Below are 56,238 nucleotides of genomic sequence, written 5' to 3'. Positions count from 1 at the left end.
ACGTCGCTGCGCGGCAGTTCGCCGCTCACGTACCACCGCCCGCCGCGCTCGACGAAGGCGAGCCGCTCGGTGGCGGTGACGGGTGCGCGGTCGTCGCCGCGCAGCCGGTACCTAAGCCGCACCTGTGCCTCGACGCGGCCGCCTTTCCCCCCGCCGGCTTCGTCCGGCCCGCTGCCGTCCGTGTGCCGCAGCCCGTGGAGCCGGTAGGTCCACTGCGTGAGCCGCAGCCGCTGCAAGTTGCCGAACACCTCGCGCTGCGCCGCGCGGTAGCGCTCGGCGCGCGGATCGATCTCCGCCTCGTACCGCTTCTCGTGACCACTGCGTACGGCCGTCGCCTGCCGCTCCAGTACGCGCTGGATCTCCGCGCGTTCGCGGTCCGCGCCGTCCCCGGACCCGGCCGGTCCGCAGCCGCAGGCCGCCACCAGCACCGCCGCCGTCACGACCGGTGCGACGGCCCCCAGGCCACCACGCGGTGCCGCGGCCCGCGAACCGCCCGCGCCGCGCCGCCCGGGCGTGCTGCCCACGGCCACGGCCGCATCGCCGCACGCGTCATGCCACTGCCCAGGACCGCCCACGCCGTCGATCGTACGGGCGGCGCCGGGACGGGGCCCGCGTCAGGTGTCCGTACAGGGCCGGGGCGACGGGAAAGGGCCGTGGAACGGGGCGACGGGAACGGTCCTGTACGACGCCCTGGTCAGGGGCGGGTGACGGCGGAGACCGGCATCATGCCCACCGGGTCGTAGCGCACCTGGGCGCCCGGATGCGGAGCGTGCACGACCTGGCCGTCCCCCACGTACATTCCCACGTGGCTCGCGTCGTCGCGGTAGATCACCAGGTCGCCGGGGCGGGCCTGGCTCAGCGGCACCTGCCGTCCGGCCGAGCGCTGGCCCTGCGACGTACGCGGGATCGACATGCCCGCCCTGCCGTACGCCCACTGCGTCAGTCCGGAGCAGTCGAAGGACCGGGGCCCGGCGGCGCCCCAGACGTACGGCAGGCCGACGGCGGACCGGGCGGCGGCCACCGCGGCCGCGGCGCGGTTCGAGGACGCCCCGCCGCCGCCGGACGGGACGGACTCCCCGCGTCCGCGGGCCCGGGACGCGCGCTCGCGCTCCTCGCGCTGTTCCGGCGTGAGCTCGTCGAGGAGTTTCCGTGCCGCCGACAGCCGCTTCTGCACCGCCGTCTTGTGCCGCTTCAAGTCCGCGCGGCGGCGCTCCAGTTCGGCGAGCTTCATGCCCGCCTCGGCCCGCTGCTGCTTGAGCGAGCGCTGTGCGCTGCGCAGCCGCGTCAGCTTCTCGTGCTGGCGGCTTCCGATGCGGTCGAGCGTGGCGGCCTTGTCGAGGTAGCCGTCCGGGTCCGCGGTGAGCATCAGCGCGACGCCCGGGTCGACGCCGCCCGAGCGGTACTGCGCGCCCGCGAAGGAGGCCAGCGCCGCGCGCAGCCGGTTCACTTGGGCCTGCCGGCGCGCGGCCCGCGCCTGGGCGTACTCGACCTGCTCGCGCAGTTCGGCGGTGCGCTCGGCAGCCGCGTTGTACTTCTCCGTGGACTTCTCGGCCTCTTCGTAGAGCCTGTCGATGCGAGCGCCCGCGGCGCGTGCCGAGGAAGCCCCGCCGGGGCCGTCGTCGGGGCTGGCACCCGCGGGAGCCGCGGGAGTGAGCGCGGCGGCGGCACCCGCGACCGCGGTGAGGAGGACGACCCTCGTAGGCCAACTGCCGCCGGGCCTGGCGGGTTTTCGGTGGGACCTGTACGAGACCACTGCGGACGTGCTCCTTCCGTGAGGGCATGTCCTGAAGGTTCCGCGCCTGCGTCGAGCGCCCTGCCGGGCTGCCGGAGCGGCTTCAGCACACACCCTGGTCGAACTGCGCGGCGAATCTAGCCGCACAGCCAGGAAGGATTCACGCACCGCGCGCGGCACGGAAGTCGGCCGGAACGCGCCGACCCCGCCGATGACGCAGGTCACCGACGGGGTCGAGGGTCATCACGGCACATTCGCCATCACCCGGACGAACGACACTGCGGGGCGCCTGTGCTGACGTCCTGGGTGCCTGCCGGGGAGGAAGGAGCCGGAGAAGCGGTCAGCCGATCCGCACGCCGAACTGGAAGGGCATGTTGTTGATCGACTCGTAGCGCACACCGGCGCCGGGCTTCGGGGCGTGCAGGATCTGGCCGTTGCCCGCGTAGAAGCCGACGTGGTGCTGGTCGCCGTAGAAGATGACCAGGTCGCCGGGGGCGAGTTGACCGCGGCCGATCTGGGTTCCGGCCTTCGCCTGGTCCTGGGATATGCGGGGCAGCGAGACGCCGGCCTGGTTGTACGCCCAGGAGGTGAGCCCGGAGCAGTCGAACGAGCTCGGGCCGGTGGCGCCCCACACGTACGGCGCGCCGATCTTGCTCTTGGCCGCGGAGAGCGCGGCGGCGGCGCGCTGCGAGGCGGAGGCGTCGCTGCCGAGGTCGACGCGCGAGCTGGCCGCGCGGTCGGCGCGCGCCTGCTGCGCGGCGAGGCGCGCACGCTCGTCCGCCGTGAGGGTGTTGAGGAGCTTGCGCGCCTCGGAGAGCTTGTCCTGGATCTTCTTCTTCTTCTCGCCGAGCTCCTTGCGGGTGTCGGCGAGGTCCTCGAGCTTGTCCGAGGCTTCCTTGCGCTGCTGCGCCAGGTCGCGCTGCTTGCCCTGGATCTTCTTCAGCGCCTCGGCCTGCTTGGTGCTCAACTGGTCGAGCGTGGAGGCCTTGTCGAGGTAGCTGTCCGGGTCGGAGGAGAGGAAGAGCTGCACGGACGGGTCCACGCCGCCGGTGCGGTACTGCGCGGTGGCCATCGAACCGAGGCCGTTGCGCATGTCGTTGAGGTCGTCCTGACCGCGCGCCACGCTGTCCTGCAGGTTGTCGACCTGCTCTTCCAGCTTCTTCTGCTTCTCCTTGGCGCCGTTGTACTTCTCCGTCGCGCCTTCGGCGTCCTCGTAGAGCTTGTCGACCTTCTCCTTGACCTCCTTCTCGGAGGCCTTGGGTTCGGCTTGCGCCGCCTGCGTGGTGAGGGCGACGGCCGCTGCGGCGGTCGCAGTGAGCACGGACACGCGACGAGTGCGGCGGGGCTGCTTGGGACGACGGTGGGACGCCACTGGGGCGAGCTCCTTCTTCCTCAGCCGCCTGCCGGACTGACACTCCGGCCCCACCTCGCCGGGCGGCTCGGTGGAGAGAGGCGGTCCTCCGCTGCCGCCCCGGATGGACGTCAACCTCGCGGAGGTTCGGGGCCAGACATTAGCCACGGGTAATCGTCGGATCAAATCACTCTGAGAAAAAACCCGTCACACAACCGGATTCTTTACTCAGCTCGCACAGCGAGCGATGGGGGTGTCACGCAGTGGTGCTAACAGACTCCCGCCACCCCGGTGTTGACCTTCACTCGCTGTTCACGGGTGTGCGGCAGCCCCACGCATCCCGCCGGTCCCACCCCCTTCGCCCGCCTGCCGGGGGCCCCTTCCCCCACTCCGGATGTGACCTTCAACTCGTTGCCTCCGCACCGCTGCTGGAACTCCTGCGGGGACGGGGGTCGAGGGGCGTCAGCACCCCCAGCCGTGCCTCGACGGCGGCCGCCGCGTCGAGGCACGTGTCCTCCCGGTACGGGCGGCCGATCACCTGTACTCCCGTGGGGAGTTCACCGGCGAGCCCGGTGGGGACCGCCACGGCGGGGAGGCCGGCGAAGCTGGTGGCCGTGCACAAGCGCATCGCGGAGGTGACGAGTTGGTGCCCCGCCTCGTCGCGGGACTCCAGGCCGGGCTCGACCGGCGGCTCGGTGAAGACCGGGCCCAGGACGAGGGGGTAGCGGTCCAGGAAGTACGCCCACGAACGCCGGATGCTCAGCCGCAGGCCCACGAGACGCATGTACTCCTCGAGTCCGGCCGGCGCGGTGCGCCCCATGCTCATCTCGATGTAGCGGCGGCCGCCCTCCCCGAGCAGCGGCGCGACAGCCGCCCACGACTGCGCGAACTCCGTCATCAGCCAGCTCCCGTACGCCTCGACGGTCTCCGCCAGCCTCGGCACGTCCTCGACCCTCTCGACCGCGTAACCGGCGTCCGCCAGCGCGGCCTCGGCGCGCCCGACCGCCCGCCGCACCTCGGGGTGGACGCCCAGGCCGCCCGGGTCGGCGACGACCGCCACGCGCACCGGCCCGTCGAGGGGTTCGCCCCGCACCGGGACGGGCACCGCACGCGGATCGGAGACGTCGGCGCCCGCCAGCACCTCGAAGGCCAGCCGCAGATCCGCGACGGTGCGCGCCAACGGGCCGTCGACGACGATCTGCTGGGCACCGGGAGGCGGATCGTCCGGGCCCATCCGGTGATCCGCGGCGAACCGGCCCTGCGTCGGCTTCAGACCGGCGACACCGCAGAAGGAGGCCGGGACGCGTACGGATCCGCCCGCGTCGTTGCCGAGCCCCAGCCCGGCCATGCCGCAGGCCACCGCGGCTCCGTCGCCGCCGCTGGAGCCGCCGGGGGTGCGGGCCGGGTCCCACGGGTTGAGCGTCTCCCCGAAGAGCTCGCTGCGGGGATGCATGCCCGCCAGCGTGAGCGTCGGCATGTTGCTGTGCCCGATCGGGATTGCCCCCGCGGCCCGCAGGCGCGCCACGGGCGGCGCGTCGCGCTCCGCCACGAGGTTCCGCAACCGGACGGCCCCGTGCGTGGTGGGCACGCCGCCGACGGCGATGCTCTCCTTCACGGTGAAGCACACCCCGGCGAGCGGACCCGGGTCGCCGCCCCGCGCACACCGGCGGTCCACTTCCGCCGCGTCCCTGCGGGCGCTCTCCGCCAGCAGCCGGGTGATCGCGTTCACCGCGGGGCCGGTCCGGGCGATGCGCGCCAGATGGCTCTCGACGATCTCCGCGGCCGGGACCTCGCCGTCCCGCACGGCTGCCGCCTGACGCTCCGCCGGCTGCGCCCACCAGCCGTCCGTGGCCTCGTCCATGGAGTCCTCCCACTCGTTCCGATGCGCTCGCATCGGAACGGTACTCTCGAAGTGATACGAGCGCATCGGAATAACAGCGGAGGAGCGGAAGCCGTGCCGAGGCAGGTCGACCACGAACGCAGGCGCTCCCGGATCGCGGAAGCGGTGTGCCTGCTCGCCGACGAGAACGGGCTGGAGGGCGTCACGCTCCGGGACGTGGCCGCCCGTGCCGGGGTCTCCATGGGAGCCGTCCAGCGCTGCTTCGCCACGAAGGAGCAGATGCTCGTCTTCGCCGTACGGCACGTCGGTGCGCGCGTCCGGGCCCGAAGCGACGTGCGGCTCGCGAGCAGCCCTGCGCAGTCGGTCAGGTCCGCTCTCGGCCACGCCCTCTCCGAGATGTCGCTGCTGCGGGAGGAGAACCGCGGAGAGGCACGCGTCTGGCTCGCGTTCGTCGCGAAGGCCGCGGTGAGCCCCCCGCTCGCCGCCGAACTGCGGTCCGGCTACGCGCAGTTCCACGAAACGGTGGCGGCTCTGCTGCGGGAGGCCACAGGAACGGCGGACCCGCACGTCCAGGCCCGCACACTGCTGGCGCTCGCCGACGGCCTCACCACGCACGTGCTCGTCGGCCACCTCAGCGAGGAAGCCGCGCGGGAAGCGCTCGACGCCCACCTGCGGAGCCTGTGGGACGACGCACCCGGCGGGTGAACGGCCCGCTGCACGGCGCCGGGTTCACGGCGAAAGCCCCAAGAAACAGTTCGACAGCGCCGGGAACGGGCCGCCGGCGGCTGCTCACCGCGACGCGAGTACGAGAGCACGCCCGCCCGGCCGCCGGCCTGCCCGGCGGGCCGTCACGTACGCCCGAGGCGCCGCAGCAGAAGCGCCGACGCCACGGGCCGGGCGCCCGCCGCCGCGCTGTCGTCCGCCACCTCGCGGTCGGAGGAGACGACCACCACCGGACGGCCCGGCGGCTCCGCCCGCACGAGCTGGCGGATCAGCTCGTCCGCGATCTGCCCCGGCTTGCTGAACAGCACGCGCACGCCCCGCGGCGGCGCGAGCAGCACGGGCGCGGCCAGTTCGGCCCCGTCGAAGACGCAGGTGACCTCGGCACCGGACTGCGCGGCGAGCCCGGCGAGCCCGCCGAGGAGGCGCAGCCGCTGCTTGTCCAGCGGCATCGTCGGATAACCGGTCTTGGTGACGTTGTAGCCGTCGACGACCAGATGCGCCTGCGGAAGGGAGAGGAGCTGGTCGAGGAGTTCGGGGTCCGTCTCGGAGAGCGCGCGCGCTGCGATGTCACGCGGCGTCATGCGGCCGGGCTCGACCGCGTCGACGGTCTCGGCCGGGCGGCTCTCCGTCGGCGGCAGCGCCAGCTCGCGACGCAGGCCCTGCGCGGCGTCCAGGACCGTGTCCAGCAGCAGACGGACCCGCATGTCCTCGACGCTGCGCCCTTCACGCGCGGCCCGGCGCCCCGCCTCCAGCGCCGCCTCGGTCTCGGCGAGCCGTGTGCGCAGCCGCCGGCTCTCGCTGTCCGCGGCCGTCTTCTCCGCGGCGGCGGCCGAGCGCAGCTCGTCCAGTTCCGCCCGCAGCTTCCGCGCGGCGGCCTCGCCGCGCTTCACGTCGCTCTGCGCGCTGCGCAGCTTCCGCTGCGTGGCCTCCAACTCCCGGCGCAGCGACTCGAGTTCACTGCGTCCGCGTTCCGCCTCCGTACGGGCGGCGGCGCGGGCGCCGGACAGTTCGCGCCGGAGCCGGACGAGTTCGCGCTGAGCCTCCTCCCCCGCCTGCTCGGCCTGCGCGCGCTGAGCCTCCTCGCCCGCCGCGGCGACGAGCTTCGGCCAGTCCGCCGGGCGCAGCACGTACGCCACCGCCGCCACGTCGACCGGGTCGGCGGCGGGCGGCGGGGTCGCCGAGGAGAGCGCCTCGGTCAGGTCGGGGAAGCGCTCGCGCAGCTGCTCGGCGATCCGCTCGCGGAAGACCGCGTCCTTCTCCAGGGACGTGGCCATCGCGTTGGCGGCGAACTTCGTGCGGCGCTGGGGGGTGAAGCGGGCGTACTGGCGCAGCGGCACGGGCAGCTCGCTGACCGTCAGCCCGCCGAGAGCGTCCCCGGTGAGGGCCACCACGCGGCGGCGCACCCTGTCGGGAAGCGGACGGTCCATGATCTCGCCGGCACCGGAGGCCCCACCGGCCTCCTCACCCGTACCGGCATCCGTACCGGTGCGGGCATCCGCACCGGGCCCGGCATTCTCGTGCGGCTCCGGCGCGGCATCCGACGTCGACGGCTCACGCTCCCCGCCGCCGCCCGTCGCTTCCACCACCGTCACACCTGCCGTTTCTCAGACCTCTGCGCCCGGCCGGTCGACGAGCTCGACCTGGTCGGCGGTGTCGCACCACCGGCAGCGCACGGACTCGATGCTCTCACTGAGCACCTCCTGCTCCTCGACCCTGGACTCACCGGCCAGATCCAGATGGACGTACTCCACGACCCTGCTCGAACGGGTCACGTCGAAGCGCGTCAGGTTGCCGCACAGCGTGCAGCGCCACCGGGTGCCTGCGGTGGGCACGGGGACCGCCATTGCCTCGACCTCATTCCTTCGAGCGTTCACGGGCTTCGGTGCGGTGCGTGTACGCCTGCGTGCGGTAACCCGACGGAAGCGCGGCAGTGCTTGCCGTAACCCTAAGACCTGCCGCCCGTCCCCGTGTGTCGAGGAGTCTGCCCGGTGACCGAGCCATCATGATCCGCCTCATGCCGAAGCGCCCCGTGCTGACCTGTACGCTCATCGCCCTCTGCTGCCTGGTCTTCCTCATCAGCCCGGCCTCCGGCTTCCTGCCCGTACACGGCACCGGTGCTTCGCTGCACCGCGCTCAGGCCGAGTGGTTCCAGCAGTGGGGTGTACTGCCCCGCACCCTGTGGGACAGGGCGGCTCTCCGTCCGCTGCTCACCCCTCTCACCGCGCTCTTCCTGCACGCGGACTGGCTGCACCTGCTCGGCAACGTGCTCTTCCTGTACGTCTTCGGCGGCCCGGTCGAGATGCGGATGGGCCCCGTCCGTTTCGCCCTGTGCTACCTGACCGTCGGCTACATCGCCATGCTCTGCTACGCGGCGGCCCACCACCACTCGGGCCAGACGCTCGTCGGGGCGTCCGGTGCCGTCTCGGGGATGCTCGGCGCCTTCCTCTACCTCTATCCGAAGGCGCGGGTGACCAGCCTCTTCCCCTTCCTCCTCTTCCTGCCGCTGCGCTTCCCCGCCTGGCTGGTGCTGGTCTTCTGGCTGACGCTGCAGTGGATCGCCACACGGCAGGACGGCGACGGGCCGGGCGTCGCCTACCTCGCCCACGTCGTCGGGTTCACGCTGGGCTTCCTCTACGCCTGGCTGCGATTCCGTACGGCTACAGTGGGCACGCCCGCCCCGGCGACCCAGGGAGAGTCCCCACCGTGATCACCTCGATCGTGCTCATCAAGACCAGCACCGACCGCATCCCCGAGATCGCCGAACAGATCGCGGCGCTGGAGAGCGTCAGCGAGGTCTACTCGGTCACCGGTGCCCACGATCTGATCGCGCTCGTGCGCGTGGCGCAGCACGACGACCTCGCGGACATCATCCCCGGCAAGATCAGCAAGGTGCCCGGGGTGCGGTCGACGGAGACCCACATCGCCTTCCGCACCTACTCGCAGCACGACCTGGAGTCGGCGTTCGCGATCGGGCTCGACTCCTGAGCGGTCGTCAGAAGACCGTCACCCTTCCGGACTCCGGGCGGGGCCGTGCCGTACGTCCGGCGATCCCGCCCCGCGCCGCGCCCCCGCCACCGGCGGCAGCTCCGCCGGCCGCTTCCTCCGCCTCCGGGCGCTCCTCCGGTACGCAGCGCCCGTCCACGGTGCGGTAGTTCCAGCGCGCCCCGTTGCGCACGAGCTCGCGTACCGCCCGTACGAACCGTTCGACGTGCTCGTCCGGCGTGCCCGCGCCGAAGCTGACCCGTACCGCGTCGAGGTCGCCTCCGCCGCCCGTGACGCCTGCTCCGCACCCGCCGCGCTGCTCGCTTCCGGCGCCCCGCAACGTCCGGACGAGGGGGTGCGCGCAGAAGAGGCCGTCGCGCACGCCGATGCCGTACTCCGCGGAGAGCGCGGCGGCGAAGTGCGAGCTGTTCCAGCCCTCCACCACGAACGACACCACGCCCACCCGGCTTTCGGCGGCCTCGCCCGGCGAACCGGCGCCGAACAGCGAGAGCACCTCCACCTCGGGGACCTCGGCCAGCGCGGTCAGCAGCCTCGCGGTCAGGGTGCGCTCGCGGGCGACCAGCCGGCCGAAGCCGGCCTCGTCCAGCGCCCTGCAGGCGGCGGCGACGGCGTAGGCGCCGATGACGTTCGGGGAGCCCGCCTCGTGCCGGGCGGGACCGGCCTGCCACTCCACCTCCACGGCGCCGCCCGGTTCCCGTACGACGCTCCGGCTGGCGCCCCCGCCTGCCAGGTACGGCTCCGCCGCGTCCAGCCAGTCGGAGCGGCCCGCGAGCACGCCCGCGCCGAACGGCGCGTACAGCTTGTGCCCGGAGAACGCGACCCAGTCGACGTCCAGTTCGCCGATGTCGACGGGGTGGTGCGGGGCGAGCTGCGCGGCGTCCAGCACGATGCGTGCGCCGTGCCGGTGCGCGGCGTCGGCGAGCTGCCTCACCGGCCAGATCTCGCCGGTGACGTTCGAGGCCCCCGTCACGCACACCAGCTTCGGGCCCGCGGGTTCGGCGTGCAGCCGCTCCTCCAGCGCCGCGACGGCCTGTTCCGGCGAACGGGGCGCGTCGAGCCACGTCGTGGACAGCCCCCTCCAGGGCAGCAGGGCCGCGTGGTGCTCGCTCTCGAAGACGTACACGCGGGTGCCCTCGGGCACGGCGGACGCCAGCAGGTTCAGCGAATCCGTCGTGGACCGGGTGAAGAGGACCCGGTCGCCCTCCCGGCAGCCCAGGAAACGCGCGACCGTCGCCCTGCTCTCCTCGAAGAGCGCCGTGGAGTGCTGCGACAGATAGCCGGCGCCCCGGTGCACGCTGCCGTAGTACGGGGCGTACGAGGCCACTTCGTCCCAGACCCGCTGCAGGACGGGGGCGCTCGCCGCGTAGTCCAGCGCGGCGTACGTCGTCTCGCCGCCCGTGACGAGCGGGACGCGCACGTCCAGGCCGAGCACGGGCAGCACCGGACACTCAGGGCTCCCGGCCGGTACGCCGGCCCGGGCCTGACGGGCATCGGCGCCCGCGGGAACCGCGGGAACCGCGGGAACCGCGGGAACCGAAGACACAGCCGAGGAGCGGAACGCGGGTGCAGGGGCTGCGGATGTGACGTGCTGACTCACGGAGGACTCCCTCAAGACCAGGGATCCCTGGCCGGGGGCCTGCCCGCCGCGGGCGGGACAGAGGGATCCGTGCTTGCCGCACGGCCTTGCTGCCATGCGGCCCGGTCATCACCCGGGGCACCCCACCACGGAAAGGAGGGTTGCCGGACAGCGGGCCGGGGCCTTGATCGCTGTCACTCGTGACCTGCGCGGGAGTATGGCACACGGCTGCCGCGACGGCGCCCGGGCGTCCGCATCGCGGACAGCACACGGAACGGGCGCCGCCGCCCTGCCCCGGAGAGCGGAAGCCCCCGCCCTGCCCGGTTGCCGGACGGCGGTGCCGCGCCGTCACATGTGGCTCGCGGCCACCCAGCGCTCCAGCGACGCCCTGGCCGCACCGCTGTCCACGGACTCGGCCGCCCGGGCCATCGCCGCGCGGATCTGATCGGCCAGCGGTGCGTCGCCCGGTTCGAGGGCGACGAGGGCCGCGGCGGAGTTCAGCAGCACCGCGTCGCGCACGGGGCCCCTCTCACCGTCGAGCACCCGCCTCGCCACGTCCGCGTTGTACGCGGCGTCCGCTCCGCGCAGGGCCTCCACCGGCACGATGTCGATGCCCACGTCACGCGGGTCGAACGACTGTTGACGCACCTCGCCGTCGCGTACGACCCACACGGTGGACGTGGCCGTGGTCGTCAGCTCGTCCAGCCCGTCGTCCCCGCGGAAGACGAGCGCGGAAGAACCGCGTGCGGCGAGCACGCCCGCCATGATGGGAGCCATCCGGGCGTTCGCCACACCTGTCGCCTGCGCCTGTACGCGTGCGGGGTTCGTCAGCGGGCCGAGGAAGTTGAACGAGGTGGGGATGCCCAACTCACCGCGGGCGTTGGCCACATGGCGCAGCGACGGGTGGAACTTCACGGCGAAGCAGAAGGTGATGCCCGCCTCCGAGGCCACCTCGGCGACACGCTGCGGAGTCAACTCCAGATTGACGCCCAGCTTCTCCAGAACGTCCGTCGCGCCGCTGGCGCTGGAGGCCGCGCGGTTGCCGTGCTTGACGACCTTCGCGCCGCAGCCCGCGACCACGATGGCGGACATCGTCGAGATGTTCACCGTCTTCGCGCGGTCGCCGCCGGTACCGACGATGTCGACCGTGGGCCCGGGGACCTCGATCACGTTGGCATGCGCGTACATGGCCCGTACGAGACCGGTGATCTCGTCGACCGTCTCGCCCTTCGCCCGCAGCGCCACCGCGAAACCGGCGATCTGCGCGTCGCTTGCCTCCCCCCGCATGATGCGGTCCATCGCCCAGGCGGTGGCGTCGGCGCCCAGGTCCTCCCCGGCGAGCAGCGAGGTCAGTACGTCCGGCCAGGTGTGGGAACCCCCGGGGGCAGCTCCCAGGCCGGAGGCGCTGGGGGCGGGAGAGCCGGCAGACGGAACGGCACTCATGATCCCTCCTGAGGTCCTGCAACGCGGAGAACGGACGTCCACCCCGGTGCCGGAGGCTCACGCAGGCAGCGAACGCGACCGGGCACGAACCACGAGGCACGGCGGGGGACTCGGCCGGGCGGCTCCGCTGTGCGTGCATCCCGGCCGACCCCACCCTAGCCGCCTGACGCCCCGACCAGGACATCACCCGGATCGGGCCGCGACCCATCAGGCCGGCCGTACGCCTTCCGCACGCCCGAGGGGCCGGGCTCCCCTCTGGGAAGCCCGGCCCCTCGTGTGCGACGCTGCGCTGCCCGCTCGGAGCAGCGGTACCTCAGTGGTGGCCGTGGCCGCTGGTGATCTCCCGGTACTCCTCGGCGGTCGGCTTCGGGATCTGAGCCTGCTCGCCGTAGTAGCCCTTCGAGAACCGGGCGCGCAGCTTCTGGGCGCGGCCCACCTTGCGCTGGACGCCGTTCTCGTCGGTCTCCGGGCCGATCTCGTACGGCTTGTGCTGCTCGTGCGCCGTGAGCGTGTGCAGCTGCTCCTGGGAGAGCTGCTCGTGCACCTCGACGAACTCGCCGTGCGGGAGCCGCTTGATGATGCCGGACTCGCGTCCGTGCAGCACCTTCTCCTTGTCCCTTCGCTGCAGCCCCAGGCAGATCCGCCGGGTGACGAAGAAGACCACGACCGGCACCACGAAGAAGGCGATGCGCACGAACCAGGTGATGGCGTTGATCGACAGGTCGAAGTGCGTCGCCACCAGGTCGTTGCCGCCGCCGATCAGCATGACGGTGTACCAGGCGATCCAGGCGCATCCGAAGGCCGTACGGGTCGGGGCGTTCCGCGGCCGGTCCGCGATGTGGTGCTCCCGCTTGTCGCCCGTCACCCAGGACTCGATGAACGGGTAGACGGCGATCGCGGCGAGCACGAGCGGGAAGACCATCAGCGGGATGAAGACGCCCAGTACGAGCGTGTGGTCCCACAGATGGATCTCCCAGCCGGGCATGACGCGGATCAGCCCCTCGGAGAAGCCCATGTACCAGTCGGGCTGCGCGTTGGTCGACACCTGGTCCGGACGGTACGGGCCGAGCACCCAGATCGGGTTGACGGTGAACGTCGCCGCGATGACGGAGATGACGCCGAAGACGAGGAAGAAGAAGCCTCCCGCCTTGGCCATGTAGACCGGCAGCAGCGGCATTCCGACGACGTTCTTGTTCGTACGGCCGGGGCCCGCGAACTGCGTGTGCTTGTGGTAGAAGACCAGGATCAGGTGGGCCACCAGCAGGCCCAGCATGATCCCCGGCAGCAGCAGCACGTGGACGGAGAAGAACCGCGCGACGAAGTCGTGCCCGGGGAACTCGCCGCCGAAGAGGAACATCGACAGGTACGTGCCGACGATCGGCACGGACAGGACCGCGCCCTCCATGAACCGCACGCCGGTGCCCGAGAGCAGGTCGTCCGGCAGGGAGTAGCCGGTGAAGCCGGTGAACATGCCCAGCACGAACAGCAGGAAGCCGAACAGCCAGTTGATCTCACGCGGCTTGCGGAAAGCGCCGGTGAAGAAGACGCGCATCATGTGGACGAACATCGCGCCGAGGAAGATCAGCGCCGCCCAGTGGTGGATCTGCCTCACCAGCAGACCGCCGCGCACGTCGAAGCTGATGTCCAGCGTGGAGGCGAACGCCTCCGACATCAGCACGCCCTGCATCGGCACGTAACTGCCGTGGTACTCCACCTCGTTCATCGACGGGTGGAAGAACAGCGTCAGGTACACGCCCGTGAGGATGATGATGATGAAGCTGTAGAGCGCGACCTCACCCAGCATGAAGGACCAGTGGTCCGGGAAGATCTTGCGCATGTTGGCCTTGGCGAGGCTGTAGATGCCCAGCCGGCCGTCCGCCCAGTCGGCGACCCGTTCACCAGCGGGTGCCTGCTTCTTCGTGGCGGTGCTCTCGCTTGTAGTACTCATGCTCGACGCTCCCAGTAGGCGGGGCCCACGGGTTCTTCGAAGTCGCCCTGAGCTTCGAGGAATCCATCGTTGTTGACGCTGATCTTGAGCTGCGGCAGCGCGTGGCCGGCCGGACCGAAGATCACTCGCGCACCGTCCGACAGGTCGAAGGTCGACTGGTGGCACGGGCAGAGCACGTGGTGCGTCTGCTGCTCGTACAGGCTGACAGGGCAGCCGACGTGCGTACAGATCTTGGAGTAGGCCACGATCCCCTCGTGGGACCAGTCCAGCTCCCGCTTGTCCTTGATGTCCTCGGGCTCGAGGCGGACGAGCATCAGGGCCGCCTTGGCGATCTCCTTCTGGAACTCCTCGTCGTGCTCCTCCAGGCCCTCCGGCATGGCGAACGTCAGGGAACCGACGGTGATGTCCTCGGGGCGGAGCGGCTCGTGCGTGTTCTCGTTGACCAGCAGCTTGCCCTTGGACCACAGGGTGTGCTCGAGCTTGTCCTCGGGCAGCGGCCCGAGGTCGCGCAGGAGTACGACACCGGACAACGGGACGAGCGCCAGCGCACCGAACATCGTCCGCCGGATGAGCGGACGCCGCCCGAGGGCGGACTCCTTGGCTCCCTGGCGGAAGTCCTCCATGACCTTCGCCCGGGTGTCCGGCTCGGCGGCGATCTGGTGCCGCTCGTCGACCAGTTCGTGGTCCGACATCAGGGTGCGCGCCCAGTGGACCGCGCCCGCGCCGATGCAGAAGAGGGCGACGCCCAGCGTCGTGCCGAGCGCGAAGTTCAGCGCGCCGATGTTGCCGATCGGCCAGATGTACACGAACTTGTCGACCGGAATGGCCACGAAGCTCGCGATGAAGCCCACCGTGGCCAGCATCGACGCCGTGAAGAGCATCGCGACGACGCGCTCGGAGCGCTTGGCCGCCCGCTCGTCGACGTCCTGGACGCGGGGCTCGTGCGGCGGCATACCGGGGTCGGCGAACGGATCGTCCGCCGTGGCCACCGCGCCGTGACCGTTCTCCTGCGCGCTCGGCAGCTTCTCGTCAGACACGTTCTCGTGTGATCCAGTCTCGCTCATGACTTCCTGGCCTTTGCGGTACGAGCCGCGACCCAGACGGCGACGACGATGAGCGCACCGAGCCCGAAGATCCAGGCGAACAGGCCCTCGGCCACCGGCCCGAGGCCGCCCAGCTTGTAGCCGCCGGGCTGCTCGGAGTCCTTGCTGTTCACCGTCTTCAGGTAGGCGGCGATGTCGCGCTTGTCCTTCTCGGGCATCACCTTGTCCGGGAAGGACGGCATGTTCTGCGGGCCCGTCTGCATGGCCTCGTAGACATGCTTGGGCGTGACGTCCTCGAGACCCGGGGCGTACTTGCCGTGCGTGAGAGCGCCGCCCTCACCCGTGAAGTTGTGGCACTGGGCGCAGTTCGTACGGAAGAGCTGGCCGCCGTTGGCGATGTCGGCGCCGCTCGGGTCGTACTGGTCCTTGGTGGGCGTGACAGGACCGGAGCCCAGCGAAGCGACGTACGCGGCGAGCTGGTTGATCTCGTCCTGGCTGTAGATCTTCTTCTTCTCCGGCACCTGTGCGCCCGGCTGCTGCGCGGGCATGCGGCCGGTGCCGACCTGGAAGTCCACAGCAGCCGACCCGACACCCACGAGGCTCGGGCCGTCGCTGGTGCCCTGGCCGCCCGTCCCGTGGCAACTGGAGCAGCCGGTGGCGTAGAGCTTCTTGCCCTCTTCGATGGCGAGGGACTGGCTCGAGGCCTGTTCGGCCTTCGCTTCGCCTGCGGGGGCGAACGCGGCGTACAGCCCCCCGGTGGCCGCCAGCGCGAAGAGTAGGACGACGAGCGCCGCCAGCGGATGGCGCCGTCGTGCGGAGAGCTTTTTCACGGATTACCCCGGTGTCAGGATCTTCTGCGTCGATGCTGCTTTTGGTGTCTGTCACTGTCCGGGACGGGCCCGGACGTCGCCCGACCGGTTACTTGATCAGGTAGATCGTGGCGAAGAGGCCGATCCAGACGACATCGACGAAGTGCCAGTAGTAGGACACGACGATGGCCGCAGTGGCCTGCTGATGCGTGAAGCGTTTGGCCGCGTACGTCCTGCCGAGCAGGAGCAGGAACGCGATGAGCCCGCCCGTGACGTGCAACCCGTGGAAGCCGGTGGTCAGGTAGAACACCGAGCCGTAGGGGTCCGAGGAGAGCGAGATGCCGTCCTTCTCGACCAGCTCCGTGTATTCGAAGACCTGGCCGCCGATGAAGACGGCGCCCATCACGAACGTGACGATGAACCACGCACGGAGCTTCTTCACGTCACCGCGCTCGGCGGCGAACACGCCGAGCTGGCAGGTGAGCGAGGAGAGCACCAGAATCGTGGTGTTCGTCGCCGAGAACGGGATGTTCAGCGCCTCGGCATGTTCCTTCCAGAAGTCCGCACCCGTCACGGACCGCAGGGTGAAGTACATCGCGAAGAGGGCCGCGAAGAACATCAGCTCGGAACTCAGCCAGATGATGGTTCCGACGCTGGTGAGGTTCGGCCGGTTGACCGACGGGTGCGCGTGCCCTGTTTCTACTGCAGTTGCTGTCGCCACGATCGACATTATGTCGGTCGCTCATCCGGCCCTTACTGCCGGGGTCCCGTTCGGTGTGTCCGGGCGGCCCGGGGCGCCGTGGCAAGGGCTTCCGCGGGCGTATGCGCCGGTGTTGGGCGAAGGAGCGAGGGAGTAACATCCGCGCAGCGGCTCCACTTGCCGCGGACGCCCGAACCGGGGACGGTTCCCGCCGCCCCCGACGTGAAAACGTGCGAGACCTTCAAGCGGAGGAACAATGCAGCCGACCGCCACGGTGCTGGTCTACAGCGACGACGCCAACACCCGCGAGCAGGTCCGGCTCGCCGCAGGCCGCCGGCCTGCCTCCGACGTGCCCGCCGTCGAGTACATCGAGTGCGCGACGCTGCCCGCCCTCCTGAGCACGCTGGAGAAGCAGCACGTCGACGTGTGCGTCCTGGACGGCGAGACCGCACCCGCCGGCGGCATGGGCGTCTGCCGGCAGATCAAGGACGAGATCTTCGACTGCCCGCCCGTCCTGCTCCTCATCGGACGCCCCCAGGACGCCTGGCTCGCCTCCTGGAGCCGCGCGGAGCGCGCCGTCTCCCACCCCATCGACCCCGTCGCCCTCGCCGGTGCGCTGGCGGACCTCCTGCGCGAGAAGAACGGCGCGGAGGCCGAGGTCCAGCCGCTGTGAACGGATGACCGTACAGCCGTGAGCCGGCCCCGGGGCGACGCGCGCCCCGGGGCCGGCTGCTGTCAGAGCGCCGCCCTCAGACCTGGGGGCGGAGCCTGCTGACGTCGGCGGTGCTGCCGCCGCTGTCCTGGGCGCCGGGGCGTAGTGAGCTTCCCTCCTTCCACTTCTTCCAGGACAGGTTCCAGTCCCCGAAGCCGTTGCCGAAGGCGGCCATCTGCTCGCCGTCGGAGTTGGAGTGCGTCACGGGAACACCCGGACGCACGAGGTTGAAGAACCACTCGGCGTTGCCGGTGCTCATGCCCGTGCACCCGTGGCTGCTGTTGGAGACGCCGTGCGAGCCGGACGACCAGGGCGCCGCGTGCACGTACTCCCCGCTCCAGGTCAGCCGGGTGGCCCAGTGGACGCCGAGGTCGTAGGACTCCCCGCCGCCGATGCCGACGCTGCTGCTGCGCATGCGGACGAACGACTCGCGGCCCAGGACCACCTTGGTTCCGTTGCGGGTCTCGAAGCCCGGCTTCCCGGTGGTGATCGGGATCTCCTTGATCGTCCTGCCGTCCTTCTTGACCTTCATGCTCAGCCCGGAAGCGTCGGCGAAGGCCTCGACGCGGTCGCCCGTCTTCAGCCGCAGCGACTTGGCCTTGTCCCCGTAGAGTCCCTTGCGGATCTTGAGGCCCTTCAGGCGGCTGCTGACGCTGACGGTGGAGTGCGCGGGCCAGTACTCCTTGGGGCGGTAGTGCAGCTCCTTGCTGTCCACCCAGTGCCAGGAGCCCTCGACGCGGGGGCTGGACTTGACGGTCAGCGCGCGCTCCACGATGCGGCGCTGGGCGGGGCTCTTGATCTTGTGGCTCAGCTCCGCCGTCACGGGCTGGGCCACGCCGTACGTCCCGCTGTCCGGGCCGAAGGTGACCCCGAGGCGCTTCGCGTGTGCGGGCTTGGTCTGGAAGTTCAGGGTGCGGCGGCCCTGCTCGCCGTCGCCGTTCTCGGTGCTGATGCGGACCGTGTAGCGCACGCCCGCGGCCAGCGGGGAGGTGCTCTGCCACTTGGTGCCGTCCTCGGAGAGCTTGCCGCTGAGGTGGCGGCCTGCCGTGTCGACCGCGGTGACGTCGGCTATTCGCCCTTCGTTGGAGGTCACCTTCAGCGGGCGCGAGGGGTCTATCGTGCTCCCCTCCTCACCCGCGCTCACCGAAATCTGGTTGCCGGCGTCGTACGGGGCTCCCGCGAGCGGGTTGCCGTCGCTTCCGGCGCACGAGGTCAGGCCCACCGCGAGCGGGGCGAGCGTGAGGGCACATCCTGCTGAAATCCGGCGCTTTGCCTTCGATGAGTGATTCATAGGCCCAAGGTAGGAACTGACGCGCTCTTGGGCCTGTTGGGCGCAGGCAAACGGGTCGGCCCCCGGAGAACTCCAGGAGCCGACCCGTCTGCAGACTGCCTCTGCCGCGAACCTTACTGAGTGCGGTTCTCGCCGTGGTAGTACTCGAAGACCCAGCCGAACAGGCCGACGAGCAGCACCGGCGCCGAGACGTACACCAGCCACCATCCGAAGGCGACGCCCAGGAAGGCGAAGGCGGCACCGAGGCCGAGGGTGAGCGGCTGCCAGCTGTGCGGGCTGAAGAAGCCCAGCTCGCCGGCGTCGTCCGCGACGTCGGCCTCCTTGTTGTCCTGCGCCCCGGCGTCCACGCGGCGCGCGGTGAACGCCAGGTAGTAGCCGATCATCACCGCGAGCCCGAAGGCGAGGAACAGGCCCGTCGTGCCGACGGGCTCCTTCGACCAGGCGCCGTAGACGATCGCCGTGGCCAGCAGGAAGACGGCCAGGCCGAGGAAAATCTTGCCCTGGATCTTCACTTTCCGCTCTCCTTGCCGCTGATGATCCTCTCCTCGCCCTGGCCCTTCGCCTCGTACTCTCCGAGCTGGTCGAGGGCCGCGACCTCAGGGTGGTGCAGGTCGAAGGCCGGCGACTCGGAACGGATGCGCGGCAGCGAGAGGAAGTTGTGCCGCGGGGGCGGGCAGCTCGTCGCCCATTCGAGCGAACGGCCGTAGCCCCACGGGTCGTCGACCTCGACCTTCTTGCCGTGCTTGGCCGTCTTCCAGACGTTGTACAGGAACGGCAGGATCGACAGGCCCAGCAGGAAGGAGCTGATCGTCGACAGGGTGTTCAGCGCGGTGAAGCCGTCGGCCGCGAGGTAGTCCGAATAGCGGCGCGGCATGCCCTCGACACCCAGCCAATGCTGCACGAGGAAAGTGCCGTGGAATCCGACGAAGAGCGTCCAGAAGGTGATCTTGCCGAGGCGCTCGTCGAGAATCTTTCCGGTGAACTTCGGCCACCAGAAGTGGAAGCCGGCGAACATCGCGAAGACCACCGTGCCGAACACGACGTAGTGGAAGTGCGCCACCACGAAGTAGGTGTCGGAGACGTGGAAGTCCATCGGGGGCGAGGCCAGGATGACGCCGGTCAGTCCGCCGAAGAGGAACGTGACCAGGAAGCCGATCGTCCACAGCATCGGCGTCTCGAAGGACAAGGAGCCCTTCCACATCGTGCCGATCCAGTTGAAGAACTTCACGCCCGTCGGTACCGCGATCAGGAACGTCATGAAGGCGAAGAAGGGCAGCAGCACTCCTCCGGTGACGTACATGTGGTGCGCCCAGACCGTCACCGAGAGGCCGGCGATGGCGATGGTCGCCGCGATGAGGCTGATGTAGCCGAACATCGGCTTGCGGCTGAAGACGGGGATGATCTCCGAGACGATGCCGAAGAACGGCAGCGCGATGATGTACACCTCTGGGTGCCCGAAGAACCAGAACAGGTGCTGCCACAGCAGTGGCCCGCCGTTGGCGGCGTCGAAGACGTGGGCACCGAACTTCCGGTCGGCCTCCAGCGCGAAGAGCGCGGCGGCGAGCACCGGGAAGGCCAGCAGCACCAGCACACCGGTGAGCAGCACGTTCCAGGTGAAGATCGGCATGCGGAACATCGTCATGCCGGGTGCGCGCATGCAGATGATCGTGGTGATGAAGTTGACCGAGCCGAGGATGGTGCCGAAGCCGGAGAGCGCGAGGCCCATGATCCACAGGTCGGCGCCGATGCCGGGCGAGCGGATCGCGTCCGAGAGCGGCGAGTAGGCGAACCAGCCGAAGTCCGCGGCGCCCTGCGGGGTGAGGAAGCCGCCGACGGCGATCAGCGAACCGAAGAGGTACAGCCAGTACGCCAGCATGTTCAGCCGCGGGAACGCCACGTCGGGCGAGCCGATCTGCAGCGGCATGATCCAGTTCGCGAAGCCCGCGAAGAGCGGCGTCGCGAACATCAGCAGCATGATCGTGCCGTGCATGGTGAACGCCTGGTTGAACTGCTCGTTCGACATCACCTGGGAGCCGGGACGGGCGAGTTCGGCGCGCATCAGGAGCGCCATGACGCCGCCGATGCAGAAGAAGGCGAAGGACGTGACGAAGTACAGCGTCCCGATCTTCTTGTGGTCCGTGGTGGTCAGCCAGTCGACCACCATGGCTCCGGGCGTCTTCTGTCGTACGGGCGGTGCTGCCTCAGCCGTCGTGGCGGCACCCTTGGTGTCGTTGAGGATGCTCACGGGTTATTCGTCTCCGCATTCTTGGCGCCGCCCGTGGTGGCGGTGCCCGACGGGATGTAGCCGGTCTGGCCCTTCTCGGCCAGGTCCTCCAGGTGCTTCTGGTAGCGCTCCGGGGAGACGACCTTGACGTTGAAAAGCATCCGGGAGTGGTCGACGCCGCACAGTTCGGCGCACTTGCCCATGTAGGTGCCCTCCTTGCTGGGGGTCACCTCGAAGCGGTTCACGTGGCCGGGGATGACGTCCTGCTTCATCAGGAACGGCACCACCCAGAACGAGTGGATGACGTCGCGGGAGGTCAGGATGAACTGGACCTTCTCGCCCTTCGGCAGCCAGAGCGTGGGACCCGGGTTGCCGGTCTGGGGGTTCTTCTCACCCGGAGTGCCCACCGCGTAGACGCCCTCGGCACCCTTGGGGAAGCTCTTCGCCATCCTGTCCGGGATGGCGAAGAGTTCCTTGTCCTCGGTGTTGGAGGTGGAGGTCTTGCCGTCCACGTCCTCGATGTAGTTGAAGCCCCAGCTCCACTGGTAGCCGACGACGTTGACGACGTGCGCCGGCTTCTGGGTGGTCGCCAGGAGCTTGGTCTCGTCCCGCGCGGTGAAGTAGAAGAGCACCGCCACGATGATGATGGGCACCACCGTGTACAGGGCCTCGATGGGCATGTTGTACCGCGTCTGCGGGGGGACCTCCACCTTGGTCCTGGTGCGCCGGTGGAAGACGACGCTCCACAGGATCAGGCCCCAGACCAGTACGCCCACAGCGAGCGCCGCGGCCCACGACCCCTGCCAGAGGGAGAGGATCCGAGGGGCCTCGTCCGTGACCGGAGTGGGCATGCCGAGGCGGGGGAAGTCCTTGGAAGTGCAACCGGTGGCGGTCGCCAGGACCAGGCCCGCGGCGAGCGCCTGCTGCAGCTTCCGCCGCATCGGGCGCCGCGACATGGGGGTACCGCCCCCGCCCGTCGGGCGGTGGGGGAGGTCGGAGCCGTTGGGACTCACGTAGCGCCTTCCCGAGAGTCTCGCCCGCCCATCCGGGCTCGGCCGTTGCAGGTCGGGCGCGGGCCCCTGGCGCGGGCAGGGGTTTGGATGTTGATGCGGAGCAAACCTTACTGGACCGTTCCCGGACGTCTGCGGGGAGGGTCCCCAACACGTCGCGGGGCCCCTGCCAGCAGTGGAAGGCGGTCCGGCCGCCGGGCGGGGCGGCGAAGACCGCGCGGGGGAAGCGGCGTTGGGACGCGAGTGCGGCGGCGCGGCGGCGCCACTGCGGAGCGCTGTGCGCCAAGGAAAGGACCCGCAGCGCGCCGTCCGTCGCCACTGACGCGGCGTCGATACGCTCGCGCCGGGGCGCCGTGTCACGCACCGGCGGGTACGCCGTGGACGGCGCGGACCGGCGGCGGTCCGGGCGGGCAGCCGGGGAACGGGGTTAGCGTTCCTGCGTGCCGTACTTCGACGCCGCATCGTCGGTCCCCCTGCATCCCGTCGCCCGCCAGGCCCTGACCGCCGCCCTGGACGAGGGGTGGGCCGACCCTTCGCGGCTGCACCGGGAGGGGCGGCGGGCGAGGCTGCTGCTGGACGCCGCGCGGGAGACCGCCGCCGAGGCGGTGGGGTGCCGTCCCGACGAGCTGGTATTCACCCCATCGGGTACCGCTGCCTTGCACACAGGGATCGCCGGCGTCCTCGCGGGACGGCGCCGCGCGGGGCGTGGGCTTGCCGTCTCCGCCGTGGAGCACTCCGCGGTCCTGCACGCGGCGGCGGCGCACCGGGAGGGCGGAGGCTCCGTCACCGAGGTCCCCGTGGACCGTACGGGCCGGGTCTCCGCGTCGGCCTACGAGGCGGCGCTCAGGGACGGGGCGGCGAACGGGGGGACGGCGCTCGCGTGCCTCCAGTCCGCCAACCACGAGACCGGCACCGTGCAGCCGGTCGCGGAGGTCGCCGGGGTGTGCGCGGAGGCCGGGGTGCCGCTGCTCGTGGACGCCGCGCAGTCCCTCGCCTGGGGCCGCCCCGAGGAAGGCTGGTCGGTGCTGGCGGGCAGCGCGCACAAGTGGGGCGGGCCGCCCGGCGTCGGCCTCCTCGCCGTACGCAAGGGCGTGCGCTTCGCGGCCCCGCCCCCGTCGGACGAGCGCGAACGCGGGCGCAGCCCCGGTTTCGAGAACATCCCCGCCGCCGTGGCGGCGGCGGCCTCCCTGCGGGCCGTGCGAGCGGAGGCGGACGCCGTGGCGGCGCGGCTGCGCCCCCTGATCGAGCGGGTCCGCGCCGGGGTGCAGCGGTCGGTCCCGGACGTCGAGGTCGTCGGGGACCCGGTCCACCGGCTGCCGCACGTCGTGACGTTCTCCTGCCTGTACGTGGACGGGGAGGCCCTGCTGCACGTGCTCGACCGCGCCGGCTTCTCGGTCTCCTCGGGCTCCTCCTGCACGTCCAGCACGCTGACGCCGAGTCACGTCCTGCGGGCCATGGGCGTGCTGTCGGAGGGCAACATCCGGTTGTCGCTGCCACCGGCGCCCGGAGAGTCGGTCGAGGCGGACGTCGAGAGGTTCCTCCAGGTGCTGCCGGACGCGGTGCGGGAGGTGCGCGAGCAGGTGAACGCGCCGGGGGTCACCGCGGAGCGGGGCACGGCCGGGCAGGACGGCCGGCCGCGGGAGGAGGGGACGGAGGACCGTACGGCCCGGGACGGGGAGCAGCCGGCTCCCGTCCGGGAGGAGAGTGGGAGGGAGCTGACCGTCAACGCGCTGGGGACGCTGTGCCCGATGCCCGTCATCGAACTTGCCAGGCACCTCGACGACGTGCCGGTCGGCGGTGTGATCGTGGTGCTCGCGGACGACGAGGCAGCCCGCGTCGACATCCCGGCCTGGTGCGAGATGCGGGGCCAGGAGTATCTGGGCGTGCAGGGCGACCGGTTCCGCGTGCGCCGCCTGAGCTGAGCGCTCCCGGGCCGCGTCCCACCACAGGCGGAGGACCCGGCGGAGGCGCACCGGCGTGCAGGGGCCGCAGCGGCAAGCGGAAGGGGCGGCCCGGTGCCGGGCCGCCCCTCGATGCCGTCGCGCTACGGGGTCAGGCGTTCAGGTGCGCGGTGACCTCGGCGGCGGCCTCCTCGCCGTAGCACTTGGTGAAGCGCTCCATGAAGTGCGACCGGCGCAGTTCGTACTCCTGGGTGCCCACCGTCTCGATGACGAGCGTGGCCAGCATGCAGCCGACCTGCGCGGCGCGCTCCAGGCTGACGCCCCAGGCGAGACCGGAGAGGAAGCCCGCGCGGAAGGCGTCGCCCACACCGGTGGGGTCGGCCTTGGCCTCCTCCTTCGGCACTCCGACCTCGATGGCCTCCTGGCCCTCGCGCTCGATGCGGACGCCCTTGGCGCCCAGCGTGACGACGCGAGTGCCGACCTTGGCCAGTATCTCCTTGTCGCTCCAGCCGGTCTTGGCCTCGATGAGCTCCTTCTCGTACTCGTTCGAGAAGAGGTAGGTCGCGCCCTCCATCAGGGTGCGGATGTCCTCGCCCTCCATGCGCGCGATCTGCTGCGAGAAGTCCGCGGCGAAGGGGATGCCGCGCTTGCGGCACTCCTCCGTGTGGCGGGCCATTGCCTCGGGGTCGTCCGCGCTGATGCACACGAGGTCGAGGCCGCCCACGCGGTCGGCGACCGTCTGCAGTTCGATCAGGCGGGCCTCGCTCATGGCTCCCGTGTAGAAGGAGCCGATCTGGTTGTGGGCCTCGTCGGTGGTGCACACGAAGCGGGCGGTGTGCTTCAGCTCGGAGATGTGGACGGACTCGGTGTCCACACCGTGCCGTTCGAGCCAGGCGCGGTATTCCTCGAAGTCCTCGCCGGCGGCGCCGACGAGGATCGGGTTCGCTCCGAGCTGCCCCATGCCGAAGGCGATGTTGGCGCCCACGCCGCCCCGCCTGATGTCGAGCCCGTCGACGAGGAAGGAGAGCGAGACGGTGTGCAGCTGGTCGGCGACCAGCTGGTCGGAGAACCGACCGGGGAACGTCATCAGGTGGTCATTCGCGATGGAGCCGGTGACTGCGATACGCACGGCGAAAACTGCTCCTGTCGGAGGACGCTGTCGGATGGCAACATCACGCTACCCGCTAGGTCTCCGTATCCGAACAGGACGGAACTACCCGATAGTAGGGCCTTCCAGGCGCCTCACCTGCTGCGTAGCGTCGAGGGATGCAGAACCCGACCCAGGACCTCACGCACGTTCTCCCTCCGGGCTCCCCGTACGACCGGCCGCGCAGCGCCTCGCCGGACCCCGAGTCGATGGACGAACTGCGCAGCGACTGCGCCCGCATGGCGCCGCACTGGTCGGGTCCCTTCTCCCCCTCCGCCGCGCTTCCTCCGCCCGCCCCGCACCCTGCCCGCCGGCTGGAGTGGGCGTCCGCGGCCGCCCGCCTCCGCGAAGCCGGTACGTACGGGACTCCGCGCGGGGTGCGCGTCCCCGCCTCCTCCGCCCGGATGCTGGACGGGATGTCGGAGTACGGCCTCTGGTGAAGGGCGCCCGCCGCCCCTGCTCGCGCCGCGGCCGAGGTCAGACCACGGCCGGAGGGCTCGGCCGGGAACCAGGTGGGCTCCGCCGCCGTCACATGGATGTCCCTCGCATGCGGGGCCGGGACCTGAAAGTGACGAGCGGAGCCGAAGGAGCAACGCGGTGAACACCGAAAAGTCTCCCACCGACGGTGGGGGTTTCCCTTCCGCGGACGCACGGCCAGGGCGGCACGGCCGCCGGCGGCTGTCCGTCGCCACGGTGGCGGCGGCCGTACTGCTGGCCGGCGGTGGCGGCGCGTACTGGGCCTCGACCGCGGGCGACGGCGGCGACAACGCGCCCGGCAGCACCTCCAAGCCCCCGAAGCTGGCGCTGGACGGGGTGGCGGCGCAGGGCGGCGAGGGCGACGGCGAGGGCATCGCGCCCGGTGAGCCGGACCCGAACGCGCAGACGTACCGCGCCAACAAGAAGATGCCGGACGGCCCCGACGCCGCCAGCGTCTACCGGACACCGGACGGCGTTTCGCGCGCGTCCGTCTCCGCACTGGCGGAGAGCCTGGACGTCTCCGGCAAGCCCGAGAAGAAGGACGGCCGGTGGGTCGTCGGCGAGGGCGGAGACTCCGGCCGCGGGCTGACGCTGTCGGTGAACGACGAGCGCATGGCCGGCAACTGGACGTACCAGTCGTCGCGTTCGCCCGTCATGCCGTGCGGCAAGCCGCTCCCGACGGTGCCCGGCGGCTCGGCGCCGTCGGCCGGGCAGGTCGAACGGCCCGACTCGTGCCCGTCCATGCCCGATTCCGGCAAGGGCGACCCCGTCTCGGAGAAGAAGGCCGAGGACGCCGTACGGCCGGTGCTGAAGACGCTGAAGCTCCAGGACGCCGAACTGGACGCCGGTGTGACGACCGGTCCGCTGCGCATGGTGACCGTGACGCCCGAGGTGGGCGGCATGCCGACGAAGGACTGGAACACCACGTTCAGCGTCGGCAAGGACGGTGAGATCGTCCGCGGCCACGGAAACCTGGGCGAGCTGAGCGAGGGCGCCTCGTACCCGGTGATGTCGGCGGACGAGACGCTGAAGCAGCTCAACAAGCAGGGCGCCACGGGGCAGCACAGCGGCTCCGGCACCGTGCGCGAACCGGCGCCCGCTCCCAAGGCGGACGGCAAGCCGGGCAAGGGCGAGGGCGAGGCCGCCGAGGGCAAGCCCCTCAAGGTGACGGACGCCGAGTTCGGTCTCGTGACGCGGTACTCGTCCGGGAAGCCGGTGCTCGTACCGTCCTGGATCTACGAGGTGGAGCTGCCGGGCGGGGACCAGCAGGCCAGCGTCGCCCACCCCGCGGTCGAGCCGGAGTTCCTCAAGCCCGCCGAGCCGCAGAAGCCCGGGGGCGGTTCGGACGCGGACGCGCCTGACGGTTCGGGGCAGTCCGGCAAGCCCGGCAAGGAGCCCGATGCCAAGACCCCGGTGCAGGCCGTGAAGTCGTACGAGGTCGACGGACGCACCGTGAAGCTGACGTTCTGGGGCGGCGTGTGCGACAAGTACACGGCGAGCGCCGAGGAGTCCGGGAAGTCGGTGAAGGTGACCGTGCGGCCGGAGAAGTCCGACCCGGACAAGGTGTGCGTGAAGATGGCCAAGCCCCAGACGGTCGAGGTCGAGCTCGAGAAGGACCTGGACGGCCGGAAGGTCGTCGACACGCAGGACGGTGAGGCCGTACCGAAGGCCCGGTGAGGCCGGCCGGCCCGCGCCCCGGACAGCCGCGAGGGCCGCGCCGCGAGGAAGTTCGCGGACGGACCCTTGAGCGGGCCCCCGAGGGGCAGAAGCGACGACAACGCTGAGGGAGAACGGGGGCAGGAACGACGGAGGCGGCGGACCCCTGGTGGGGGGAGTCCGCCGCCTCCGTCCTTTTCAGTTCTGGGAACTGGAGCCAGTTCTGGGAACCGGAGCCAATTCTGACGACCCGTCCGCGGGCCCGGGCCGCAGACCGGCTCCGGGCGCCCCGGCGGCAGCTCAGTTGAAGGAGTCGCCGCAGGCGCAGGAGCCCGTGGCGTTGGGGTTGTCGATCGTGAAGCCCTGCTTCTCGATGGTGTCGACGAAGTCGATGGAGGCGCCGCCCAGGTACGGGGCGCTCATCCGGTCGGTGACGACCTTGACGCCGTCGAAGTCCTTCACCACGTCGCCGTCGAGCGAGCGCTCGTCGAAGAAGAGCTGGTACCGCAGGCCGGAACAGCCACCCGGCTGGACGGCGACCCGCAGCGCCAGGTCGTCACGACCTTCCTGCTCCAGCAGGTTCTTGACCTTCGCCGCGGCGGCGTCGGACAGAATGATGCCGTCGCTCACAGCGGTCTCGTCCGATACGGACATCTGCTTCTCTCCCGGGTTGTTCGGACTGCTCTGCCGCCAGCTGCAACCGGCGGCGTCCCGGATTCATTCCAGGGCTGGCACGTTCATTTTCCGTCGTTCTCGGTCCTCATGCTCCCACACGGCCGGAGCGAACGGGAATGCGTCACATCGACGCGAACGGCATCGTCAAAGTGACGTGAAGCGGTTATGATTAATAGCGTCAATTAGACGAAAAGCCGCTTGCGGCGCTACAGAAAGGGTGGGGGCCGTGACCGCCCAGCCACTGGACGTTCAGCCGACACCGCTCGCGCTGCTGCTTCTCGGCCGCGAGTCCGACACGGGCAGCGAGCGGGGCGTCGACTGCCCGGGCGACCTGCCGGCCCCGTCCGACCCGGACCTGGTCGAGCGGGCGCGTGCCGCGAAGGCGAAGCTCGGCGAGCGGGTCTTCGTCCTCGGTCACCACTACCAGCGTGACGAGGTCATCGAGTTCGCCGACGTGACGGGCGACTCCTTCAAGCTGGCGCGCGACGCGGCGGCACGGCCCGAGGCCGAGTACATCGTCTTCTGCGGCGTGCACTTCATGGCCGAGTCGGCCGACATCCTCACCTCCGCAGAGCAGCAGGTCGTCCTTCCCGACCTGGCCGCGGGGTGCTCCATGGCCGACATGGCGACGGCCGAGCAGGTCGCAGAGTGCTGGGACGTGCTCACCGAGGCCGGTGTCGCGGACGTCACAGTCCCCGTCTCGTACATGAACTCCTCGGCCGACATCAAGGCGTTCACGGGCCGGCACGGCGGCACGATCTGCACCTCGTCCAACGCCCGCCGTGCGCTGGAATGGGCCTTCGGCCAGGAGACCGCGGGGGCGGGGGACGGCAAGGTCCTCTTCCTGCCGGACCAGCACCTCGGGCGCAACACGGCCGTCCGCGACATGGGGATGTCGCTGGAGGACTGCGTCGTCTACAACCCGCACAAGCCGAACGGCGGGCTGACGGCCCAGCAGCTGCGCGACGCGAAGATGATCCTGTGGCGCGGGCACTGCTCCGTGCACGGCCGCTTCTCGCTGGACTCCGTGCGGGAGGTACGGGACCGCGTCCCCGGCGTCAATGTCCTCGTCCACCCCGAGTGCAAGCACGAGGTCGTCGCCGCCGCCGACTACGTGGGCTCGACGGAGTACATCATCAGGACGCTGGAGGAGGCGCCCGCCGGATCGAAGTGGGCTGTCGGGACGGAGCTCAACCTCGTCCGGCGGCTGGCGAACCGCCACGCGGACGAGGGCAAGGAGATCGTCTTCCTCGACCGCACGGTGTGCTTCTGCTCGACCATGAACCGGATCGACCTGCCGCACCTGGTCTGGGCGCTGGAGTCGCTGGCGGACGGCAGGCTCGTCAACCGCATCCAAGTCGACGACGAGACCGAGAAGTTCGCCAAGCTCGCCCTGGAGCGGATGCTGGCACTGCCGTAACCTGCGGCAATGCTCGTGCGGCCGCTGCAGGACACGGAGGAGGACGCCGAAGCCGTCAGGCTGCTGGCCGAGGCGGCCTTCGCAGCGGAACCCGCGGCCGGGCCCGTCCAGGCACCGTCCGGCGGGCCCGGAGGCGGCGCGCTGCCCTCCGAACGCCCGCCGGGCGCCGGGAGTCCGGCCCGCAGCCGGGAGCGGATCCGGCATCTGGTGCGTACGGACCCGCGCGGCAGCTGGCTCGCCGCCGACGCGGCCGGACGCCCGGTGGGGGCCGCGCAGTCCCTCGTACGGGAAGGCACCTGGGGGCTCGCTCTGCTCGCCGTGCTGCCCGAGGCCCAGGGCAGGGGCGTGGGGAGGGCTCTGCTGGAGCGGACGCTGGAGTACGGCAGGGCGTGCCTCCGCGGGCTGATCTGCTGCCCCGGCCACCCCGGCGCCGCACGGATCTACCGCGCAGCGGGCTTCGAGCTGCATCCGGCGATGCGGCTGGAGGGCAGGACCGGGCCCGAACGGCCTGCCCGCCCGGACGGCCCGGTCGTGGCGGGATCGGCCTCCGACCGCGACCTGATGGACTCGGTCGACCGGCGGCTGCGGGGCGGGGCGCACGGCCCCGACCACGAGTTCCTGCTGCGGCACTGCCGCCTGCTCGTCGCCGACGATCTCGCCGGCAGCGGCTACTGCTACCTGCGCGAGCAGGGCCGGGTGGAGCTGCTCGCCGCGACCTCGCGCCGCCTCGCCACGCGGCTGCTCAGCGCGGCGCTGCTGAGCCTCCCCGAGGGAGCCCGGGCCGCCGTCCTCTACGTCACGGCCGAGCAGCAGTGGGCCGTCGACGTCGGTCTCGCGGCGGGGCTCACCCCGGTGAACGCGGGCTACGTCTGCCTGCGGGGGATGCGGGCGCCCAGCCCCTACATCCCGTCGGGCGGGTTCCTGTGATGCCCGCGGCGGGGCCGCGCGGCCAACGGCCGCGCACCGGAGGCGGCGCCGCGACGGGGCCGCGGCCGGTCCCGGGCCGCGCGGACGGTTCATCCGCCCGGCCTGACCAGTCCGTTCTCGTAGGCGGCGACGACGAGTTGGGCCCGGTCGCGGGCGCCGAGCTTCGACATCGTCCTGTTGACGTGGGTCTTCACCGTCAGCGGGCTGACGGAGAGCCGTGCGCCGATCTCGTCGTTGTTCAGCCCTCCCCCGACCAGCGTCAGCACCTCGCGCTCCCGGCCGGTCAGGGCGTCGAGCGCGTCGGCCGCCGGTGCGGCACCGTCTTCCTCTCCGCCGGCGGCGGTGCTCTCGCCGTACGGGCCGCTCTGCGCGAGGAAGGTGGCGATCAGTCCCCTGGTGGCCGCCGGCGACAGCAGGGCGTCGCCCTTGGCCGCCGTGCGTATCGCGGCCAGCAGCTCCTCCGGCTCGGCTCCCTTCCCGATGAAGCCCGAGGCTCCGGCGCGGAGGGCCTGCGCCACGTACTCGTCGACCTCGAACGTGGTGAGGATGACGACCCGGACGTCCCGCAGAGCGGGATCGGCGGTGATGGCGCGGGTCGCGGCGAGGCCGTCGCAGCCGGGCATGCGGATGTCCATCAGGACGACGTCCGGGTGCAGCCGGCGTACGGCTTCCAGCGCCTCCGCCCCGTCCGAGGCCTCCCCCACCGCCTCCATGCCGGGGTCCGAGTCGACCAGCACCTTGAAGGCGCTGCGCAGCAGCGCCTGGTCGTCCGCGAGTACGACCCGGATCGTCATGTCGGAGTGCCTTCCTGGGGGTGTGCCGCTGCCTGGTTCCTCCGCGCGGGGTGCGGGACGTCCGGTGACCGCCGGGGCGGGGCGGACCGGGCCTCCTGCGCACCCCTCGTGTCGCGCTGGTGCGCCGGCGGGAGCGGGAGCCGTACGCGGACGCGGAACCCGCCGTCCCGCAGCGGCCCCGTCTCGCAGCTCCCGTGCAGCGCGGCAACGCGTTCCCGCATCCCGATGAGGCCGTGCCCGCCGCCTCCCCCGGCCCCGGACTCTCCGCCGCTCGCCACGCCCGCGGGCAGCCCACCGGGGCCGGGGGCCGCGCCGTCGTCGGTCACGGTGATCTCCAGAAGGGACGGCGCGATGTCGATCGCCACCTCGGCCTGCGCCCCGGTGCCGACGTGCTTCTGCACGTTCGTCAGCGCCTCCTGGACGACCCGGTAGGCCGTGAGGTCCAGCGCCGAGGGCAGGTCGGGCGCCGCACCGGCCTCCGGCCGGGCGCCCGTGACGGAGACGGAGACGGCGAGTCCGGCGCGCGTGAAGCCCTCGACCAGTTCGTCCAGCACGCCGAGTCCCGGGGCCGGTTCGGTCGGTGCCGGACTCTCCCCCGACTGCCGCAGCAGGCCGACCGTGGCCTGCAGTTCGTCGAGGGCGTGCCGGCTGGCCTCCCGTACGTGCGCGAGAGCCTCCTTGGCCTGGTCGGGCCGCTGGTCCATGACGTGCGAGGCCACCCCTGCCTGGACGTTGACGAGCGCGATGTGGTGGGCGACGACGTCGTGCAGCTCGCGGGCGATGCGCATCCGCTCCTCCGCGACCCGCCGCAGCGCCTCCTCCTCACGCGTCCGCTCCGCGCGCTCGGCCCGCTCCCGTATGGCGTCGACGAACGCCCGCCGGCTGCGCATCGCCTCGCCCGCGGCGGCCGCCAGGGCGGTCCACGCGAAGATGCCGAAGTTCTCCTGCGCGTACCAGGCCCGGCCGCCGAGCAGCATCCCCGAGGCCGTGAGCACCACGACCGTCGCCGCTCCCGCCCGGACGCCGGTGACGCGGTCCGTGCGGTCGGCGACTGTGTACAGCGCGATGATCGCCGCGACCACGATCGGGGCGCGGTGCCCGTGCGGGGCGACGTCCGCCGGCGGATCGGTGATCATGCCGAGGACGGTCGCCAGCGTCGCCGCCCCGAGGACCGGCAGAGGCGCCCGGCGGCGCAGCGTCAGCGCCCCGCAGGCCAGCGCGGCCAGCAGGACCGTGAGCGGCTCCACGTCGCGCTCTCCGAGACGCGGGCGGATCTCCGGGCCGTGCGGGGTGGCGGCAGCAGCGGCGACGATCGCCAGGAAGGCGGCGAGCGCGAGCGCCGTGTCGACGGCGAAGGGGTGCACGCGCATCCAGCGCCGCACCTCGCACACGAGCCGCATGCCCCGGCTGTCGTCCGCCCTCGGACCGGAGTCAGGGGCGGAGCCCGGGAGGGGCTGCGGAGCGAGGTCCGGAACGGAATCGTCTGCGGCCATGTCGCGCGTCACGTCACGTCAGGAAGTGGGGGCTCCGGGCCTGCCGTCCGCGCCGGAGGCCGTCCCGCCCGGTGAGGGCGGGGCGGCTCCGGCTCGCGCCAGGCGGGCCCCGGTGGCTCAGCCCGGGATGAGGCCGTCGTCGGTGAGCATCTCCCGCACCTCTTCGAGTGACGCGTCGGGCGCGGGAAGGATCAGTTCCGAGGGCTCCAGGGAGTCGTCGGGGAGGGCGGTGCCCATCGTGCGCACCGCGTTGAGGAGCGCGCTGAGGGTGCGGCGGAAGCCCGCCTCGTCCCCGGTCTCCATCTCGGCGAGCAGCTCGTCGTCCAGCTTGTTCAGCTCGGCGAAGTGGCTGTCGTCCAGCTTCACCTGGCCTTCCCCCATGATCCGTACGATCATGTCGCTCTCCTTCTGGCATGGGGCCGTAAGCCGATTCCCGATGTGACTGCCCGCCGGCGGATGCCGGCATCCGCGGCCGCGGTGTGCTGCCCGCCCGGACCGCTACTTCTCGAACCTGGGAGTGTCCTGCGACTGCTGCCCCTGGCCTTGGCCCTGGCCGGTGGCGCCGCCGCTCTCGATGGCCTGCTGGTCCCCGCTGGCCGTGCCGCCGGCCAGCTCCGCCTTCATGCGCTGGAGCTCCAGCTCGACGTCCGTACCGCCGGAGAGGCGGTCCAGCTCGGCGGTGATGTCGTCCTTCGCCATGCCGGTGGGGTCGTCGAGGGCACCGGAGGCCAGCAGCTCGTCGATGGCGCCGGAGCGGGCCTGGAGCTGCGCGGTCTTGTCCTCCGCGCGCTGGACGGCCATGCCGACGTCGCCCATCTCCTCCGAGATCCCGGAGAACGCCTCGCCGATGCGCGTCTGCGCCTGGGCAGCGGTGTAGGTGGCCTTGATGGTCTCCTTCTTGGTGCGGAAGGCGTCCACCTTCGCCTGCAACCGCTGGGAGGCGAGGGTGAGCTTCTCCTCCTCGCCCTGGAGCGTCTGGTGCTGCGTCTCCAGGTCCGTGACCTGCTGCTGCAGGGCCGCACGGCGGGAGAGCGCCTCACGGGCCAGGTCCTCACGGCCGAGGGCGAGGGCCTTCTTGCCCTGCTCCTCCAGCTTCGAGGACTGCCCCTGCAACTGGCTCAGCTGCAGTTCCAGACGTTTGCGGGACGTCGCGACGTCGGCGACGCCCCTGCGCACCTTCTGAAGCAGTTCGAGCTGCTTCTGGTACGAGTAGTCGAGCGTCTCGCGCGGATCCTCAGCCCGGTCCAGGGCTTTGTTGGCCTTCGCGCGGAAGAGCATCCCCATACGCTTCATGACACCGCTCATGGGCCTCGCGCGCCCCCTTCGTAACGGACTGAGCCTCAGCAGCACACCTACAAGACCCAAGACTACGGGCCCTGCTCCCATTACCGCACTGTTCGAGCGCGGATGCGCTCCTCCTGAAGGACGATCGCGGCCGCGGGCCTCCACATCAGGGAGTAGGAGAACGCGTCCGGCGCGGCCTCACCGCCGCAAACGCGGTCGCGGACGTTGCCGGATCGTTCCCGACCGGGCCTGGGGGTACCGCAGGCCGCACCGTACCCTGGGGACCGTGTTCCGAAGCCGTTCGAAGGAAGGGCAGGCCGCCTCCACCCCCCGGGTGAGCGCTGCCGAGCCCCAGCAGCCCCGTGACCCGCAGGCCCCGAAGGGCCGCCCCACGCCCAAACGCAGCGAGGCGCAGTCGCAGCGCCGCTCGTTCGCGAAGGCCCCGTCCAACCGCAAGGAGGCCGCGAAGCGCCAGCGCGAGGAGCGCCGCGCCGCGATGGCCCGGCAGCGGCAGGCCCTGGCCGGCGGCGACGAGCGCTACCTCCCGGCGCGCGACAAGGGCCCGGTGCGGCGCTACGCCCGGGACTACGTGGACGCGCGGTGGTCCGTCGCCGAGTTCTTCCTGCCCATCGCCGTGATCATCCTCGTGCTGAGCATGATGCCGTCGCTGCAGCTGAAGAACATCTCGCTGCTGCTGTGGCTCGGCGTGATCGTGATGATCGTCCTCGACTCGATCGGCCTCGGCTTCCGCCTCAAGCGGGACCTGCGTCAGCGCTTCCCGGACGAGCACAAGCGGGGCGCCGTCGCCTACGCCCTGATGCGTACGCTCCAGCTGCGCCGTATGCGCCTGCCCAAGCCGCAGGTCGCGCGCGGCGAGAAGCCCTGAGCGGGCAGCTGGGCCGGATAGGGCAGCTCGGCCGGCTCGAACAGCTGCTCCTGGCCCGTCAGCTCGACGAGCAGACGGCCGCCGTCTTCGGATCCGGCCGCACGCTGCGCGTGCTCGACGTGGGTCTCGGCCGCGGCGTGCAGGCTCTCCGGCTCGCCCGCGCGGGACACCAGGTGACAGGGCTGGAGTCCGACCCCGACCTGCGCGACCTGGTCGAGAAGGAGCTGGCGGACGAGCCCGACGAGATACGCAAGCGCGTCCGTCTCGTCGCGGTCGGCAGCGAGGACACCGGCGCCCACTTCCTGCCCGGCACGTTCGACGTCGTGCTGTGCCACGGGGAGCTGATCCAGGCCCGCGACCCGGGTACGACGCTGGCCGGCCTCGCGAGGGTCCTCGACGCGGGCGGCCTGCTGTCGCTGCTGATACGCAACGACGACGCGCTGGCCATGCACCCGGGACGCACCGGCGACTGGGACGCGGCGCAGGCCGCGCTGGACTTCCCCGAGCGGGCCGGCCGGGCGTTCCGGCTGGACACGTTCACCAGGGGGCTCGCGGGCATCGGCACGCCGCTGCGGCAGTGGTACGGCGTCGGGATATTCGGCCACGACCGCCTGCCGGAGCAGGACGAGGAGGCCGAGCGGATGCTGGCCCTCGAGGAGCGGGCGGCGCGCACCGACCCGTACCGCTCGGTGGCGGCGATGCTGCACGTGTGCGGCGTACGGGGCGGCTGACCGGCGCGGCCCGCGGTCCGGTGGTCTGCCGGGCCGCCGTGGCGGCCCGGCAGACCGCGGGCGCCGCGAGGCGGGCGCCCGGGCGGCTGGAAGCGCCGGCCCGTCAGATGGCGGAGTTCTCGCCCTCTTCGTCGCCGTCCGTCGGGTGCAGGCTCATCGGCCCGTAGATCTTGCTGCCGTCCTCGTGCAGCGTCACCTGATCGGTGCCGCCCTCCAGCAGCTCCTTCCAGACCTCGCCGATCCAGGACTCGGCGTCGCCCTGGGTGGGGAACTCCTCAGGCTGTACGGCAGGTTCCGTCTCCGACCCGTCGGCCTTCTCGAACCGCCACGTCCACGCCATCTGTTCCTCCCGAGATCGACAGTTGCTGCCTGCAGACTAATCCTGAGTGCGCGACCGGCGGCGGGCCGCGAGACGATCGGGACGTGGAACTCACTCTGCTCGGCACCGGAGCCCCCGGCGGGCTGCCCCGTCCCGACTGCCCCTGCGCCGTGTGCGCCGCGGCGGCCCGCGGGCGTTCGCTCTCACGCGCGGCGACCGCGCTCCTCGTGGACGGAACGCTGCTCCTCGACCTCACCCCCGGCCCCGCCTTCGCCGCCGCACGCGCGGGGAAGTCGCTGCAGGGCGTGCGCCAGGTGCTGCTCTCCCACCCGCACGACGGCCCCGCGATGGAGATCCCCGCCGGGCTGCCCGCACCCGTACGCGTGTCGGAGCGGCAGGAACTCGCGCTGATCAGCGGTCACCGGGTCCGCGCGGTCGCCCTGGACTCGCCCGGCACCGGCTACCAGGTCACGGGCCCCGCCGGGGAGTGCGTGCTGTACCTGCCGCCGGGTGCGGCTCCCGCCGGTCTGGAGGACGGGCGGGACGGCGCCCAGGCGCAGTTCGCGTACGACATGGTCCTCCTCGACGTACTGGGACGGCCCGACGCCCTGGCGAAGCTGCGGGAAGCCGGCTCCGTCGGCCCCTCGACGGACGTCCTGGCCGTCCACATCGGCCACGACGTGCCCTCCGGCCCCGAGCTGCACCGCAGGCTGGCCGCGGCCGGGGCGCACACGGAGCCCGACGGGACGACGCTGGTGGTGGGCGAGTACCCCGAGGTGCCCGAAGTGCCGCGCCGCACGCTGGTCCTGGGCGGTGCGCGGTCCGGGAAGTCGGTCGAGGCGGAGCGGAGGCTGGAGTCGTTCCCCGGTGTGGTGTACGTGGCGACGGGCGGCACCCGGGAGGGCGACGCCGAATGGGCGGCCCGGGTGAGCGCGCACAAGGAGCGGCGTCCCCCGTCCTGGCGCACGCGGGAGACCTGCGACCTGGTGCCGCTCCTGGAGGAGGCCGGGCCTCCCCTGCTCGTGGACTGCCTGGCGCTGTGGCTGACCGACGCGATGGACAGGGCCGGGGCGTGGGACGACGACCGCTGGCGGATCAACGGCTCGCGGATGGTGGAGGAGCGGGTGGGGCAGCTCCTCGAAGCGGTCCGCCGCACGCGGCGCACCGTCGTCGCCGTCAGCAACGAGGTGGGCTCGGGCGTCGTTCCGGAGACCTCGTCGGGGCGCCGCTTCCGTGACGAACTCGGGCGCCTGAACGCGGCGTTCGCGGCCGATTGCGAGCACGTCCTGCTCGTCACGGCGGGGGTCGCACAGCCGCTGCGGGGCTGAGCGGCGGCAGCGCTGCCCGGCACGGTCCCGCCGCGGCCTCGGGGGCGGCGGCTCCTCCTCGCCGCGGCCGGTCCGCGCGGACGCCCGTACCGTACGCTTCGCCATCATGAGCGACCGCACCCTGGACCTGGACGACTTCTCCGACCTCATCGAGCGCCCGCACGGCGGACTGCGCCGGGACGCCGAGGAGCGCAGGGCGAGGACGGGCCTCCCGGACCAAGCCCTGGGCCGCCTCGACGAGTTGGGCGAGTGGCTGACGGCGGCACAGGCCAAGGTGCCCGTCGAGCCGCTGCGACGGCCGAAGCTGATCGTCTTCGCCGGGGACCACGGGGTGGCGGAGCTGGACGTCTCCACCCGCCCGGCCGGCAGCGCGCACGCACTCGTGCGGTCGGCGCTGGACGGCCTGTCCCCCGCGGCCATCCTCGCCCGGCGTCTCGAAGTCCCCCTGCGCGTCGTCGACATGGCGCTCGACTGCGACCCGGCGGAGCTGCCCGCCGACGTGGCCCGGCACCGGGTGCGCCGCTCGTCGGGGAGGCTCGACACGCAGGACACGCTCACCGCCGAGGAGGCGGAGCAGGCGTTCCGCGCGGGTATGGCCGTCGCGGACGAGGAGGCCGACGCGGGCACCGACGTGGTCGTGCTCGGCGACCTCTCCGTGGGCGGCACCACGGCGGCCGGGACGCTGATCGCCGCCCTGTGCGGCACGGACGCCTCCGTGGTGACGGGCCGTGGCGGCGGCGACATCGACGACCTGACGTGGATGCGCAAGTGCGCCGCCGTCCGCGACGGGCTGCGGCGCGCACGGCCCGTGCTGGGAGACCAGCTGAAGCTGCTCGCGACCGTGGCCGGCGCGGACCTGACGGCCATGACGGGCTTCCTGCTGCAGTCGGCCGTGCGGCGCACGCCGGTGATCCTCGACGGAGTGGTCTCGGCGGCCTGTGCGCTCGTCGCCCAGCGCGTCGCGTTCCGCGCCCCGGACTGGTGGGTCGCGGGCCACACCGGCAAGGAGCCGGCGCAGGCGAAGGCCCTCGACCGGATGGCCCTCGAACCGCTGCTGGACCAGCAGGTCGCCGTGGGCGGCGGAACGGGCGCTCTGCTGGCGCTCCCGCTCGTGCAGGCGGCCGCCCAACTGGCCGCGGAACTCCCCGTGTCGGAGGAGAGCGAGGGGGACGACGGAGCCGGGGCCGCCGCGTCGGAGGACGGCGAGGCCGCCAACGCGTCCGCGCTGGACGCGACTTGACGGACGCCGCACGGCGGAGCCCTGGCGCCTGGCCCGTCCGGACCGCTGCGACCGGCTACTTCGACCGCAGCGAACGGGCCGCCGCGTACGGACCGCTGAGGCGGCTCCGGCGAGGGCCACCGGCCGGCGCCGGGGAGCACGCGGTGCGACGGAGTCCGTTCGGACGGTGCCGCTCGGCGCCCTCAAGCGCTAGCCTGCGCACCGATGAACGCCACTCCCCCGGACGGGTCTTCCGGTTCCACGGATCCCCCCGGATCTTCCGGGCCCTCCCGCGACCGTCCGTCCGGCACCGACGGCACCGACGCCCCGGAGGGCACCGGCCGCTCCGGTGACTCCGGCGCGTCCGCGACGCCGCACGACCGCGCGGCGTCCGGCGGCCCCGAAAGCCCCGGTCCCGGCCCCGGTCCGCGGCGCGGTACGGCAGACGACTCCGCTGCGTCGGAGGATTCCGGCACGCCGGTCGGTCCCGGTACGCCCGGCGGCCCCGCGGGCACGTCCGGTCCCGGCGGCCCGGAACCCGGTCCCGGCGGCGGCCCGGCCTCCACCGGCGCTTCCACCTCCCGGGGCCGCGCGGCTGCTGCCGCCGCCGAGGAGGGCGTCCGCTTCGCCCTCGGCACGCTCACCGTCCTCCCCGTACGCGTCGAGCGCTGGGACCGCGGCGCCGCACGGCGCGGAATGGAGTGGGCGCCGCTCGCCGGCCTGCTGGTCGGCGGCGCGGCCGCCTTCGTGGGGCTGCTGGCGCTGATGTCGGGGGTCTCCCCGCTGCCCGCGGCCGTGCTCTCCGTCGCGGTATCGGCCGTGCTCACCCGCGGGCTGCACCTGGACGGGCTCGCGGACGTCGCGGACGGCCTGGGCAGCGCGAAGCCCGCCGAGGGTGCTCTGCGCGTCATGAAGCAGCCGGACATCGGGCCCTTCGGAGTGGTGACCCTCGTCCTCGTGCTACTGGCCCAAGTCGCCGTCGTCGGCGAGCTGTACGGGCAGGTCGGCTGGGCGCAGGGGGCGCTCGGCGTCATGGTGGCCGCCGTCACCGCGCGCTGTGCGATCACGCTCGCAGCTCGTTCGGGTGTTCCTGCGGCGCGGGAGGAGGGGCTGGGCGCCGTCGTGGCGGGCACGGTCCCCGTACGCGCGGCGGTCCTCGTCGCGGCGTCCCTGGCCGTGGCGGCCACGCTGCTGGGCGCGTTCGTGTACTGGGGCGACGCGCTCCACGGCGCCGTGACGTGCCTGCTGGCAGTCCTCATCGGGCTCACCGCCGCCGAACTGCTGCTGCAGCACTGCCGACGCCGCTTCGGCGGCGTCACCGGCGACGTCTTCGGCGCCCTGTCCGAGACGGCAACGACCGCCGCCCTGCTGGCATTCGCTCTCGGCTGAGCGCCCGGGGGACGGGCACCGCCGGTCCCGCCGACGCGACGTCACGTGTGTCATTCCCGTGCGCAGCGGCAGGGATCGAGCCACAGGCAGCGCGTATCGTCTCCCGCATACGACGTATTGCTCGGGCATACGATGCCCGGCGTGCCGGAAGCCGTTCACCCGTAACCGACGACCCGCTGTTCCGGCCTCTCCAAGGAAGAAGGTCCTTCTCACCGTGTCTGCTCTGACTCTCAGCACCTCGTCCGCCACGACCCAGCGCGGGGACGTCGTCGTCATCGGCGTAGCCAAGGGCTCCAAGGGCAGCCCCGTGGTCGCCTTCGGCGGCGAGACCGTGGACAAGGCGTACGGCGGGAAGCTCGCCGCCACGCTGGAAGCGCTCGGCGCGAGCGGCAGCGAGGGAGAGACCACGAAGCTTCCTGCTCCGCCCACCGGGCTCAAGGCGCCGGTCGTCATGGCCGTCGGGCTGGGCGAGGCCCCCGGCAAGAACGAGTCCTACGACCTGGAGACGCTGCGCCGCGCCGCCGGTACGGCCGCGCGTGCGCTGGCCGGTACGAAGAAGGCCGTCTTCGCCCTGCCCGCGGACGACGCCCCCTCGGTGGGCGCCGTGACGGAGGGCGCCCTGCTCGGGGCGTACGCCTTCAACGCCTACCGCGGCACCGCGGACGGCAAGGGCAAGCGCGGCGCCAAGGCGGACAAGAAGGAGCAGGAGTCCGGTGCTCCGCTCGCCGAGGTCGTCGTCGTGGGCGCGAAGGCGCGGGACAAGGCGCACAAGGCCGCGGCGGACCGCGCGCAGGTGCTCGCAGCGGAGGTCCACCGCGCCCGCGACCTGATCAACACGCCTTCCAACGACCTGACTCCGGCCGTCTTCGCGGACCAGGTCCGGGAGGCCGCCAAGCAGCACAGCCTCGACATCGAGGTGATGGACGAAGGCGCCCTCGCCAAGGGCGGGTACGGCGGCATCCTCGGCGTCGGACAGGGTTCGCAGAACCCGCCGCGTCTGGTCCGCATCGGCTACAAGCACCCCAAGGCGAAGAACTCGCTGGCCCTCGTCGGCAAGGGCATCACCTACGACTCGGGCGGCATCTCCCTGAAGCCCGCCGGTCACAACGAGACGATGAAGTGCGACATGAGCGGCGCCGCGGCGGTCTTCGCCGCCGTCGTCTCCGCCGCCCGCCTCGGGCTGCGCGTCAATGTGACGGGGTGGCTCGCTCTCGCGGAGAACATGCCCTCCGGTTCGGCGACGCGTCCGGGCGACGTGCTCAGCATGTACAGCGGCAAGACGGTGGAGGTGCTCAACACCGACGCGGAGGGCCGCCTCGTCATGGCGGACGCCCTGACCCGCGCGTGCGAGGAGTCCCCGGACGCCGTCGTGGACGTCGCGACGCTCACCGGCGCCATGGTCCTCGCGCTGGGCAACCGCACGTTCGGCGTGATGAGCAACGACGACGCGTTCCGCACCACCGTGCACGAGCTCGCCGACGAGGCGGGCGAGGCGTCCTGGCCGATGCCGATGCCCACCCACCTGCGCAAGGGCATGGACTCCCCCGTCGCGGACATGGCCAACATCGGCGAGCGTCCGGGCGGCGGCCTCGTGGCGGGGCTCTTCCTCAAGGAGTTCGTGGACGAGGACGTGCTGTGGGCCCATCTGGACATCGCGGGCCCGGCGTTCAACGAGTCCGGCCCCTTCGGCTACACGCCCAAGGGCGGTACCGGCTCGGCGGTCCGCACCCTCGTCCGTCTCGCGGAGCGCGCCGCCGCGGGCGACCTCAACTGACCGCGTCCGCCGGGGCCCCGGGGCCGTGCGCCGCGCCCCGGCGCGGCGGGCCCGCGGGCGGGACCGGACGGGGGCGCCGTCCGTGAGCAGTGTCACACTTCACGCTCCGCCTCAGGGGTACGCCGTGCACTCCCCTTGCGGTACGGCCGCGTTCGCCCACAGCGATCGCGGCCGTACCGCCCGGTAAAACGGCCCCGCGTCCCGCTGCCCGCCGACAAGTGCGAAGATGGGTCCCCGGCAGGACAGGGCCCCGCGCGCGGCTTCACCCAAGCCGAGTCAGGGCCGAGCAAGACAGCGGCCGAACTGAAAGCCGCCCGGTCGGTAGGAGACCGGCTCCGGCGTACCCATGCATGGAGGACGTGACGTGGCGAAAGACGCCAGCACCGTTTTCGACCTAGTGATCCTCGGAGGCGGTAGCGGCGGCTATGCCGCTGCCCTGCGCGGGGCGCAGCTGGGTCTGGACGTCGCCCTGATCGAGAAGGACAAGCTGGGCGGCACCTGTCTGCACCGGGGCTGCATCCCCACCAAGGCGCTGCTGCACGCCGGCGAGCTGGCCGACCAGGCCCGCGAGGGCGCGAAGTACGGCGTGAAGAGCTCCTTCGAGGGCATCGACATGGCCGGGGTGCACAAGTACAAGGACGGCGTGGTCTCCGGGCTCTACAAGGGCCTGCAGGGCCTGGTCGCCTCCCGGAAGATCACCTACGTCGAGGGCGAGGGCCGGCTGTCCTCCCCGACGTCGGTCGACGTCGACGGCCAGCGCTACGAGGGCCGCCACATCCTGCTCGCCACGGGCTCGGTGCCCAAGTCGCTCCCCGGCCTGGAGATCGACGGCAACCGCATCATCTCCTCGGACCACGGCCTGCACCTGGACCGCGTCCCGGAGTCGGCGATCATCCTCGGCGGCGGCGTCATCGGCGTCGAATTCGCCTCCGCCTGGAAGTCGTTCGGCACCGACGTGACGATCGTCGAGGGCCTTCCGCACCTCGTGCCCGCCGAGGACGAGAACAGCTCGAAGCTGCTGGAGCGCGCGTTCCGCAAGCGCGGCATCTCCTTCTCGCTGGGCTCGTTCTTCGAGAAGGCGGAGTACACCGACAACGGCGTGAAGGTCAGCCTCGCCAACGGCAAGGAGTTCGAGGCGGAGGTGCTGCTCGTCGCCATCGGCCGCGGCCCCGTCTCGCAGGGCCTGGGCTACGAGGAGGCCGGCGTCGCGATGGACCGCGGCTTCGTCCTCGCCGACGAGTACTGCCGCACGAACGTGCCGACGATCTCCGCCGTCGGCGACCTCATCCCGACGCTGCAGCTCGCGCACGTCGGCTTCGCCGAGGGCATCCTCGTCGCGGAGCGCCTGGCCGGGCTGAACCCGGTGCCCGTCGACTACGACGGCGTGCCGCGCGTGACGTACTGCCACCCGGAGGTCGCCTCCGTCGGCGTCACCGAGGAGAAGGCCAAGGAGATCTACGGGGCGGACAAGGTCGTCACCCTCAAGTACAACCTCGCCGGTAACGGCAGGAGCAAGATCCTCAACACCACGGGCGAGATCAAGCTGGTCCAGGTACGCGATGGTGCCGTGGTCGGCGTCCACATGGTCGGTGACCGTATGGGCGAGCAGGTGGGCGAGGCGCAGCTCATCTACAACTGGGAGGCGCTGCCGGCCGAGGTCGCGCAGCTCATCCACGCACACCCCACGCAGAGCGAGGCGCTCGGCGAGGCCCATCTGGCACTCGCGGGCAAGCCGCTCCACTCCCACGACTGACCCTTGGGCTCTCCCCTTGGGGCGCCTCCCGGCGAAGCAAGGGAGAGCAGCCCCAGGGGAACGGGCGCGACCCGCATCCGCACCATTCCGTTAGGAGCAACCGAAACCATGGCGGTTTCCGTAACCCTGCCGGCGCTCGGCGAGAGCGTCACCGAGGGCACCGTCACCCGCTGGCTGAAAGCCGAGGGTGAGCAAGTGGAGGCCGACGAGCCGCTGCTCGAGGTCTCCACCGACAAGGTCGACACCGAGATCCCGGCCCCCGCTGCGGGCACCCTCTCCTCCATCAAGGTGGCGGAGGACGAGACGGTCGAGGTCGGCGCCGAACTCGCAGTGATCGACGACGGTTCGGGGGCGCCCGCGGCAGAGGCACCGGCCGCCGCCGAGTCCGCTCCCGCGCAGGAGGCCCAGCCCCAGCCGGAGCCCGAGCCGGCGCAGGAGGCCCAGCCGCAGCCCGCGCAGCAGGAGGCGCCGGCGCCGTCCGGAGGCGGCTCGGCGGAGGGCACGGACGTCGTCCTGCCCGCGCTGGGCGAGTCCGTCACCGAGGGCACCGTCACCCGCTGGCTGAAGCAGGTCGGCGAAGAGGTCGAGGCCGACGAGCCGCTGCTCGAGGTCTCCACCGACAAGGTCGACACCGAGATCCCGGCCCCCGCGGCCGGAACCCTGCTGGAGATCGTCGTCGGCGAGGACGAGACGGCCGAGGTCGGCTCGAAGCTCGCCGTCATCGGCGCCGCGGGTGCGGCACCGGCCGCGCAGCCCGCGCCGTCCCAGCCCGAGCCCGCGCAGGAGCCCGAGCCCCAGCCCGCGCAGCAGCAGGCCCCGGCGCCCGCTCAGCCGAAGGCGGAGCCCGCTCCCCAGCAGGCACAGCCCAAGCCCGCACCGGCGCCCACGCCGGCTCCGGCTCCGGCTGCCGCACCGGCGGCGCCCGCCCCGGCCGCGTCGGAGAACGAGGGCGCGTACGTCACGCCGCTCGTCCGGAAGCTCGCGAGCGAGCAGGGCGTGGACCTCTCCTCGGTCAAGGGCACCGGCGTCGGCGGACGCATCCGCAAGCAGGACGTCGTCGCCGCCGCGGAGGCGGCCAAGTCGCAGGCGGCGGCCGCGCCGTCCGCCGCGTCCTCCGCACCGCGCTCGCCGAAGCTCGAGCCGTCACCGCTGCGCGGCCAGACGGTCAAGATGCCGCGCATCCGCAAGGTGATCGCGGAGAACATGATGAAGGCGCTGCACAACCAGGCGCAGCTGTCCACCGTGGTCGAGGTGGACGTGACGCGTGTGATGCGGCTGCGGCAGCGGGCCAAGGAGTCCTTCGCCGCACGTGAGGGCGTCAAGCTCTCCCCGATGCCCTTCTTCGTGCAGGCGGCGGCGGAAGCGCTGAAGGCCCACCCGTCGGTCAACGCGCGCCTCAACGACGACGGCACGATCACCTACCACGACGTCGAGAACATCGGCATCGCGGTGGACTCGGAGAAGGGCCTGATGGTCCCCGTCATCAAGGAGGCGGGGAACCTCAACCTGGCCGGCATCGCCCGCAAGACGGCGGAGCTGGCCAAGAAGGTCCGCGAGGGCGGGCTCGGCCCGGACGACATGTCCGGCGGCACGTTCACGATCAGCAACACCGGTTCGCGCGGCGCGCTGTTCGACACGGTCATCGTGAACTACCCGCAGGTCGCCGAGCTCGGCATCGGCGCCACCGTCCGCCGTCCGATGGTCATCGACCACCCGGAGCTCGGCGAGACGATCGCCATCCGGGACATGGTCTACCTGACCCTCTCCTACGACCACCAGCTGGTCGACGGAGCGGACGCCGCCCGCTACCTCGGCGACGTCAAGGCCCGCCTGGAGGCAGGCGAGTTCGAGGGCGAACTGGGTCTCTGACCCGGCGCGCCCGGGCGCACTGCGCGCGGCGGCCCCGTCCGTACGGCTCCGGCCGGCACGGCCGGAGCCGCCGCCGTTGTGCGGGGTGCCGCTCTTCCGTGCCTCACCCGCGACCCGGGCGACAGGTACCAGACGCCGGACGACTTCCTCCGAGAGCTGAGGTCGACCCCTGAGGCGTCGACCCCGGAGGCGTCAACGCCTGAGGCCTCGTCCCCTGAGGAAGAGGGCCGGTAGGGCCCGTCCCCGCTGTGTCGAGCGGCCGGAACATCCGCCCCACTCCCCGCATTTGTTCCTGAACGTACGCGCTAGGGTGTCGGGCGGGCGTTCCGCGCCGTTCGCCCCGGACGCCGGACGCGCCCTTCAGCGGTGCGGGGGCCACGGCCGGCCGACACCGCGTCCCGGGCCGCGAGGGAACACCGCATGCTGCGCATCCACTTCACCCCCACCGACCTCGCGCGCACGCACGTCGCGGAGGGACCCGACCCGCTCTGGGAGGTGGTCTTCAGCCTCCACATGCTGCGCGCCCGCTACGGCCGGGTGCCGTTCGCCGAGTGGCGCAGGGACGTACGGGCCGACCTGCGGCGCCACGGGAACACCGACGAGGTGCGGCAGTTGCTGCCCCTCGTCCCCGACGCCAGCTACTTCCCCGACTTCCTCACGCCGCCCGAGGGGCTGCTGGGACTGGAGGAAGGCGTCGAGGCCATCGTCGCGACGCCCCGCGGGCGGATCGACCACGAACTCGGCATCCTCAACGAGCGTGTGGGCGCGCCCAGTTGGTCGCGGGAGCTGACCGACCGCGCGCCGCACGCGCGCCGGCGCCTCGGCACGATGATCTCCGGCTACCACGAGCGTGCGCTGGCCCCCTACTGGCCCGCGATCCAGCGCCGCGCCGCCGCCGACCGGGCGGTGCGGACGAGGGCGCGGCAGACGGGCGGAGTCGGGGGCGTGCACGGCCTGCTGGCCGGCTTCCGGCCGGCGATGCGCTGGCGTCCGCCCGTCCTGGAGATACCCGCGCACCCCGTGGACCGCGACCTGCATCTCCAGGGGAGGGGGCTGCTGCTCGTGCCCTCCCAGTTCCTGTGGAGCAGGCCCGTGCCCCTGGCCGACCCGGACCTGCCGCCCACCGTTCTGTACCCGCTCGACCGCGACCCGGACTGGATGAAGCCGGCGCCCCACGGCGGCGCAGGAGCTGCGGGCGATCCGCTGGCCCGTCTGCTGGGCTCGACACGGGCGCGGGTGCTGCGCGCGGCGGTGACCGTTCCCAACACGAGCGAACTCGCCCGGCACGTCGGCATCTCGGCCTCGGCGGCGAGCCAGCACGCGGCGGTGCTGCGCGAGTCGGGGCTGCTCGTGAGCCACCGGCACGCCAACAGCGTCTTCCACCAGCTCAGTTCACTCGGCTCCGCGCTGCTCCGGCAGACGGGGAAGGAGAGCGCGGCGGAGCCCTGAAGCGGAGGCCGCGGCGGAGCCCTGAAGCGGAGCAGTGACGGCGGGGTCGCGCGTCAGCCCGTCTCCCGGCCGGTTGCGCGACGCCCCTGCCCGCGGTTGCGTACGGGCAGGGGCGTTTCCACGGGCGGCAGCCCGAACCTGCTTGCCGTTCTCGGGCTCTGCGCCGCCAGAGCGGAGGCCGGCCGGGACGGACCCCCAGGTCTTCCCGGCCTCGCCTCGCTGCTCCCCCCTTTTCCGGGACGACGTGCGACGTACGTCCCGTATACGAGGACTGTGCCGGAGGGCGGACGTGCTGACCATTGTGTTGTAGTCAGAGACACAACACCCTGGTCGCAGGCGCGAGTTGGCGTCGTCCGCCGCAAGCGGGCAGCTCCCGCGGGCTTCGGACGCGGGCGGGAGGGCAGTCACCGGCGGGCGATCACGGCGTACCGCTCGTCCGTCACGGGACGGCCCCAGAGCACGGAGTTGCCGCTGAGGGATTCGACGCGGAGGTCCGAGACGAGCGGGCGCATCGCCGCTGCCAGCCGCTCCGCCCGTACGCCGCCGTGCCACGGCAGCTCCTCCGCCCCCGCGACGTACGGCACTCCGCTCCGCCCGGATTCGCGCCAGCGGCCCTCCACCAGGATGAGCTGCCCGCCCGGCAGCAGCCGGGACGTCCACTCCCGCAGGGCGGCATCCGGATCCGGCAGGGTCCAGAGCAGGTGCCTGGCCAGCACCGCGCCGAACCGCTGCTCACCCGTGGGAGGCCGCATAGCGTCCCCCACGAGGAACCGGGCGCCGAGCCCGGCCGATTCCGCCTTCAGCCGGGCCCGCTCGACCATCCGCGGCGCCAGGTCGACTCCGGTGACCCGGTGCCCGTCCGCGGCCAGCAGCAGGGACAGCGAGCCGGTGCCGCATCCGGCATCGAGGATGTCGGCCGGCTCGGACGGCAGCCAGGCACGCAGCAGCCGGCCCCACTCGGAACGGACGTCCTCGGCCAGCAGCCCGTGATCGGGCTCCTCGTCGAAGTCCGCCGCGGCGGCGTCCCAGTAGGCGGTGATCGAAGCAGCGTGTGAGGTCATGCCGGGACTCTGGCAGGGACCACCGACACCGCCGCCGGGCGCCGATCCGGTCGGTCGGCCGGGACCGGTCGACGGGTTTCAGCGCACGTAGTTCTTGAGGACGTCCGTCTCCAGCTCGATCCCGACCGGCTCGGGCAGCGTCACCGCTTCTCCGAAGCGGGCGGTGTGCACGTCGCGGTAGCGGGCGCCCTCCCGATCCGGGCAGCTGTGCACGACGACGGTGCAGGAGTCCCGGTCGATCAGCAGATAGACGGGGACGCCCGCTGCCGCGTAGGCGGGGGGCTTCTCGACGCGGTCCCGCCGGTCGGTGTCCTCGTCGTACGAGGTCACCTCCACGACCATCAGGACCCCCTCCGGGTCCGCCCACTCACCCTGGCCGGCGAAGTGCGCGACGGGCGCGAGCGCGCCGTCGGCACGAGCACGGCCGTTGCGATACGAACCGACCCGCAGTCCGCGTTCCGGATGCAGGTCGAGATCCGGGCGGGCCTGGATGCACTGCCTGAGCAGCCACATCGTGATGGTGTCGTGGTCCCCGTCAGGCATGCTCTTGACCCCGATCCGCCCGTCGACGAACTCCAACATGACGGTCTCGGGTGCCTTGGAGGCGATCTCCTCGAACTCCTCCACCTGCATCTGAGACGTGCGTTCGGCCATAACCGTCATGGTGTACCCCCTTCCGCATGAAGGCCAGTATCGACAGAGCGGAACCGGCGTCACGGGCTGGGATGCCAGGATCACCAGCACGGGTGACCCTGGCCCGCCGGGCGGCCCGGCCCCTCCGGTGTCGCGCGGGGCTGTGCGGCAGTTGCGTCCCGGCAGCGCGTGAAGACCTGTCGGCGCACGGCGAACGGTTCGCGCGGCGGTGGCGAAGTCGCACGGCCGTCCGGCGAGACTGCGCGGGACCCGACTGCCGCAGGCCGGTCCACACCGGCCGGCGCGCCATCGGCGAGCGCGTGCCGCTCGTCCGGGTTCTGGTCCCGACTGCCCGTCCCGACCGCCCACGGAGGACGTCCCGTGGTGGATCCGGCCCGCGCGGCCGTGACCGTCACCGGCCCGGCGCGGTGGCTTCGGGCCCCTCGCGGCAGGGCGGCCTGCCGGAGCGCGGTGAAGACCACACGCGTACGGGGCGCTCCGCCCACCCGCGGGGCCGTATTGTCGAGGCACCCTCCCGCTCGCGGCCGCAGCCGCCAGGCCCTCCGGGCGCCGGATGCCGTCGCGCGGGGAGGCAGCAGCCGGAGCCCGCCGTCCGGAACCGCCGAGAGCCCCGCTCAGAAGGAGGCCGCGCCTGTGACCTCGCCCCCCTCTCCGCTGCCCCTCGCGCACTCGCTGCGCGAGCAGATCCGCGAGCACATCGTGGAGGGCATCGTCAGCGGCCGGTGGCAACCGGGAGAGCGGATCGTGGAGCGGCGGATCGCGGTGGAGCTGGAGGTCAGCCAGACGCCGGTACGGGAGGCGCTGCGCGAACTGGAGGCGCTGCGGCTGATCGAGTCGGCGACGAACAAGGGAGTGCGCGTACGGGAGTTGTCGGCCGCCGACCTGGAGGAGATCTACCCCGTGCGGGCGGGTCTGGAGCAGATCGCGGCCGAGCTCGCCGCTCCGCGCCTCGCGGGCGACGCGTCGGCGCTCCTGCCGCACGTCGAGGCGCTGTACGAGGCGGACCGGGCAGGTGACGGGGAGGCGCAGGTGCGGCACACCGTCGCCTTCCACCGCGAGATGGTGCGGGCCGCCGGCAACAGCGTGCTGCTGCACACCTGGGAGTCGCTGGGCATCGAGGTGTGGACGGCGCTGTCGATCCGCTGGCTGGGCACGGTGCAGCAGTCCTACGCGGAGGAGCACGAGGCCGTGATGGAGGCGTTCCGGCGCCGCGACCCCCGTATCGCCGAACTGGTCAAGGCGCACGTCCTCGGCTGCGCGCCCGCGCCCCGCGGGGCGGGCGCCGGCTGACGCCCGTCCCGTACGGTCCCGCGACAGGAGGAGGCATGGCCGCACCCGATCCGCACATCCATGTCGAGTCCGGGGTGGTCCGCCGGAACGCCGCCGTCCGGGACCTGATGGCGTCCACGTTCGGCCTGGCGGGCGATCTGCCCAGCCGTGTCACGACCGGATGCGGGACGCGGGTGCCCTATGCGATGACCTCGCCGCGTCCGGAGAGCGTCACCTGCCTCGCGTGCCGCGAGCACGCACGGCAGGCGCATCTGCGCTTCGCGGAGGAGGTGGCGCGTCTGGGCGGCATGCCGGGGTCGACGATCACCCACGGCGAGGCGGAACTGGCCGCCGAGCAGCACCGCGGGCTCGCGGCGCGGTACTCCGCAACGGAGGACTGACCTCCCCCGCAGGCCCAGGGCCGTCCCGGAACGGAGGGGGCGCGTCGACCCCCGCACCGGCTTCGTGGTCTGCTGGCGTCACGTACGTGGAGGCGCGAGAGTTCCGGAGGCCGGGTGTCCGCATCATCCCGTGAGTCAGCACCGTCCGCCGGGGCCGCGGGGCCCCAGCCCCCTCCCGGGGAGCAGGCCGAAGTGGCCGCTTTTCACCGCTCGTTGGGGCTGGACTCCCTCATCGACGTGCACACGCACTTCATGCCGCAACGGGTCCTGGCGAAGGTGTGGGCGTACTTCGACTCGGCCGGTCCGCTCGTCGGACGTCCCTGGCCCATCGCCTACCGGCGGGACGAGGAGCAACGGCTGCGGCTGCTGCGGGACTTCGGCGTACGCGCCTTCACCTCCATGCTCTACCCGCACAAGCCGGGCATGGCCCGCTGGCTCAACGACTGGGCCGCCGACTTCGCCGCACGCACGCCGGACTGCCTGCACACGGCGACGTTCTACGCGGAGCCGAGCGCGGCCGGCGACGTGCGGCGCGCCCTGGAGCAGGGCGCCCGGGTCTTCAAGTGCCATCTCCAGGTCGGTGCGTTCGACCCCAACGACCCGTCGCTGAAGGAGGTCTGGGGGACGCTGGCCGAGGCGGGGGTCCCGGTGGTGACCCACTGCGGTTCGGGACCTGCGCCGGGCCCCTTCACCGGGCCCGGCCCGATCGCGTCGCTCCTCGCCCGGCACCCCCGACTGCCGCTGGTGGTGGCGCACTTGGGGATGCCCGAGTACGAGGACTTCCTCGGCCTGGCCGAGCGGTACGAGCGCGTCATGCTCGACACCACCATGGCGTTCACCCCGTTCGCGGAGGCGGAGGCGCCGTTCCCCCGCGCCGCCCTGCCCCGGCTCGGCGCCCTCGCCGACCGGGTGCTGTTCGGCTCGGACTTCCCCAACATCCCGTACCCGTACGCCGAGGCGCTCCGCTCCCTGGAACGTACGGGGCTCGGCGCGGACTGGCTCCGCGCCGTGTGCCACGACAACGCGGCACGCCTCTTCGGTCTCCGAGCGGTGTGAAGCCCCGTCTCTGCGTGCTGCCGGACCGGTTCGTGGCCGGCGGGCAGATCCACCGTGATCGCCGGTGCGCATGCCGTGCCTCCGGAGTCAGCCCTCGGCCTTGATCTTCTTCATGGTGAGCTGGGACTCCAGGCGCAGGACGGCGGGGTGGCCCGTGAGCTTGTCCATGAGAAACGACTCGTAGGCGGCGTTGTCCGCGACGGCCACACGGACGAAGTAGTGAGGGCTGCCGTACATGCGGCGGAGTTCGACGACTTCGTCGTGCGCCGCGATGGCGGCCTCGAACTCCTCGATCGTTTTCCGGTCCTGAGCGTAGATCTCGACGTTGACGAGGACGTCCATGCCGCGGCCTGTCGCCTCCGGGTCGATGACGGCCCGGTAGCCGGTGATGACGCCGGTCTCCTCCAGCCGCTTCACCCGACGCAGGCACGGGGGCGGCGTCAGGCCCACGCGCCTGGCGAGTTCGACGTTGGTCAGCCGACCGTCCTGACGCAAGTGAAACAGAATTTCTTCATCGATCGCATCCAGAGGCACTTCATTGCTCACAGGGGCATCATACGACCGTTATCAGTAACCAAATGAGGCGTATTTCTTTCTAGCATTGCGGCATGGGAAAACATCCGGTCGGGATCACCGACCCTCCCAGGTCTGCGGGCTCACCGTGCCGGAGGCAGTCAGAGATACCTGCCGCCCTGAAGGACTCCCTGTCAGTGGGCTTGGGCCTGCTGCCGATGGGACTGGCCTTCGGCACGCTTGCCACCCATGCCGGGCTGCCCTGGTGGACCGCGCCCCTGTTCTCCGCAGTGATGTACACAGGCACGCTGGAGTTCCTGCTCGTCCCCATGGTGCTGTCGGGAACACCGCTGGCGACTGTCGGAATGACGGCACTACTGGTCAACGGCCGGCATGTGTTCTACGCGCTGTCCTTCCCCCTGCACCGCGTGAACGGACGCCTCGCCAAGCTCTACAGCACCTTCGCGCTGAGCGACGAGGCGTACGCCATGACGACAGGCGCACGAGCCGCCACCTGGTCGAGCAAGCGCACCGTGGCCTTTCAGTCGTTCAACCACCTGTACTGCGTCGCCGGAGCCGTCGCCGGGTCGCTGCTCGGCTCACTGATCCCGCCACGCGTCACGGGCCTGGACTTCGCCATGACCGCGCTGCTCGTCGTGCTGGCCCTGGACGCTGTCCGCGACCGGCGAGGCGACCTTCCCACCCCGGCCCTCGCCCTGCTGGCCGCGCTCCTCGCCCGCCTGCTCGTACCGGGGCAGATGCTGCTGACCGCCTTCTCCCTGTTCACCGCCGCCCTGCTGATCCGGCATCTCGCGACCCGCACGAGGCCCGCCCATGCCTGACGCCCGCTACCTGCTCGCCGTCGCCGCCACCTGCTGTGTGATCACCTGGGGGCTCCGCGCGCTGCCCTTCACCGCTCTGACCGCGCTGCGTTCCAGCGGCGCCGTGAGATACCTCAGCACCCGCATGCCGGCCGGCGTGATGGTGATCCTGAGCATCTACACGCTGCGCGCGCTTCCGCTGACCCACGTGCGGGCCGTCGCACCCCTGGCGGGCCTGGCGGTCACCGTCGCACTGCACCTGTGGCGCCGGAACGCCCCCCTCAGCGTCTTCGCCGGCACGGCCGTCTGCGTCACCCTGTCCAGCACGATCCTCGCGCCCTGACCGCGCCGGCACGCGACGACTACCGTCGCGTGCCGACTTTCGAGCGGACACCGCGTGCCGACTTTCGTGGCACGGAATGCCAATCTCGTTCGGAGCTTTGATCGATCATCGATCGCGGGAGTACAGTCCAATCGCCGGGTCGCTCTGTCCTGCCCTTCAGGCACCCGCCCACATCCCCACACCCCCCGTCCACCCGTACGGAAGGTGGCCACCATGCCCCGCCCCGCACGCAACCAGCCGAGCGAGCTCGATCAGCTCCCGGACCGCGACCCGCAGGAGACCGCCGAGTGGCGGGAATCGCTGGACGCGGTGACCGAACACGCAGGTCCCGAGCGGGCCGCGTACCTCGTGCGGCGAGCCGTGGACCACGCCCGGGACAGCGGGCTCCGCGTGCCGGGGCTGCTGGAGACGGACTACGTCAACACCATCCCCACCTCGGCCGAACCGGACTTCCCCGGCGACGAGGCAATGGAGTCCCGCATCACCGCCTGGAACCGCTGGAACGCCGCCGCGATGGTCACCCGCGGCAGCCGGTACGGCCTGGGCGGGCACATCGCGACCTTCGCCTCCGCGGCGTGGCTGTACGAGACCGGCTTCCAGCACTTCTTCCGCGGCAAGGACGGCCTCGGCGCCGCCCAGGCCGGGGGCTCGGGCGACCAGCTCTACATCCAGGGCCACGCCTCCCCCGGCATCTACGCCCGCGCCTTCCTCGACGGCCGGCTCACCGAGGCCGGCCTCGACCGCTTCCGCCAGGAGGCCGCCGGCGGCGGCCTGCCCTCCTACCCGCACCCCCGGCGCCTTCCGTGGCTGTGGGAGTTCCCGACGGTCTCCATGGGCCTCGGCCCGATCAACGCCGTCTACCAGGCGCGGTTCAACCGCTATCTGACGAACCGCGGCATCAAGGACACCTCCGGCTCCCACGTGTGGGCCTTCCTCGGCGACGGCGAGATGGACGAGCCCGAGTCGACCGCCGCCCTCGCCCTTGCCGGGCGCGAGCAGCTCGACAACCTCACCTTCGTCGTCAACTGCAACCTCCAGCGCCTGGACGGGCCGGTACGGGCCAACTTCAAGATCGTGCAGGAGCTGGAGGCGCAGTTCCGCGCCGCCGGCTGGAACGTCGTGAAGTCGCTGTGGGGCAGCGCCTGGGACGAGCTGCTGCGGCTCGACACCTCGGGCGCCCTGGTGAAGCGGCTCCGCGAGGTGCCGGACGCGCAGTTCCAGACGTACGCGACCCGCGACGTCCCCTACATCCGCGAGCACTTCTTCGGTGCGGACCCGCAACTGGCGGAGATGGCGCGGCTGTTGAGTGACGACAAGATCGCCACCTGCTTCCACGGCTCACGCGCCGGCCACGAGCCGCGCAAGGTGTACACGGCCTACAAGGCCGCCGTGGAGCACGAGGGCGCCCCCACCGTGATCCTCGCGCAGACCGTGAAGGGCTGGACGCTGGGTCCCGGCTTCGAGTCCCGCAACGCCAACCACCAGATGAAGAAGCTGTCGGGCAAGGAGTTCCGCGCGATGCGGGACCTGCTGGAGCTGCCCATCCCCGACAGCAAGCTGGACGACGAGCTGGTGCCGTACGTGCACCCCGGCCCCGACTCCCCCGAGGTGCGCTACCTCCAGGAGCGCCGTGCCGCACTCGGCGGCCCCGCCCCCGCCCGCAAGGTGCACCCGGTGGGCCTGCCGGAGCCCGCGGCGAAGCCGTTCGCGGCGCTCGACAAGGGGTCCGGGAGCCAGGAGATCGCCACGACCATGGCGTTCGTGCGGCTGGTCAAGGACCTGATGAAGGAGAAGGAGAGCGGCAGGCGGTGGGTGCCGGTGGTGCCCGACGAGGCGCGCACCTTCGGCATGGAGTCGCTGTTCCCGTCCGCAGGCATCTACTCCCCGCTCGGCCAGAACTACGACCCCGTGGACCGTGACCAACTCCTGTACTACAAGGAGGCGTCGGACGGTCAGATCCTCAACGAGGGCATCACGGAGGCCGGTTCGCTGGCCGACTTCACGGCCGCCGCCACGTCGTACGCCACGCACGGCGAGCCGATGATCCCCTTCTACATCTTCTACTCGATGTTCGGCTTCCAGCGCACCGGCGACCAGTTCTGGTCCCTGGCCGACCAGTTGGGCCGCGGTTTCGTCATCGGCGCGACGGCCGGACGTACGACCATGACGGGCGAGGGCCTGCAGCACGCCGACGGCCACTCCCCGCTGCTGGCCTCCACCAACCCGGCCGTCGTCACCTACGACCCGGCCTTCGCCTACGAGGTCGGCTCCATCGTCAGGGACGGGCTGCGCCGCATGTACGGCCCCGATCCCGCGGCCCACGAGGACCTCCTGTACTACCTCACGGTCTACAACGAGCCGAAGGCGCAGCCCGCCAAACCGGAGGGCGAGGGGGTCGAGGAGGGCATCCTCAAGGGCCTCTACCGCTTCAAGGAGGGCACCGCGCCCCGCGAGGACTCCCCGGCCGTCCAGCTGCTGGCCAGCGGCACCGCCGTCCACTGGGCGCTGGAGGCGCAGCGGATGCTGGCCGAGGAGTGGGACGTGCGGGCCGACGTGTGGTCGGCGACGTCCTGGAACGAGCTGCGCCGGGACGCGCTGGAGTGCGACGCGGCGCAGCTGCGCGGCGAGGAGCGGGTCCCGTACGTCACGCGGGTGCTGGAGGACGCTCCCGGCCCGGTGCTCGCCGTCAGCGACTGGATGCGGGCCGTCCCGGACCAGATCAGCCAGTGGGTGCGGCAGGACTGGACGTCGCTGGGCACCGACGGCTTCGGGCTCTCCGACACCCGCGAGGCCGCACGCCGGTACTTCGGGGTGGACGCGGAGTCGGTCGTGGTGGCGGCGCTGGCCCAGCTCGCGCGGCGGGGCGAGGTCAAGCGCGAGACGGTGCGGAAGGCGTCGGAGACGTACGGCTTCGGAACGGCCTGACGTCCTGACGGCCGCGACGTACGGCGTCCGCGTACGGCCGAGGCACGCGGCGGGCGCCGTCCGGAGCCCGGCCCGCACGGGGCGGTTCCCGCACGCCTCGCGGCGGAGGCGGGACCGCCCGGCACGGCGGTTCCCGCTGCCGCGGGCCGGCGGCAGAATGCTGCCATGCGCGCCTCCCGGCTGATCAGAATGGTGCTGCTGCTGCAGACCCGCGGTGCGATGACGGGCGCCGAACTCGCCGCGGAACTGGAGGTGTCCGAGCGCACGGTCTCCCGGGACGTGCTCGCCCTGTCGGAGGCGGGCGTCCCCGTCTACGCGGACCGCGGGCGCAGCGGCGGCTACCGCCTCGTCGGCGGCTACCGGACCCGTCTGACGGGGATCGCGCGCGGCGAGGCCGAGGCGCTCTTCCTCTCCGGAGTGCCGTCCGCGCTGCGCGACATGGGCCTCGCGGACGCCGCGTCGGCGGCCCGGCTGAAGGTCTCCGCAGCACTGCTGCCGGAGCTGCGCGACGCCCCGCGGACCGCGGCCCAGCGCTTCCATCTCGACGCCCCGGGCTGGTGGCGGGCGCCGGAGGCGGCGCCGCGGCAGCTTCCCGCGCTCGCCGAGGCTGTGTGGGACGACCGCCGCGTACGCGTGCGCTACCGGCGCCGGGGGGACGACGTGGAACGCGAGCTCGAACCGTACGGGCTCGTACTCAAGGCCGGCGTCTGGTACTTGGCCGCCCGGGTGGTGGACGGGGGCGACCGGCGCGTGTACCGGGTGGACCGGGTCGAGGGCGTCACGAGCGGCGGACGCTTCGAGCGCGACGAGGACTTCGACCTGCCCGCGTTCTGGGCCGAGCGGTCCGCGGCGTTCGCGAGGTCGATCCTGCGCGACGAGGTGGTGCTGCGGCTGACGCCCGCCGGACGGCAGAGTCTGCGGCACGTGACCGACCGTGTCGCAGCCGAGGAGGCGCTGGCGAAGGCGGAGCCGCTGCCGCCGGGCCGGGGCTCCGCGGAGCCCCGGCGCGACGCGCGTGGTGCGGAGGACGCCGGAGAGGCAGGGCGCGGGGGCTCGGCAGCGGCCCGGTCCGCGGAGGACGGGGACGTCCGGGTGGTGCTGGCCGTGGAGTCGCTGGACGTCGCCGAGTCGCAGCTGCGCGCCCTCGGCCCGGAGTGCGAGGTGCTCGAACCGCCCGCGCTGCGCGCCCGGTTCGCGGACGCGGCGCACCGTATGGCCGCGCTGTACGGGGACCGCCCGCGGGACGCGGCGCGGCCGGGCGACGGCGTCTGACGGGGAGGGGCCGCGAGCCGGGTGCGC

At 72.1% G+C, this 56,238-nt stretch carries 50 protein-coding genes, 1 pseudogene and 1 riboswitch (1 of these 52 only partly in view); of the genes and pseudogenes, 25 read left to right on the top strand and 26 right to left on the bottom strand.

The features are described 5' to 3' along the window. The 4 genes from H181DRAFT_RS10650 to H181DRAFT_RS10635 all read right to left on the bottom strand — a co-directional run. A protein-coding gene (locus tag H181DRAFT_RS10650) for a hypothetical protein (RefSeq protein WP_139131697.1) crosses the window boundary here: on the bottom strand, positions 1-575 show its start. The gene continues 811 nt to the left of window position 1, outside the view; 575 of the gene's 1,386 nt are visible here — the first part of the coding sequence; its start codon is at positions 573-575; its stop codon lies beyond the left edge, outside the window. 119 nt (positions 576-694) lie between these two features. Then, positions 695-1,753 (bottom strand): C40 family peptidase, encoded by a 1,059-nt coding sequence (locus tag H181DRAFT_RS10645; RefSeq protein WP_045864111.1) that lies wholly within the window; start codon positions 1,751-1,753, stop codon positions 695-697. A 319-nt stretch (positions 1,754-2,072) separates the two neighbouring features. Then, a complete protein-coding gene (locus H181DRAFT_RS10640) occupies positions 2,073-3,104 on the bottom strand; it encodes a C40 family peptidase (RefSeq protein WP_045864110.1) in 1,032 nt (343 codons plus the stop codon). A gap of 382 nt (positions 3,105-3,486) precedes the next feature. Continuing rightward, a complete protein-coding gene (locus H181DRAFT_RS10635; RefSeq protein ID WP_045864109.1) occupies positions 3,487-4,944 on the bottom strand; it encodes an amidase in 1,458 nt (485 codons plus the stop codon). A 93-nt stretch (positions 4,945-5,037) separates the two neighbouring features. On the opposite strand from H181DRAFT_RS10635, the gene H181DRAFT_RS10630 reads away from it, so the two are divergent. Next, a complete protein-coding gene (locus tag H181DRAFT_RS10630; protein WP_045864108.1) occupies positions 5,038-5,628 on the top strand; it encodes a TetR/AcrR family transcriptional regulator in 591 nt (196 codons plus the stop codon). Positions 5,629-5,771: 143 nt separating this feature from the next. On the opposite strand, the gene H181DRAFT_RS10625 is transcribed toward H181DRAFT_RS10630, so the two are convergent. Both H181DRAFT_RS10625 and H181DRAFT_RS10620 read right to left on the bottom strand, forming a co-directional pair. Beyond that, positions 5,772-7,073 carry an NYN domain-containing protein gene (locus H181DRAFT_RS10625; RefSeq protein ID WP_045864378.1) on the bottom strand — a complete coding sequence of 434 codons (1,302 nt, stop codon included), beginning with the start codon at positions 7,071-7,073 and terminating at the stop codon, positions 5,772-5,774. A 177-nt stretch (positions 7,074-7,250) separates the two neighbouring features. Further along, positions 7,251-7,490 carry a hypothetical protein gene (locus H181DRAFT_RS10620; protein WP_045864107.1) on the bottom strand — a complete coding sequence of 80 codons (240 nt, stop codon included), beginning with the start codon at positions 7,488-7,490 and terminating at the stop codon, positions 7,251-7,253. Positions 7,491-7,660: 170 nt separating this feature from the next. Here H181DRAFT_RS10620 and H181DRAFT_RS10615 point away from each other — a divergent pair, with 170 nt between their 5' ends. Further along, positions 7,661-8,353, top strand: a complete 693-nt coding sequence (locus tag H181DRAFT_RS10615; protein WP_254666787.1) for a rhomboid family intramembrane serine protease — start codon at positions 7,661-7,663, stop codon at positions 8,351-8,353. Beyond that, entirely contained in the window at positions 8,350-8,631 is a 282-nt protein-coding gene (locus tag H181DRAFT_RS10610; RefSeq protein ID WP_045864106.1) for an Lrp/AsnC family transcriptional regulator, read from the top strand. The genes H181DRAFT_RS10615 and H181DRAFT_RS10610 overlap by 4 nt, the downstream gene beginning before the upstream one ends. Before the next feature lie 7 nt (positions 8,632-8,638). Here the strand turns inward: H181DRAFT_RS10610 and H181DRAFT_RS10605 are convergent, their stop codons facing one another. The 6 genes from H181DRAFT_RS10605 to H181DRAFT_RS10580 all read right to left on the bottom strand — a co-directional run bounded on the left by H181DRAFT_RS10605 (position 8,639) and on the right by H181DRAFT_RS10580 (position 16,198). Next, positions 8,639-10,090 carry an aminotransferase class V-fold PLP-dependent enzyme gene (locus tag H181DRAFT_RS10605; protein ID WP_045864105.1) on the bottom strand — a complete coding sequence of 484 codons (1,452 nt, stop codon included), beginning with the start codon at positions 10,088-10,090 and terminating at the stop codon, positions 8,639-8,641. A 220-nt stretch (positions 10,091-10,310) separates the two neighbouring features. Beyond that, positions 10,311-10,431: riboswitch (SAM riboswitch) on the bottom strand. A gap of 142 nt (positions 10,432-10,573) precedes the next feature. After that, a complete protein-coding gene (gene trpD / locus H181DRAFT_RS10600; protein WP_045864104.1) occupies positions 10,574-11,668 on the bottom strand; it encodes an anthranilate phosphoribosyltransferase in 1,095 nt (364 codons plus the stop codon). Between the two features lie 313 nt (positions 11,669-11,981). Then, on the bottom strand, positions 11,982-13,616 hold the full coding sequence (locus H181DRAFT_RS10595) for a cytochrome bc1 complex cytochrome b subunit (RefSeq protein ID WP_045864103.1): 1,635 nt from the start codon (positions 13,614-13,616) through the stop codon (positions 11,982-11,984). Further along, entirely contained in the window at positions 13,613-14,680 is a 1,068-nt protein-coding gene (locus H181DRAFT_RS10590; RefSeq protein ID WP_045864102.1) for a cytochrome bc1 complex Rieske iron-sulfur subunit, read from the bottom strand. Before H181DRAFT_RS10590 ends, H181DRAFT_RS10595 begins: the two co-directional genes overlap by 4 nt. Next, positions 14,677-15,489 (bottom strand): cytochrome bc1 complex diheme cytochrome c subunit, encoded by an 813-nt coding sequence (locus H181DRAFT_RS10585; protein WP_045864101.1) that lies wholly within the window; start codon positions 15,487-15,489, stop codon positions 14,677-14,679. Before H181DRAFT_RS10585 ends, H181DRAFT_RS10590 begins: the two co-directional genes overlap by 4 nt. Before the next feature lie 88 nt (positions 15,490-15,577). Continuing rightward, the gene (locus H181DRAFT_RS10580; RefSeq protein ID WP_045864100.1) at positions 15,578-16,198 is read right to left on the bottom strand and encodes an aa3-type cytochrome oxidase subunit III; all 621 of its coding nucleotides are present in this window, start codon (positions 16,196-16,198) and stop codon (positions 15,578-15,580) included. A 226-nt stretch (positions 16,199-16,424) separates the two neighbouring features. Here H181DRAFT_RS10580 and H181DRAFT_RS10575 point away from each other — a divergent pair, with 226 nt between their 5' ends. After that, complete coding sequence (locus H181DRAFT_RS10575) at positions 16,425-16,841, top strand: hypothetical protein (RefSeq protein WP_045864099.1); 417 nt, start codon at positions 16,425-16,427, stop codon at positions 16,839-16,841. 76 nt (positions 16,842-16,917) lie between these two features. On the opposite strand, the gene H181DRAFT_RS10570 is transcribed toward H181DRAFT_RS10575, so the two are convergent. The 4 genes from H181DRAFT_RS10570 to coxB all read right to left on the bottom strand — a co-directional run bounded on the left by H181DRAFT_RS10570 (position 16,918) and on the right by coxB (position 21,351). Beyond that, positions 16,918-18,171, bottom strand: a complete 1,254-nt coding sequence (locus tag H181DRAFT_RS10570; protein ID WP_045864098.1) for a L,D-transpeptidase — start codon at positions 18,169-18,171, stop codon at positions 16,918-16,920. Between the two features lie 113 nt (positions 18,172-18,284). Further along, positions 18,285-18,683, bottom strand: a complete 399-nt coding sequence (locus tag H181DRAFT_RS10565) for a cytochrome c oxidase subunit 4 (RefSeq protein WP_045864097.1) — start codon at positions 18,681-18,683, stop codon at positions 18,285-18,287. Continuing rightward, positions 18,680-20,416, bottom strand: a complete 1,737-nt coding sequence (gene ctaD / locus H181DRAFT_RS10560; protein ID WP_045864096.1) for an aa3-type cytochrome oxidase subunit I — start codon at positions 20,414-20,416, stop codon at positions 18,680-18,682. Before ctaD ends, H181DRAFT_RS10565 begins: the two co-directional genes overlap by 4 nt. After that, on the bottom strand, positions 20,413-21,351 hold the full coding sequence (gene coxB / locus H181DRAFT_RS10555) for an aa3-type cytochrome oxidase subunit II (protein ID WP_045864095.1): 939 nt from the start codon (positions 21,349-21,351) through the stop codon (positions 20,413-20,415). The genes ctaD and coxB overlap by 4 nt, the downstream gene beginning before the upstream one ends. A gap of 494 nt (positions 21,352-21,845) precedes the next feature. Here coxB and H181DRAFT_RS10550 point away from each other — a divergent pair, with 494 nt between their 5' ends. Then, positions 21,846-23,327: a cysteine desulfurase/sulfurtransferase TusA family protein gene (locus H181DRAFT_RS10550; protein WP_045864094.1), complete on the top strand. Its 1,482-nt coding sequence runs from the start codon at positions 21,846-21,848 to the stop codon at positions 23,325-23,327. Between the two features lie 130 nt (positions 23,328-23,457). Here H181DRAFT_RS10550 and H181DRAFT_RS10545 read toward each other — a convergent pair whose 3' ends face one another. Continuing rightward, complete coding sequence (locus H181DRAFT_RS10545; RefSeq protein ID WP_045864093.1) at positions 23,458-24,435, bottom strand: carbohydrate kinase family protein; 978 nt, start codon at positions 24,433-24,435, stop codon at positions 23,458-23,460. Between the two features lie 227 nt (positions 24,436-24,662). Here H181DRAFT_RS10545 and H181DRAFT_RS10540 point away from each other — a divergent pair, with 227 nt between their 5' ends. Continuing rightward, positions 24,663-24,893: a hypothetical protein gene (locus tag H181DRAFT_RS10540; protein ID WP_107068741.1), complete on the top strand. Its 231-nt coding sequence runs from the start codon at positions 24,663-24,665 to the stop codon at positions 24,891-24,893. Positions 24,894-25,050: 157 nt separating this feature from the next. Beyond that, on the top strand, positions 25,051-26,607 hold the full coding sequence (locus H181DRAFT_RS10535) for a hypothetical protein (RefSeq protein ID WP_052708543.1): 1,557 nt from the start codon (positions 25,051-25,053) through the stop codon (positions 26,605-26,607). Between the two features lie 279 nt (positions 26,608-26,886). Here H181DRAFT_RS10535 and H181DRAFT_RS10530 read toward each other — a convergent pair whose 3' ends face one another. Further along, positions 26,887-27,240: a HesB/IscA family protein gene (locus H181DRAFT_RS10530; protein WP_045864091.1), complete on the bottom strand. Its 354-nt coding sequence runs from the start codon at positions 27,238-27,240 to the stop codon at positions 26,887-26,889. A 247-nt stretch (positions 27,241-27,487) separates the two neighbouring features. Here H181DRAFT_RS10530 and nadA point away from each other — a divergent pair, with 247 nt between their 5' ends. Beyond that, on the top strand, positions 27,488-28,681 hold the full coding sequence (gene nadA / locus H181DRAFT_RS10525; protein WP_045864090.1) for a quinolinate synthase NadA: 1,194 nt from the start codon (positions 27,488-27,490) through the stop codon (positions 28,679-28,681). Between the two features lie 9 nt (positions 28,682-28,690). Further along, entirely contained in the window at positions 28,691-29,608 is a 918-nt protein-coding gene (locus H181DRAFT_RS10520; RefSeq protein ID WP_045864089.1) for a GNAT family N-acetyltransferase, read from the top strand. Positions 29,609-29,697: 89 nt separating this feature from the next. On the opposite strand, the gene H181DRAFT_RS10515 is transcribed toward H181DRAFT_RS10520, so the two are convergent. The 4 genes from H181DRAFT_RS10515 to H181DRAFT_RS10500 form a co-directional block, all read right to left on the bottom strand. Continuing rightward, positions 29,698-30,402 carry a response regulator transcription factor gene (locus tag H181DRAFT_RS10515; protein ID WP_045864088.1) on the bottom strand — a complete coding sequence of 235 codons (705 nt, stop codon included), beginning with the start codon at positions 30,400-30,402 and terminating at the stop codon, positions 29,698-29,700. Next, on the bottom strand, positions 30,399-31,802 hold the full coding sequence (locus tag H181DRAFT_RS10510; RefSeq protein ID WP_175439753.1) for a sensor histidine kinase: 1,404 nt from the start codon (positions 31,800-31,802) through the stop codon (positions 30,399-30,401). Before H181DRAFT_RS10510 ends, H181DRAFT_RS10515 begins: the two co-directional genes overlap by 4 nt. A 210-nt stretch (positions 31,803-32,012) precedes the next feature. Then, complete coding sequence (locus tag H181DRAFT_RS10505) at positions 32,013-32,291, bottom strand: PspA-associated protein PspAA (RefSeq protein WP_045864087.1); 279 nt, start codon at positions 32,289-32,291, stop codon at positions 32,013-32,015. 102 nt (positions 32,292-32,393) lie between these two features. Continuing rightward, positions 32,394-33,200, bottom strand: coding sequence for a PspA/IM30 family protein (locus tag H181DRAFT_RS10500; protein ID WP_045864086.1), 807 nt, complete (start codon positions 33,198-33,200; stop codon positions 32,394-32,396). A 265-nt stretch (positions 33,201-33,465) separates the two neighbouring features. Between H181DRAFT_RS10500 and H181DRAFT_RS10495 the strand changes: the two genes are divergently transcribed. Both H181DRAFT_RS10495 and H181DRAFT_RS10490 read left to right on the top strand, forming a co-directional pair. Then, entirely contained in the window at positions 33,466-34,065 is a 600-nt protein-coding gene (locus H181DRAFT_RS10495; protein WP_074467802.1) for a DUF3043 domain-containing protein, read from the top strand. Positions 34,066-34,115: 50 nt separating this feature from the next. Then, on the top strand, positions 34,116-34,796 hold the full coding sequence (locus H181DRAFT_RS10490; protein WP_052708557.1) for a methyltransferase domain-containing protein: 681 nt from the start codon (positions 34,116-34,118) through the stop codon (positions 34,794-34,796). A gap of 103 nt (positions 34,797-34,899) precedes the next feature. On the opposite strand, the gene H181DRAFT_RS10485 is transcribed toward H181DRAFT_RS10490, so the two are convergent. Beyond that, positions 34,900-35,136 carry a hypothetical protein gene (locus tag H181DRAFT_RS10485; protein ID WP_045864084.1) on the bottom strand — a complete coding sequence of 79 codons (237 nt, stop codon included), beginning with the start codon at positions 35,134-35,136 and terminating at the stop codon, positions 34,900-34,902. Between the two features lie 83 nt (positions 35,137-35,219). On the opposite strand from H181DRAFT_RS10485, the gene H181DRAFT_RS10480 reads away from it, so the two are divergent. From H181DRAFT_RS10480 to H181DRAFT_RS10450, 7 genes and pseudogenes are all read left to right on the top strand, one after another. Continuing rightward, positions 35,220-36,443: a bifunctional adenosylcobinamide kinase/adenosylcobinamide-phosphate guanylyltransferase gene (locus tag H181DRAFT_RS10480; protein WP_045864083.1), complete on the top strand. Its 1,224-nt coding sequence runs from the start codon at positions 35,220-35,222 to the stop codon at positions 36,441-36,443. A gap of 106 nt (positions 36,444-36,549) precedes the next feature. After that, the gene (locus H181DRAFT_RS10475) at positions 36,550-37,683 is read left to right on the top strand and encodes a nicotinate-nucleotide--dimethylbenzimidazole phosphoribosyltransferase (RefSeq protein WP_078895645.1); all 1,134 of its coding nucleotides are present in this window, start codon (positions 36,550-36,552) and stop codon (positions 37,681-37,683) included. A 591-nt stretch (positions 37,684-38,274) separates the two neighbouring features. Next, a pseudogene (locus H181DRAFT_RS10470) lies at positions 38,275-39,051 on the top strand (adenosylcobinamide-GDP ribazoletransferase); the annotation flags it as partial. A 214-nt stretch (positions 39,052-39,265) separates the two neighbouring features. Then, the gene (locus tag H181DRAFT_RS10465; protein WP_045864082.1) at positions 39,266-40,825 is read left to right on the top strand and encodes a leucyl aminopeptidase; all 1,560 of its coding nucleotides are present in this window, start codon (positions 39,266-39,268) and stop codon (positions 40,823-40,825) included. A 364-nt stretch (positions 40,826-41,189) separates the two neighbouring features. Continuing rightward, positions 41,190-42,578, top strand: a complete 1,389-nt coding sequence (gene lpdA / locus H181DRAFT_RS10460; RefSeq protein ID WP_045864081.1) for a dihydrolipoyl dehydrogenase — start codon at positions 41,190-41,192, stop codon at positions 42,576-42,578. 108 nt (positions 42,579-42,686) lie between these two features. Then, complete coding sequence (sucB, locus tag H181DRAFT_RS10455; RefSeq protein WP_045864080.1) at positions 42,687-44,447, top strand: 2-oxoglutarate dehydrogenase, E2 component, dihydrolipoamide succinyltransferase; 1,761 nt, start codon at positions 42,687-42,689, stop codon at positions 44,445-44,447. A 420-nt stretch (positions 44,448-44,867) separates the two neighbouring features. Then, positions 44,868-45,896, top strand: a complete 1,029-nt coding sequence (locus H181DRAFT_RS10450; RefSeq protein ID WP_045864079.1) for an ArsR family transcriptional regulator — start codon at positions 44,868-44,870, stop codon at positions 45,894-45,896. Positions 45,897-46,300: 404 nt separating this feature from the next. On the opposite strand, the gene H181DRAFT_RS10445 is transcribed toward H181DRAFT_RS10450, so the two are convergent. Then, positions 46,301-46,957 carry a class I SAM-dependent methyltransferase gene (locus H181DRAFT_RS10445; protein WP_045864078.1) on the bottom strand — a complete coding sequence of 219 codons (657 nt, stop codon included), beginning with the start codon at positions 46,955-46,957 and terminating at the stop codon, positions 46,301-46,303. 78 nt (positions 46,958-47,035) lie between these two features. After that, positions 47,036-47,620, bottom strand: coding sequence for a Uma2 family endonuclease (locus tag H181DRAFT_RS10440; RefSeq protein WP_045864077.1), 585 nt, complete (start codon positions 47,618-47,620; stop codon positions 47,036-47,038). A gap of 645 nt (positions 47,621-48,265) precedes the next feature. On the opposite strand from H181DRAFT_RS10440, the gene H181DRAFT_RS10435 reads away from it, so the two are divergent. The 3 genes from H181DRAFT_RS10435 (at position 48,266) to H181DRAFT_RS10425 (ending at position 50,337) form a co-directional block, all read left to right on the top strand. After that, the gene (locus H181DRAFT_RS10435; protein WP_045864371.1) at positions 48,266-48,901 is read left to right on the top strand and encodes a GntR family transcriptional regulator; all 636 of its coding nucleotides are present in this window, start codon (positions 48,266-48,268) and stop codon (positions 48,899-48,901) included. A gap of 35 nt (positions 48,902-48,936) precedes the next feature. Continuing rightward, positions 48,937-49,281, top strand: a complete 345-nt coding sequence (locus H181DRAFT_RS10430; protein WP_045864076.1) for a hypothetical protein — start codon at positions 48,937-48,939, stop codon at positions 49,279-49,281. 192 nt (positions 49,282-49,473) lie between these two features. Beyond that, positions 49,474-50,337: an amidohydrolase family protein gene (locus H181DRAFT_RS10425; protein WP_045864075.1), complete on the top strand. Its 864-nt coding sequence runs from the start codon at positions 49,474-49,476 to the stop codon at positions 50,335-50,337. Positions 50,338-50,424: 87 nt separating this feature from the next. On the opposite strand, the gene H181DRAFT_RS10420 is transcribed toward H181DRAFT_RS10425, so the two are convergent. After that, positions 50,425-50,856, bottom strand: a complete 432-nt coding sequence (locus H181DRAFT_RS10420) for an Lrp/AsnC family transcriptional regulator (RefSeq protein WP_199810821.1) — start codon at positions 50,854-50,856, stop codon at positions 50,425-50,427. Positions 50,857-51,047: 191 nt separating this feature from the next. On the opposite strand from H181DRAFT_RS10420, the gene H181DRAFT_RS10415 reads away from it, so the two are divergent. From H181DRAFT_RS10415 to H181DRAFT_RS10400, 4 genes are all read left to right on the top strand, one after another. Then, positions 51,048-51,692: an AzlC family ABC transporter permease gene (locus H181DRAFT_RS10415; protein ID WP_254666786.1), complete on the top strand. Its 645-nt coding sequence runs from the start codon at positions 51,048-51,050 to the stop codon at positions 51,690-51,692. Next, on the top strand, positions 51,685-52,014 hold the full coding sequence (locus H181DRAFT_RS10410) for a branched-chain amino acid transporter permease (RefSeq protein WP_045864072.1): 330 nt from the start codon (positions 51,685-51,687) through the stop codon (positions 52,012-52,014). Before H181DRAFT_RS10415 ends, H181DRAFT_RS10410 begins: the two co-directional genes overlap by 8 nt. 213 nt (positions 52,015-52,227) lie before the next feature. Then, positions 52,228-54,939: a pyruvate dehydrogenase (acetyl-transferring), homodimeric type gene (gene aceE, locus H181DRAFT_RS10405; RefSeq protein ID WP_045864071.1), complete on the top strand. Its 2,712-nt coding sequence runs from the start codon at positions 52,228-52,230 to the stop codon at positions 54,937-54,939. A gap of 165 nt (positions 54,940-55,104) precedes the next feature. Beyond that, entirely contained in the window at positions 55,105-56,211 is a 1,107-nt protein-coding gene (locus H181DRAFT_RS10400) for a helix-turn-helix transcriptional regulator (RefSeq protein WP_045864070.1), read from the top strand. Positions 56,212-56,238: the final 27 nt, after the last annotated feature.

The sequence above is a fragment of the Streptomyces sp. WMMB 714 genome, assembly GCF_900090125.1.
GTDB lineage: Bacteria > Actinomycetota > Actinomycetes > Streptomycetales > Streptomycetaceae > Streptomyces > Streptomyces daqingensis.
Note: the sequence above shows the minus strand (reverse complement) of the source record. Positions and strands in the feature narration are given on the sequence as shown.

Coding starts and splice junctions, on each gene's coding strand:
- H181DRAFT_RS10510 (WP_175439753.1), bottom strand. CDS start 31,802: ATGCGGCTCGTGTGCGAGGTGCGGCGCTGGATGCGCGTGCACCCCTTC.
- H181DRAFT_RS10485 (WP_045864084.1), bottom strand. CDS start 35,136: ATGGCGTGGACGTGGCGGTTCGAGAAGGCCGACGGGTCGGAGACGGAA.
- H181DRAFT_RS10620 (WP_045864107.1), bottom strand. CDS start 7,490: ATGGCGGTCCCCGTGCCCACCGCAGGCACCCGGTGGCGCTGCACGCTG.
- H181DRAFT_RS10635 (WP_045864109.1), bottom strand. CDS start 4,944: ATGGACGAGGCCACGGACGGCTGGTGGGCGCAGCCGGCGGAGCGTCAG.
- H181DRAFT_RS10570 (WP_045864098.1), bottom strand. CDS start 18,171: ATGAATCACTCATCGAAGGCAAAGCGCCGGATTTCAGCAGGATGTGCC.
- H181DRAFT_RS10445 (WP_045864078.1), bottom strand. CDS start 46,957: ATGACCTCACACGCTGCTTCGATCACCGCCTACTGGGACGCCGCCGCG.
- H181DRAFT_RS10430 (WP_045864076.1), top strand. CDS start 48,937: ATGGCCGCACCCGATCCGCACATCCATGTCGAGTCCGGGGTGGTCCGC.
- H181DRAFT_RS10505 (WP_045864087.1), bottom strand. CDS start 32,291: ATGATCGTACGGATCATGGGGGAAGGCCAGGTGAAGCTGGACGACAGC.
- H181DRAFT_RS10575 (WP_045864099.1), top strand. CDS start 16,425: ATGCAGCCGACCGCCACGGTGCTGGTCTACAGCGACGACGCCAACACC.
- H181DRAFT_RS10625 (WP_045864378.1), bottom strand. CDS start 7,073: ATGGACCGTCCGCTTCCCGACAGGGTGCGCCGCCGCGTGGTGGCCCTC.
- H181DRAFT_RS10540 (WP_107068741.1), top strand. CDS start 24,663: ATGGACGAACTGCGCAGCGACTGCGCCCGCATGGCGCCGCACTGGTCG.
- H181DRAFT_RS10615 (WP_254666787.1), top strand. CDS start 7,661: ATGCCGAAGCGCCCCGTGCTGACCTGTACGCTCATCGCCCTCTGCTGC.
- H181DRAFT_RS10410 (WP_045864072.1), top strand. CDS start 51,685: ATGCCTGACGCCCGCTACCTGCTCGCCGTCGCCGCCACCTGCTGTGTG.
- trpD (WP_045864104.1), bottom strand. CDS start 11,668: ATGAGTGCCGTTCCGTCTGCCGGCTCTCCCGCCCCCAGCGCCTCCGGC.
- H181DRAFT_RS10515 (WP_045864088.1), bottom strand. CDS start 30,402: ATGACGATCCGGGTCGTACTCGCGGACGACCAGGCGCTGCTGCGCAGC.
- H181DRAFT_RS10400 (WP_045864070.1), top strand. CDS start 55,105: ATGCGCGCCTCCCGGCTGATCAGAATGGTGCTGCTGCTGCAGACCCGC.
- H181DRAFT_RS10500 (WP_045864086.1), bottom strand. CDS start 33,200: ATGAGCGGTGTCATGAAGCGTATGGGGATGCTCTTCCGCGCGAAGGCC.
- H181DRAFT_RS10590 (WP_045864102.1), bottom strand. CDS start 14,680: ATGAGCGAGACTGGATCACACGAGAACGTGTCTGACGAGAAGCTGCCG.
- H181DRAFT_RS10440 (WP_045864077.1), bottom strand. CDS start 47,620: ATGACGGTTATGGCCGAACGCACGTCTCAGATGCAGGTGGAGGAGTTC.
- H181DRAFT_RS10475 (WP_078895645.1), top strand. CDS start 36,550: ATGAGCGACCGCACCCTGGACCTGGACGACTTCTCCGACCTCATCGAG.
- coxB (WP_045864095.1), bottom strand. CDS start 21,351: ATGTCGCGGCGCCCGATGCGGCGGAAGCTGCAGCAGGCGCTCGCCGCG.
- sucB (WP_045864080.1), top strand. CDS start 42,687: ATGGCGGTTTCCGTAACCCTGCCGGCGCTCGGCGAGAGCGTCACCGAG.
- H181DRAFT_RS10520 (WP_045864089.1), top strand. CDS start 28,691: ATGCTCGTGCGGCCGCTGCAGGACACGGAGGAGGACGCCGAAGCCGTC.
- H181DRAFT_RS10450 (WP_045864079.1), top strand. CDS start 44,868: ATGCTGCGCATCCACTTCACCCCCACCGACCTCGCGCGCACGCACGTC.
- H181DRAFT_RS10580 (WP_045864100.1), bottom strand. CDS start 16,198: ATGTCGATCGTGGCGACAGCAACTGCAGTAGAAACAGGGCACGCGCAC.
- H181DRAFT_RS10595 (WP_045864103.1), bottom strand. CDS start 13,616: ATGAGTACTACAAGCGAGAGCACCGCCACGAAGAAGCAGGCACCCGCT.
- H181DRAFT_RS10530 (WP_045864091.1), bottom strand. CDS start 27,240: ATGTCCGTATCGGACGAGACCGCTGTGAGCGACGGCATCATTCTGTCC.
- aceE (WP_045864071.1), top strand. CDS start 52,228: ATGCCCCGCCCCGCACGCAACCAGCCGAGCGAGCTCGATCAGCTCCCG.